Raw genomic sequence first — 57671 nt, 5'->3', positions numbered from 1 at the left:
GATGTTATGTGTGTATGGATGAAGGTAGCTGAATCCTCATAGCCGCGTTCGAGATAAATTGCACCAATAACTGCCTCAAAGGCGTTTGCAAGAATTTGCTGGCGTGCACGTGTACTACCGTTCTTTTCACCACGACTCATTCGCAGTAGTGACTCGTAGCCAAGCTTTTCACCTGCCTCGCCGATACTTTCGGTTCTAACAAGTGATGAACGCCAACTTGTTAAAATACCTTCTTGTTCATCATACGTACGGAATAGGAAATCTGTTACAACGAGTTCGAGTACTGCGTCACCTAGGAACTCAAGTCGTTCGTTATGTTCAGAAACACTCTTCTTATGCTCGTTAACATAACTACGGTGCGTCAGAGCAGTAATAAGGTAGTCTATATTCTTAAACTCGAACCCAAGAACATCACGGGCAAAATCTTGATATGGTGTAATAAGCATACCGGTCATAAATTCTCCTGTCTAATGCGCTTCATGGCAAGAAGCATGAGTTTACCAATGTCTTCGTATTCAATTACGTCGAGTGCGTCGTGAAATTTGAACCATTTAATGCCGTTCATCCATTCTTCTTTTTGGATAGCATTCGTATCACCCTTAGCGCGAACTAGGTAGATTTGAGTCGTCATAAGAACGAGTTTATCGATACGACGATAACGGAAATGGATTTTACCAAGCCATCCAAGAATATCGGTTTCAGTCAGCCCAGCTTCTTCGCCAATTTCACGCTTTGCAGTTTGCTGCGCATTCTCACCTTCTTCAATGTGGCCCTTTGGAATAGTCCAGCGGTCTTTTGCATCTTGAATTAAAAGGATCTCGACACCACCATCTTTATCTCGACGAAATACGATACCACCAGCGGTAGGTTCGCGTACGACCTCTTGAATAGACGGTTTTTTCCGATTAAAGTACTTCTTGAACTGATCAAACTTCGGAGCTTGCATCTGGTGTTACCTCTACAAGGGTTCGATACGCGGTGCCCAGAACACCGTTGATGAACTTACTTGAATTATCAGAACCAAAAGCTTTAGCGAGTTCGACAGCTTCGTTAATAGCCACTTTAGGTGGGACAACGTCTGCACGATGAAGCAACTCATAAAGGCCAATACGAAGAATCGAGCGATCAACGCGAGCAATTTGATCAATTGGCCAATCAGGCGCAATTGGTTGAATCTTGGCATCTAATTCTGGCTGGTTATCGATGACACCACGAACTAGTTCCTCGACAAATGATTTGTCATCAAGGGTTGACTCATAGCGCTCGATACCTCGGCGTAGAATTTCATCAACGTCGACCGAGCTATCCTCTGACTGAACACGGAATTCGTATTCATACAGTGTTTGGAGAGCGACGATTCGTCCTAAGTGACGATTAGAGGCCATAGTTGGTTCTTTCTGATATTAGTTTGTTTTTAAGGAATGTTTATAGAAGCTACTAGGCAGCTTTAACGACTTTGCCAGTTTCGCGCTTTGTTGTGCGAACTTTTACTGGTGAACTTCCGTTGACACGTCGAGCTAACTTTAGCACTAAGTGACTACGACGAGTACCAGTTTTACGGGGGCTAGATTGCTTTTTTGGTTGTCCCATAAAGTGAATCTCCTTCTAGGGTTACTGTTATTAAAATCTGGTAGCTATTATAACGGTTTTAACGGATATACTCAATAGGATATTGACATATTTTACCATAAGTGTTATAATGAATACATCTGAAGTACTCCGCAGCAACACTCTTGCACGTCGAGTTCAGATGAACCTCGACAAGTGAGAGCAACCGAAAGGATTACCGCAATGAGCATCCGATCGAACAGTCTCAAGATCCGTGTGACGTTCGCCATCATCGTGACGATGATCGGTACGGGCATCATCGCCCACAGGGAGGCAACTTCCTACTGGGCTGGACGCGGTGAGATCCGCCCCTACAACTCGATGACTGTCGCCATCCTGGCTGCAATCTTCGTAGGGTCGGTCATCATCTCGATCTGCATAGGTGTCGCAAGAAGCCGTCAGCGCAAGCTGTCGACGCTTCGACGCGAAGGCACGACCGGGTACTTCGGTACCTACGGTCACCGCGACCGAGTCTGAACTAGGACGAAGGGTGGCGCAATTGTCACCCTTCGTCCGCACGCTCTCACTTGTCGAAAGACAACTTATACGACTATATTTACTAGCCGGCCCGGTATATAAATTACCTTGGCTGGTTTTTTGTTGTCTGTAAACTTCTGAACGTTTGGATCCGTCAGTGCGGTATTTTTAACGGTTTCTTCGTCAGCATCTTTTGCAAATGTTAATTTCGCACGTAACTTTCCATTGACTTGAACAATGACGACGATCGTTTCGCTCGTAATTAACGAATCATCCCATAATGGCCAGCCGGACTGGTGAATGAGTCCATCATGACCAAATTGCTGCCATAGCTCTTCTGCCATGTGCGGTGCAAACGGAGCAATGAGACGCGCAAGTGTCGAAAGTGCCTCGCGCCACACGGTCTCACTAAAACCATCTGTCTTTAGTTTATAGAGCTCATTTACATATTCCATGAGCGCTGAGATTGCGGTATTGAAACTAAGGCGATGATAGTCATCTGTTACTTTTTTTATCGTCTTGTGCTGGATACGAATAACTGCATTGTCATTACCAGTGAATGTTTTATCTGATTGCTCAAATTCTTGTGATAATGTCCAGACACGGTTAAGAAATCTGTAGATTCCTGCAATGCCACGTGAGTCCCATGGAGCATCTAGCTCGATTGGGCCCATAAATAGAAGATAGGTTCTAAGCGCATCAGCTCCATATCCTTGATCGATAACATCAAGAGGGTCAATGACATTACCTTTTGATTTACTCATCTTAGTGCCATCTTCAGCATTGATGTAGCCATGGTAAATTAACTTCTTAACGGGCTCTTTAAAATCGACAAGTCCCATATCTTTGAAGACGTGTGTCCAGAAACGGACATATAGAAGGTGAGCTACTGCATGGTCGCCACCAACATAGTAATCTATAGGAGACCAATAGTTGGCTTTTGCAGGATCCCAAGCCGCCTCAGCGTTATGTGGGTCACTATAGCGAAGCAAATACCAACTACTACATGCATAGCCATCCATCGTATCTGTTTCGCGCCTTGCAGGTTTACCACATGTTGGGCATGTCGTATTTACCCATTCAGGAACACTCGCAAGTACCGATTTACCATCACCTTTCGGCGCGAAATCTTTCACATCTGGGAGTAGCACAGGCAGCTGATTCTCGGGCACCGCAACAGCACCGTGTTCTTCACAGTGAATAATTGGAATAGGCGCTCCCCAATAGCGTTGACGACTAATGAGCCAGTCACGCATTTTATACGTTGTTTTACTCGAACCAACCCCCTGCTGTTCAAGCCAGGCGACAACTTCCTCGCGTGCATCGCTTGTCGACATACCGTCAAATATACCACTGTTTATAAGTGGACCTTCACCATGGTAGGTTGTCTCTTCGGTATTATCTGGTTTTTGAATCACTTCAATGATTGGTAAGTTGAACTTTTCTGCAAAAGCAAAATCTCGTTCGTCATGTGCCGGAACGGCCATAACAGCTCCAGTGCCATAGCCTCCAAGGACATAGTCTGCGATCCAAATAGGAATCTTTTCTCCGTTAATTGGATTTGTGACATAGCTACCTGTGCTCACTCCCGTTTTCTCACGAGTATCGTTCATTCGATCAATTTCAGATTTTTTTACTGCTCCTGTAACATACGCGTCGACAGATTCTTTATATTCGTCAGTTGCAAGTTCTCGTGCAAGTGGGTGTTCAGGTGCAAGAACAATAAAAGTTGCCCCAAAAAGAGTATCTGGTCGTGTAGAAAATACGGTGATTGTATCGTTGATGGTTTTAAAATCGTAAATGGTAAATACGGTTTCAAAATCAACTGATTCACCGTAATATTTCTTATAACTATTTAGTTGTTGTTCTTTCGTAGCAAATGGCTCGTGACCATCAAGATCTAGCGCAATATCACCAAGCTTCATCGTTTGAATCGAGTTAATTTTTGCGACAGAAAACGGCGATACTTCGGTTTCACTGTGCCTTGTTGAAAGCCCCACAAGATCACCAGCATTGAGATTTTTTGGTTCAAGTCGAATAGTAGACCACTTCTTCCCATCCTGAATCAACTTTGTTAGTTCTGGTGTGAATTTTAACGTGTCTTTAACATCTAAACGAAACTTGATTTCGGCACCCTCAGATTTACCAATCCAATTCGTCTGAGCTGTTTTAATTTTCTGTGGCCAATCGAGGTCAGGGATTTCTTCAAGGAGCGCATCCGCATAGTCAGTTATCTTAAAAAACCACTGGTTCATGGATTTTTTTACGACTTCCGTACCACAGCGCCAACATTTGCCGCCTTCTACTTGTTCATTTGCAAGAACTGTCTTATCAACTGGGCACCACCACTGCAGGCTTTCTTTTTGATACGCAAGTCCACGTTCAAAAAACTTTGTAAATATCCACTGTGTCCAGCGATAGTATTCTGGATCACTCGTATTAATTTCTCTCGTCCAGTCAATACTAACACCCATGCGGCGGAATTGTTTTTTGAAGTTGTCTGTATTAATTTTCGTTATTTCAGCTGGCGCAGTACCTGTTTTAATAGCATAGTTTTCTGCAGGGAGTCCAAATGTATCCCACCCCATTGGGTTCAAGACATTCTTACCATGCGCCCTATGAAAACGAGCAATTGCATCAACGATTGAGTAACTAAATGCGTGACCCGTGTGCATTCCAGCACCACTTGGATATGGAAACATACCAGAAACATATGTTTTCTGTTTCGATGGATCATCGGCAACAACATAAGCCTGTTGTTCGTCCCAGGCTGCTTGCCATTTAGGTTCAATCTCTGAAGGGTTATAGCGCATCATACTTTTCACAGTATAACAAAATCCGCTCTCTTATGACAGAGAGCGGATCTGTAAGCATTATCTAGTTTTCTGTAAACAAATTGGAGATATCATTTTTGAGTTCTTCAAATGTAACGAAATCTTTTGGCGTGTCGATCGTTACCGATTTATTAAATACAGGTGACAATTCAACGTGAGTTTTTGTACCGTCGCTATCGTCATCAGCGGTGAATTTTGTTATCTCATGTCCCCACCTACTGATCCATAGCTGCGCTTTGGAAGTCCCTTTACTATCGGTAGCTGTACTTGGAGTATAGTCACTTGGGAATGATGCTGGGTCACAATCATGAAGCTGCTTGTATATCTTTGTGTTTACTGCAGCTTTTCCGAATGAGTCTACTTTTGCTTGGTCAAATGTGATTTCATAACCAAGACTGCCGTTCTCACTTGGAAGTTCTTTACTAACAACAACGAATCTATTCTTTTGGAATATGTCAGTGACTTCACTTATTGCAGCATTGTCGTCTTTAAATTTGGCATATGTATCATCGATACATTTTTTAGCTTTCTTAGCATCTTCGTTGTAGCTACCGATGTCATCTGTCGTGATCTTAATCCACTTGTTATCAACTTTTGCAATAAGTGCATCAATTGATGGTACGGAAACCTCTGCTCCAATTGCTTGGTCAACAAGCTGCTTCACATTTTTTATTTTGATATAAAGATTGTTGTCTTTATCAACGATACCAGAGCCCTCGACAGTAATATCTTTACCGTCAGAGTTGAATGTCACCTTAACGTTGAGTAGTCCTGAGCTATCTTTTGTCTGTGCATCGAATACGACACTAACTTTATCCTGACCAGTTGTCTTAATAAGGCCGCTTAGCATAGTTGTTTTTGCTTTTGATGCATTGATGATACTATCAACGATCACCTTATCAGGATTTTGGAACCAGAAGTTATATGCAAGAACACCAGTACCAATAAGAACAATGGCGACAGCTGCAATAATGCCGCCGATTATGAGGCCTTTTTTCGACTTCTTTGGTGGCAAAGTTGAGACTGTGTTCAATGGAGAAGGTGCAGATGCGAAACTAGAATTACCAAAAGCAGACTGAGTAGGTGCCTGGGCTGGCTGTACTGTCGGTACTGGCTGGCTGGGCTGAGCTACCTCTGCCGGTGCCACGGGTACTACTGTGGTAGACGCTGGCTGAAATGGAGCTGCCGCAGGAGTCGCTACGTCAGGAGCCTGATATGGTGCATTTTGCTCTACTGGTGTCGTATTGAACGAGACAGTTGACGGCTCAGCATCAAGTGATTGATCCGACGGATCTTCATTAAAATTAGGCTTGTTTGTATCATCCACGATTAGTTCTCCGGCTATATTATTGATTTTAGCTTAACATAACCAGTAATGATTCACTACGCGAATTTTGAAAAGAAGTTGTCTTTTATCTTCATCCATGCCGGAGTCTGACGAACAAGTTCATGATCAGCACTCATCACGCAGAGAACTTTAACAGCTTCTTCCAGGTAGATATTGCCTTCAGAACCTTTGAGAAGAATTGCCGCACCTGGCTCAAGAACACTTCTTGCAAACCCACCAGCGTCAATGGCTGAGTGGAAACTTTTCACCTGACATCCACGAGCACGAGCAGCAGGTGCAAGGTATTTTTCTGCCTCTTCGCCTACAGTAATCACCCATGATAAAAGACTCGGGTCACACATAGCCCCAATTTTTTGGTGTTCAGCACTTGATACACTGCCTAATTCATTCATACTCCCGAGTACTGCGATTCTCTGAGGAACCTGTAGACTGTAAAGTGTTTGAAGTGCCGAGCTAAGAGCGAGTGGGCTGGAATTATACGTATCATCGATGAGGAGAGTGTCGTCGATGCCATGAAGAAGATTCATACGTCCTGGTACAGCATGAATTGCGGCAAGCCCTGCTGTAATCTCCTCAGGGCCAAGTCCTAGTTTCATACCAACAGCTGCAGCTGCAACGGCAGCACGAAGACTATGCTCTCCGACTACGTGAACTTGAACTGGGATTGGCGTTGCACTATCAGGGCTGATAAGAGAACCGGTATAGCCAGCCTGAAGTGTAAAGTCTTCTTCTTCAAAACGAAACTCAGCAGCAGCTGTTGTACCGTATGTATCAATATTAGAATTTGTAAGGAAGTTCGCAAACCTACCGTCAATATCATCACGGTTGATCATAGCGAGTTTTGCAAAATTAGCTGCGGTTAATTCCTCTTGTGCTACTGCCTCAATCGTTCCGAAAAATTCCATATGTTCAGGAGAGACGGCAGTAACAACTGCAATATCTGGTAGTAGGTAGGTACCAAAATGGGCAACTTCACCTGGATGGTCAGATCCTAGTTCCTGAATAATAATATCTGTATCAGTTGGTTCGTGAATACGACGTCTTGCAGCTGAAAAAACAGATAGCCAAGCGCCGATACTGTGAATATTTCCTGGGTACTCGATACCTAAGATTGCGAGTGGTGCGCTGACATCAGTATTATGATTTCCTTCATGGAGACGCACTCTATAGCGACGCGACAGTACTGTTGCGATTGCCATCTTTGTGCTTGTTTTACCGACACTACCAGTGACAGTTACGAGTTTTACTTCTGGATGTTTTTTAAAATATGCTTTGACATATTTTTCTAATTTTTTCTGGATTAGCTTTTTGAACATATTGCTTATCATTGTAGATGATTTATAGCGGAATGAGAAATAATGTCATGTGATCAAAGAAAAAACCCAACCAGTAAAGGTTAGGTTTTTTCTTTGGTGGCTCCTCCCAGACTCGAACTGGGGACACAGGGCTCTTCAAGCCCCTGCTCTACCAACTGAGCTAAAGAGCCACAACTAGCGTAGATGCTTAGACGATTATACATTAAAATAGTTTGTCAGACAATTACCTCTTAACACCAAACTATTTTTTAAATCTCGTTAGTGTATCTTGAATCGTACGTATAAGATCTTTCTTGTGATTTGCCTCTAATTTAAAATACGACTTTATAACTGATGCAAGATTAGGGCTGAAGCCGGACATAGGATCATCTCCCCTGTGTGGTGGTTCAAGTATCACCACGTCTTCGATTGTCGTACCATCAAAACAGACATCACTTGCTGCAACGTACCATAGCTGTGTTTTTGGTATATGTAACTCACGTCTTGCGATGAGTTGATTTTGTAGACAGCGCGGTGCGTGACTCGGTGTTGCTATTTGGATAACGTGTTGAGCGGCTGTGTCGTGATTAAAATACTCAGCAGCATGAATAACTTCGTCTAGCGTATTTTTAATAACAGGACCAACCGTTAGAGCATGTACTCTCTCAAGAAAAATACTATATTGTTCATCACTTAGAAGAATAATTTTTTCGTTTAAAGTACTAAAACGACGTAGTTGATCGAGACGATCAATAAGATAGCGTTTCGTATACGCGCCTTCAATAAGTCCCTCTTTTTCAGATGGACCACTAAATACGATAGACTTTACATCCTGGTCATAAGGAATATCAAGTAGAGTATCGACAAATTTTGTAAGCGTACCAAGCTGATTACTTGCTGGATCACCCCAGACAAATTTTTCCCAGCCAATTGCGCCTAAGTGATATACGTGCAGTAATATTCCAGTTCTTATTCCTGTTTTAGTCATATTAAGATCATACCAAAGTTTAAAATTATAACTTAATAGAAATCCTCATCTCTTCGGTGCGTTCAATTGGTAGTTTATAGTAGTCACTAACGCTCATGGCATTTTTTGACATGAAGCCATATATAGATTTCCGCCACCTCGCAAGGTTCCTTCTCTTCGTGTACACAACATTATTACTCGAAACAATATAGGTGGCTGTATCGGGATTAAAATCAAGTTCTCCGTTGAGTCTTCGTATCGCTTTTAAAGCTTTTGGAATATTGATACTATCGTGGAAGCCATAGGATAACGTCACATGACTAATGCCGTCTCTAAACGTAAGATCTTCAAATACTGCACGTTCCTCTTTAGGCACATGTGCTGCAGTTGTCAGGTGAACTGAAACAATAACAACCTTTTCTGGTAGTTCATGAAATTCTTCAACGGTTGCGTGTAATGCCAGCGGAGCGAGAGTCGAATGATGCCCTATGAAAACCGCCGCCCCTGGGACTCTTTTTACGGCTGGCTTCATTGCATGAATTTTATCTATAAAACCTTGGAGTGGTCCCTCCATCTGAATGCGCTCAGCATCAACAATCTTTCCGCCCTTAAGCCAGGTACTCATGATCAGAAAAGCAAATACTCCGATGATAACTGGGAATAGTCCCCCGTGAAATATCTTTGTAAGATTTGACGAGATAAATAAAAGATCGACAGAAAGGAATATGACCGCCAGTACAGCAAGTTCAGTTTTCGATCTGCGCCATATCGTTCGAAGAACTACAAGGAATAATATAGTATCAGCTGCAAGTGTTCCACTCACCGCAATACCGTAGGCATTCGCTAGCTTGTCTGACGAACCAAATAATATGACCAGAAGAATGACACTCACAAAAAGTATTGAATTAATCAGTGGTACGTACACCTGGCCAATGGCGCGATCGGATGTATGTTTTACCAACATCTTTGGAAGAAAGCCGAGTTGAACGGCTTGTTTGGTAAGCGAGAAAGCTCCAGATATGACAGACTGCGAAGCGACAATTGTCGCTATAGTCGCGAGAATAACGACAGGTATTTGCACTGCTCCTGGAAATAGCTGGACGAGTAGATTACTACTCACGTCAGGACTATGTAAAATGAGGGCGCCCTGCCCCATGTAACAAAGTGCCAGTGCGGGAAACACAACTAAGAACCATGCTTTTGCGATTGGTCGACGACCAAAATGTCCCATATCCGCATAGAGCGCTTCCGCACCCGTAATAGCAAGTACCACTGCCGTCATTGCAATGAACGCAGAAAATGGCTGCGCAATAAAGAAGTCGATCGCGGTAAGAGGAGAAAGTGTCTGTAGGACGCCGGGATGTTGCCAAATCTGCCAACCGCCACCAAGGGCTATTGTGATAAACCAAAGTAGCATAACAGGACCAAATAGCTTTCCTAAAATATTTGTCCCGTATTTTTGAATCCAAAAAAGTACTATAAGAACAATAAGGGTGATTGGAAGTATAAATGAACCAAGACTTGGTGCAACGACATGGAGGCCTTCGACTGCAGATAGTACTGAAATCGCGGGTGTAATAGCGCTATCACCATAAAATAGTGCAACCCCTATAAGGCCGATTGTAATGAAAAACCACTTATATCTTGCACGAATATTCGTGCTTTTTACGAGTGAGACAAGGGCCATGATACCACCTTCACCTTCGTTATCTGCTCGCATAATGAATCCGATGAATTTAATTGAGACGACTAAGATAATCGACCAAATAACAAGTGAAATAATACCGTATACATTCAGCTGACTAACGGCTAGATGTTGACCCTGCTGCCCAAATACAACTTGTAGCGCGTAAAGTGGGCTCGTTCCGATATCTCCAAAAACAACACCTAGTGCACCGATCGTAAGAGCAGCAATACTTTTGTTTATTTTTGTCATTATAGTTAGTATACCCGATATATATCCATTGTAGGTATGACTTTTTCCAGGGTTGCTTTCGTCTTTTTAGACTCATCAGCACAAATACACATTTGTGGAGCAACTATGACGCGTAGACACTTGAATAGACACGGATAAAGTCCCGTGGCTATGAACCAATGTCCACGCGTCACGTTACTTTACAGCGTCCTCAACTCTTACTTCTTGCTGAACGCCACCTTCGGCGAGTTCAAGGTATACATCAGGCTTCCTCCGATACGGAGAAAACCCTGACGTCCACACACCCTGAAAACTACATGGAGCGGCAGGCTGACCAGATAGAGCACCAGCCACAACCCAACTCCGACGAACATCACCCATCCGAGCAGCATTGCGAGAATGAAATTCGCAGCCACCATGAGGTAGCGGTTCACGATCCTGTTGGCAATCGGAAAATTCCCGACTGCCGTGATGGGTCGAACGTGTACTTCTGTCTTGCTGTACATGTTGCCTCCTGAACTGTGTTGACGATTGGCGTTTACCGTCGTCATTGAAGTATAGAGAGATTTCTTATGCCTAGTTGTCAATACACTCTGGAGAAATAAATCTTCTACAAAGTTAATTTATAATAACATAAATGTTAAATAATAGCAATAATTATATTTGATCTCTAAGGTGTTATAGATGATAATAATTATATTTTTAAAGATATTGCGTCATTGTAAGATATATTACATAAATGTTTTACGTAAATTGCTAAGATGTGTATATGAAGACACCAAAACTACTCAATTATCAAGATATCGGACACGGCTCTGTTGTTGTTTTGCTCCATGGCTATATGGCAAGCTCACGATACTGGGCGCAAGTGAGTGATACTCTAGCACAGTCACACAGAGTGATTAGTATTGACCTCCTTGGATTTGGTAAATCACCAAAACCAGGCTGTAGCCGCTATGACTATGATGCTCATATGGCGAGTATCAATGCGACACTCGACAGTATTGGTATTGACGAACCATTTACACTTGTTGGTCACTCGATGGGCGCACTCGTTTCTCTACGCTATGCAAGTATTCATCCGTTAAAAGTAAGTAAACTACTTCTTACAAATATGCCTATATTCCTTGATGCAAAACTAGCAAGAGAAGAAATTATGGGTACCAATATCTTTTATAAGATTGGCCTCCGACCCGGTCTTAATACGATCGTCATGGGACTTTTTAAATTAATTACTGTCCTCCGACTGCTCCCAAATAAAGTTGGTGATGGTGCAGCATCTCGTCGTACATATATTTTCCAAAGTACAGCTGCTTCCCGCCTACGCAGTTTACGTAATGTTATTTATTCTGCAAAAATTGAGGCAGACCTTGCTGCTGTAACGGCAACCACCGTTATTCTTTCTGGACTTGATGATCGTATTGGATATATCAGGGACCTTGGAAAGCTCAACACACTGAGTGGAAACATCACAACTACAAGCGTTGCTGGTGGACACCATTTGCCACTGCTCCGCCCTGATCTCGTTGCGAGTTTTATCTAAATATCTTCCGGTGGCTCTACATAGATTGGTCGTTTTTTTCGATCACGTGCCATAATCTTTTCAAATATAAGCGATGTATATGGTGCAATCCCAGTAACGAGTGCCCCTGACATTCGCCAAAATCCCCATTTCATACTCCGTGCAGTGAGAAATACAAAGAGAAAATATAGAGAGAAGAATAAGCCATGTGTCATGCCAGCAATACTGACTGCAATCGCATACCCAGGTAAATGAAATGCCCTATAAGTGATGGCACTAATGAGTAGCGTCCAGCCAAATGCTTCACCAAATGCGACTATCCTATATAGCGTCCAAGCTTCTTTATCTGTAAACCAGTGTGTTTTGTTATATACGAAACTAACCTTCTGAGTTAAGGTATTGAACATTCTAGGTATAGGTGCGGCCTGCTCGTCCATACACATAAGTATCCCAAACATCGGCCACTAAATACAATAGCTCTTATGATAAAGATGTTTGGAATAATTATAAAATCGTGCCACTACGGTATTTTATAAAAGTATGCATTACCTTCAAAAAGATAATGCTGCATACCTGGCAGTGGATAAACATACGTGACAACTGTCGCACCAGGCATCAGCTCTTTTTTCATCTTCTGTGCGAGTCTTTCCATATATTCTGGCATGAGAAAAGCAAATACAACATCGGCTGAATGGAATGATTTGCCCCAAGCATCACCGATATTTATAGTGACGTTTGCACGATATGACAAAAATTTAGCAATGAGAGCCATAACTGGGTTAATTTCGTAACCGGTACTGATCGCTCCTCTTCGGGCTGCCTGGCGTAAAAATCTTGCATCCCCGCAGCCAAATTCATAAACATTCATACCAGCCTCTAATCGAAGTTGCTGCTGAATAAGTATTAAATCCTTAGAAAACGCGGGTACCCATACTGCACCCCTAAAGCCCGAGATAATAAAGAAGGCACAGATAAATATGACTGCAAAGAAAATAAAAAGAAGAGCGATAGACATAGATAAACATTATATAATAATATACTCTATGTATCCATAATGTAATGAGTTAGATTGATCTACTACTCAACCCTGCGTGCAAATACTTCTTCGGTCTCTCGCATGAATATTTCTGCTATCTTTGGACCAACACCATACAGTTTTTGAATTCTCTTTGAAAACTCATCCTCATCCATGCTACTTTCAAGCATAAGATACAGTGATCCATCATATTCACGTATAAGTCGCTCCATACAGACCTGCAGCCCATGTGCAACGACATGCTGATATCTCGTATATCCGCCTTCATGCAGCACACTGACAAGCCTGTAGTCTGAGGCTTCGGCAATTGCCCACGGTGTATCGAGTTTTTCTTCAATAAAAAGTTGCCATGTTTTTACCGCAACGACTGACTGAATAGGTTTCCCTAAAAGATAACAAAGCAGGAACCAACGAAACATATCCATGTCTCCTGAAAGAACATCAAGATCGAAATCTGCAGCTGAATGTGACTGACGAGCTTTACGTGGCATACTACTAATTATAGCGAATAATATTCGTATGTGCTTTAGTGGATGATCATATCATCGAGTGTTGTTTTAGCGCTCTTTAGTAACGCGTATATGAGCTTGCCCATCGTCGCACTATTAATATTCGAATTCTTCGTATATATTTTTATTATTTGAAGAGCTCGTCGTGCAGTTGGAGCAGTCGTTTTAACTCTTTAATTGGTTCACTTGAATCATCACACCTAAGATCGACAGCGATGTCCGATGTACCTTCAAAGCCTTTGTCTTTCTCTACGACATATAGTGCTGCCGCCTGATCACCACGACTATCGCCACCCGCTGCTTGACCTGCTTCTAGTGCAGCCATAAGACGCCAGGCAAGGCTAAGGCCGGTGTCTGAGTTGCACCATGCTGCAACCATAGACTCAACAACCTCTGGGCCAGCGAGAAGGTTTCCTTGAATGGCAAATGATCCACTTGGGTGTGCTTCTGCATGACCACCGGCCCATGGTTGGCAATCTTCACCCGTGTATGTAGCGGATAAACCCTTGGCGTCAACAACACCAGCTTGTCGTAAGTTTCTTTTTGAGTCCGACTCAAAAAATATCTTAAGAACTTCTTCAGCCGACACACCCTCTTCGAGCATATTCATTCCTTCAGTCCTAAGACCCATGTTGGTACTTGCCTGCGTTGCAAGTGCACCGTGAACTGTTGCTGCCGGTACGTAACTCCCTACCGCGAGAAATTTACTTGCAACTGCAACACCAAAACTTTGACCGTCTTTGCTTCTCGCGACTATTGAGAAAGTCGCGATATTGAAATTTTGAGATGTATTTTTGATCATCTTATAACTATATCAAATGTATCAATAAGCGTTTTATAGATGCTATTTTTATTGAATTAAAGATATAGATTACATACACCTGATAATTAGTTGAATAACTCAAAAATAGCATATAATCAAATCACATAGTTAAACAAGGAGTGGAGTCACATGGAAGAAGTAACGAAACAAGTAACAGTTAAGAAATTATCGACAGCTGCCTTAGTTGGGCTAATCCTGGGGATTATTGCTCTTTTACTATCTGCTATCCCAATCATTAACAATTTTGCTGCATTTCTCGCAGTTATAGGTTTGGTGTTTGGTATTGTTGGACTCGTTGGCACAACAAAGTCTAAACGACGCGGCAAGGGAATGGCAATCGCTGCGATCATTCTATCTGTACTTGCATTCATTATTGTTATTGCAAGCCAATCATTTTATAGCAGTGTTTTAGATGGTGCATCCAAAGAAGCCAATAAATCACTTGATAAAATGTCAGGTGATGCAACTGCGGATATTCTTGGTAAAGATGTTGATGTAACCCTTGGAACCTTTTCTGCAGTTGAAGGAGAATACGGTATTGTCACAACAAAACTACCCGTAAAAGTTACAAATAAACTCGGCGAAGCAAAATCATACTATATTAAAGTCGAAGCAGTAGATGCAGCCGGAAACCGCATCGTTGACGATACAATATCTGTCGATAAACTTGGCTCAACTCAGTCACAGGACTTAGAAGCATTCAAATACGTGGAAAGCACTAAGCTCGAAGCACTAAAGACTGCAACATTTAAAATCTCGTCAGTTTCAGAACTATAGTCTATCGCTCATATAAAACAGTGCCCACATTCGTGAGCACTGTTTTTTTGTTTGACACTTTATACGATCTAAAGTGTGGATGAATCTATTACGAATCGATAGCGCACATCTGAATTTAGGACACGCTCATATGCATCGTCAATCTCATCAGCAGTGATAAGCTCTATATCCGCACTAATACCATGCTCTGCGCAAAAATTAAGCATTTCCTGAGTTTCTTTAATACCACCTATTGGTGAGCCTGCCCATGAGCGGCGTCCACCTAGTAACGCGAAGATGTCTACTGGAACAGGGTCTGCAGGTGCTCCCACGTTGACCATTGTCCCATCTACTTTAAGCGTCTTTAAGTAGGGACTAACATCCATTGAGGCAGTACTGACTGTGTTTATGATCAAGTCAAATGTACTTTCGAGATCTTCAAGTGTATTTTCCTTGCTAGTATCGTAGTAATTGTCGGCACCAAACTTGAGGCTGTCGTCACGCTTCTTTTCCGAGTGCGATAGAACAGTTACTTCTGCACCCATTGCATGCGCAATTTTTACGGCCATATGCCCAAGCCCACCGAGTCCAACGATAGCGACTTTTTTACCAGGGCCAGCCTTCCAGTGATGAAGTGGCGAATAGGTTGTTATACCAGCACAAAGGAGCGGTGCGGCTTTTGAAAGCTCTATTCCTTCAGGTATGCCAATAACGAAGTTTTCTTTGACAACAATGCATGATGAATAGCCACCTTGAGTTTGCTCATTGTTACCAAATCTATCCGTATCATCATACGTTCCGACACTATCTTTAACACAGAACTGCTCTTCCCCTCGAAGACAATATTCGCATTCACCGCAAGAATCTACCATGCAGCCAACACCAACTCGGTCACCGACTTTGTACATCGTGACTGCGTCTCCGACTTTGCTAACAATTCCAGCAATCTCATGGCCTGGTGTAATAGGATAGACGACATCGTCACTCCATTCCTGCCGTACTGTATGAATATCCGAATGGCAAATTCCAGCAAATTTAATATCTATTAAAACATCCTTTGGTCTGACGTCTCGTCGACGAATGATAGTTTTCTCATATTTACCTTCAGGACTAAATACTGCGCGTGCTTTTGCTTCAATCATTGGATAACTCCTATTCCTATTCTGACTATTATATGTACTGGTCTCGTTATATCTGCACGCAGTGACAATTACTTAGCAAGATCCTTCTTAAGCTGTTCGAACTGTTCTTTATCTATTTCACCTTTAGCGTAGCGTTCTTTGACAATGTCCACCGCATCCTGGCCACGTGGTGATACACCACGATGTTCATGCCCTCTCGCAAACCGCACGATAACAAGTATTATTCCAGCGATAATTACAGCCCAAAGGAGCATCATTACAAATCCCCAACTTGAGTCAACGCCATGTCCATTCATCATCTGATAATTGTGCATAAAATTATCTCCTTCTCTATATACATTACTCTTCAATTCTTATTTATTCCTGAGTATAAAAATAGGCTCCGAATGAAGCCTTTCTTGAATCTGAGTGGTATAAATTTACTTTAAAAAGTGAATACCCCGCTACCAACGGGGCTCACTTTTTAGGAGCCTCCTTAGATAGCGGGGTTATTAGACCTTGTGGGTCTCAGTGCACCAGGCGGAAAACACCGGTATCACGAACCATGTAGCCACGTTCGCCGTACATCTGACGAGCACCACCACGATCCGGATTGGACGTGAGATTGATGCTCGTAGCGCCACGCTCCCGACTGGCACGTTCTGCCATGTCCATGAGTGCGCTGGCGACTCCTTGGCGACGATACTTCTCGTCGATGACGACGTCCTCGATCCAGTCCTTCTGTCCGACGAGAATGACCATCGGTACCAAGAGTACCGTGCCCACGATCGTGTCACCATCGATGGCAACGAAGAGACGGGTGCTGTTGTCGTACATCTCCTCGATCCACATGTCGTTACACGGAACGGCAGTGGACGAGAGCTGCGGCAGAAGGTGATTGATGTCCGCCAAGTACTTCGGCGTCACCTCACCTCTCCGTAGCTCCTGGAAGCGAAGCGTTGTCATACTGATGCCTCTCTTTGCGAGCGCCTAAAGGAGACGCTTGTCCTATCTTTGCAGATAGAATATATGATAACATATTTATAGAATAAAATCAATATCTTGCTGTGTCCGTAGAAAATTTATACGAATGAACCAGTCTTGACTTCACCGTCTAGTTTGTAATTTGCAAAAATGACACCATTTGGTGTTACGAAACTTTCAATGAGAGTGAATGCTGCAGGCATGGTTCCTTCAGCAAAGAGACGCTTCCCTGAACCAAGTACAATTGGAAATGTTTTGAGCCATAGCTCGTCGACTAAATCATGCCTCAGTAGTGTTTGAATCATATTACCACTTCCATGTACCTGGATATCGGAGCCCTCAGAGTCTCGCAGTTTTTTAATGTCATCGACATTATTTAGAAATACTGAGTTCTGCCAGTCTGATTTGTCTACTGTGTTACTGACGACGTACTTCGTTACGTCATTAATGCCAGGCCATTCGTCCGCGTGAGCTGGCCAGTATGCGGCAAAAATGTCAAACGTTCTCCGACCAAGAAGAAGATCGGCTGACTTCATTTGTTTTTCCATCATTTCATTTGCCGCGTCATCAGCCTCATTAAAATAAGGCACAGTCCATCCCCCATATTTAAATCCTCCAGATATGTCTTCATCTGGTCCGCCAGGTGCCTGCATGACCCCATCAAGTGTAATAAAAGATAGTACAATTATTTTTCTCATACTTCTATTTTATCAAGATTATGCGAGATAAGCATAATAATGCTCTGCTTTTATCTATTCTCTTAGGTCGTATCTGCTTTAAATCTACTATAGTGCTATAGTTTTAATATGAAACGAGTTATAGGCATTGGTGGTATTTTTTTCAAAGCTAAAGATCCAAAAGCGCTACAGGATTGGTATAAATTACATCTGGGTATCGACGTGCAGGATTGGGGTGGAGCTGCATTTGATTGGAAACAGAAAGACGGTAAACTTGCTGGCGAGGCAACTGCATGGCGTATCGCACCTGTAGATGATGAATCATTCTCGCCAAGTACGTCACCCTTTATGGTAAATTACTTAGTAGCAGATCTCACAGGTCTTCTCACCCTTCTCCGCGAAGAAGGCTGTCATGTCATCGGAGAGTTCGATGAAGGAGAGTATGGGAAATTTGGCTGGGTGCTCGACCCAGAAGGCAACAAAGTCGAACTTTGGGAACCGTTTTCTAAGATATAATTTATATATGAACTACAAAGACGTAGATTGGAATATTGACTTCAGAAAGTTTCCCGAAAAGTACATCGTGGGCCGCGGCGAACAAGGTGTTTTGCTGGTAGAACCATATAAAAGTGAACTACTTCCCTACTGGAAATTTGCAACACCGGATAAGGCGGAGGCTTCTGCTGATAAAATACTTGCAAAGTTTTATGAATATAAAAAGCAGGATGATTTTGTTGGTATGGATATGGCACGAAAGTTTCTCCAGATGGGGTACACCCGCTCACGTCGATATGCAAATCATAAAGGTGGCAAGAAATATGATGGATCAGTTCCAGATGATAAAAAGGGACAAAGTGGATCGCATGGACGTAACGAATTACCGAGAACAAAGGAAGATCCAATCAAAGCAGAGTCGGCAAGAATATTCTACCATCGTTATGAAACAGCAAAAAACGATGCAGACTATAAGTTACTGATGAAACAACATAAACTGCGGACTACTGTTTAGATTTTAGACAAAGTTTTGCTCGCCGAGCATTGCAATAATCTTAGCTTGACGTCGAGCCCTGGTTGCATCTGTTTTAGCCGTTTGAAGGCGCCACGCTATGGCATATCTATGTGTTTTATTCAGTGTTTCAAAAAACTCTCGTGCCTGCGGATACTTTTCAATTTCTTTAAGAAATTCATCTGGAATAGTCATGTTACTTGGTGCATCGTAAGCAGCTTGCCATCTACCATCTTCTTGAGCTCTGGTGATTTCAGCTAAGCCTGCTGGCATCATAAGGCCAGCATCTTTGAGTCGTGCGATATGCTCAATGTTTCGCTTTGACCACATACTTCGTTTTCGCCTAGGCGTAAATTTTTGCAAAAAAGATAGTTCATCGTACGATTTTTTCTGGCCGTCTATCCATCCGTAACATAGTGAATTGTCAAGCGCCTCGGCATACGTGACAGATGTAATACCTGAGGCTTTTTTATAAATACGCATCCATACGCCGTCACTAGTAGTATGGTTTTTATCAAGCCATGCTCGCCACAAAGTGGCATCTTCAAAGGGTAGTATTTGGTACTCAGGTTTCATAGTGTCAGTATAGCTCGAATGACAAATTTTTATACGCGAGCTTAAAATATTGGCCATGCAGCTTCTCTACATACTCTGCGGTGTTTTTGAGACTTTGAACATCATACTCGTCCTCATAGAAGTAACCGTATCTACTGAAACTCTTTCGAGTTTTATAGACTGTGTATCAATGTTTTCAAATAGTCTTAGCCCACCTCCAAGAAGAATTGGCATGATGTCTATCTGCAGTTCGTCGCACATTCCTGAGTTAAGACTTTGCTGAATAGTGTCAGCGCCACCTATAATTTGAACAAGTCTATCACCAGCTGCATTTCTTGCCTGTGTAATGGCACTTTCAATACCACCCGTTACAAAAGTGACAGTCAGTTTTCCATTACCCTTAGGAAACTTTTCTGGTACTTCATTGGTCAAGATAAAAAGAGGAACCTGAAATTCATAGTCATCGTTAATCCACAGGAATGGATCTGCCATCTCATAGGTATTTTTGCCCATGATAACCGCACCTGTATTTTCGAGCATTTCCTTAAATGAAGAAGATGCAAGCAGTTCGTCGAAGTCTGGGCTGAGGCTTTGTGCACTTCCATTTCGATCATTAATGAAACCATCTAGTGACATGGTCATACCAGCCATTACTTTTGCCATAGGAATCCTTTCGTGTTAGTTATTATGTTCTACACTACTTTTCTTTTAACGAGTAGTTTTGTTTCATGGGCTCAGTATATCAATAAAATAAAGGTTATGCATTTAGCGTAAAATAAGTTGAAGAATATCAACCTATTGTCTATACTCAGTTGTATGAGTGAGTCAAAAAAGTTTCAGGAACTGTTCACGAAAAGCCTGCCATTTTTCAATGCTCTTGGCCACCCGGTTCGGCAAAAGCTGATGCTCATGATGACAACGGGCGCGCAGTTATCCGTAAAGGAGCTGACCGCTGGCACAAAGTTATCGCGACCAACAGTCTCACATCATCTAAAGATTCTAAAAAACGCCCACCTGATTGTCGAACATAAAAAAGGCCGAGAGACGTATTATCATCCTCAGCCTGGTGAACACTTTCATACGGTTAAAGAATTAATTGACACAATCGATAAAGCAATAAAACATAACGAAGGAACAACGAAATGAATTTAGGAAAGCAACTACACAAACTAGGCGCATTTGCATTCGAACATCCATGGAGAATTCTTTTATCATGGCTCGTTGTTCTCGGACTGCTAGGATTTGCAGCATTACATTTTATCAAGCCACCAAGCTCTGCGATATCAATACCGGGCACGCAGGCCCAAGCGGCAATCGACCGAGTCAGCGCACTGTTTCCTAAAGATGGTGGAGGAACTGGTCGTATTGTTTTCCATGCAAATAGTGGAACAATACAGGATGCAAAAAAAGAGATCGATGATCTTGTCGCTAAGGTAAATAAAGTTGACGGTGTCTCACTTGCTGTCAGCCCATTTGCAGATGCTGCTTTTGTTTCAGACGACAAGACAATTGCATACTCACAGGTGCAGCTTAATCAACAAGGTGGATCAGTAAGTGCGAAGACACTCAGTGATGTGGGTGCGCTTGTTAAAGACACTACCTCATCGTCACTTCAAGTTGAAATGGGTGGTGATTTAGTTTCTGCAGCACCAGGTGAGATTTTAGGAGTCGGTGAAATTGCTGGTGTCGTCGTTGCACTTGTTGTGCTTGTCATGACACTTGGTTCACTCGTATCAGGCGGGATGCCAATCGTAAGCGCGCTTCTATCAATCGGCGTGAGCATGGCAGGTCTATTCGCACTCAGCCAAGTATTCCAGATCAACTCAACAACCCCAGTACTCGCAGTTATGCTTGGTCTCGCCGTCGGTATTGACTACGCGCTCTTTATCGTCAGTAAGTATCGTACGCTTGCAAAGGCTGGTTATAGTTATAAAGATGCAGCATCCCGAGCACTAGGCACTGCTGGTAATGCAGTTATCTTTGCAGCATTCACGGTTGTTATTGCACTCGCAGCACTCAGCATTGTTAATATTCCATTCATGACCATCATGGGCCTCGCTGGTGCTGGTAGTATTGCGGTTGCGGCAATAATGAGCATCACCCTTATTCCTGCCCTTCTAGGATTTGCAGGTAGCCGTGTATTCCGGAAGAAACAACGTGCAGTTGTCGAAAAGGCTCAACTAGCTGGACCAAAAATTATTGATAGCGCAAAGCATCAGTCATTCTGGTATAGATGGGGTAAAGCCGTTACATCGAGACCTATACCTGTACTGCTACTCACTATCATAATTATTGGAGTTATCGCACTTCCTGCGAGGAACCTTGTTCTTGGCCTCCCTACTGATCAATATGCAGCTTCTAGTACAACTAACCGCAAAGCGTATGATCTTTTATCTCAAGGATTTGGTGTTGGTTTTAACGGACCTTTAGTCGTCGTTGTTGAAGGATTACCAACTGTCAGTGACGCCGATAAAGCCACCGTACGTGATGCAGCGATGAAACAATATGAGCAACAAGTTGCCGATGCTACGAAAAAAAGTACTGCTGAGTTTCAAGCCAAGATGGCAGCAGCGACTACTCCACAACAAATGCTCGCGCTGCAACAAGCAGCTGTTAAGGCCCAAACAGAAGGCGAAGCCCAAAAACAAGCGGCACTAATTGAAATAGAAAAGAATGTCACTACATACGCAAAGTATGTGCAACTTAACAAAGTTGCAGGTAAACTATCTTCACTTGAGAATGTTAAGAAAACGCAGCCAGCACTTGTGACGGAAGATGGTAGCGCAGGAATCATTCAGGTCATTCCCAAAACCGCACCATCAGATGAAAAAACAAAAGCACTGATTGTCACACTCAGAGATTCGGGTACCGTAAGAAATGTGACAGGTAGTGATAACGTTCGTTTTGGAGTGACTGGTTCAGCTGCTTTACAAGAAGATATAAATGAGAAGCTATCAAATGCTCTGCCAGTGTATCTTATGGTAATTGTCGGTCTATCATTAGTACTACTCATTATCGCTTTTCGTTCAATCCTTGTTCCTTTAAAAGCAACGCTCGGCTTCGTTCTATCTGTCCTTGCTATGTTTGGCGCGACCGTTGCGGTGTTCCAGTGGGGATGGTTCGGTATTACCGATGCAGCTGGGCCAATCGTTAGTTTTGTTCCGATTATTGCGACAGGAATTCTATTTGGCCTGGCAATGGACTATGAATTCTTCTTAGTCTCAGGAATGCACGAAGCATACCAGCACGGTAAAAGTCCAAAAGATGCGGTTCTTGAAGGTTTTGGAGCTGGTAGCAAAGTTGTTACGGCAGCTGCTGTCATTATGATTAGCGTGTTCGCAGGATTTATCACTAATCATCAAGCAGTGATTCAATCGATTGGCTTTGGTCTTGCTGTGGGTATTGTCGTTGATGCATTCCTCGTGAGAATGACAATCGTCCCAGCAGTTATGACGCTGCTCGGAAAACATGCCTGGTGGATCCCTAAATGGCTTGATAAAAGACTACCCCATGTATCTATTGAAGGAGAGGAGCAGTAGGAAATAAAAAGGACAAGCTCGGCTTGTCCTTTTTGTTTGCTTGAGCTTGGCGAAGAAGTTCACCTCTAACGCAAAACTTTATATTTATATTTATATTTCTTTACTTGTTACGAGTAGCGACGTATACACCAGCTAAACCAACGACGATACCAGCAACGCCCACATATAGTGCAGTGCTCGCTTCACTCTTTGCGTCGGCTGCAGCTTGGTCAGCCTTCTTGATCGAAGTATCCGTTGCAGTGTCGGCGACAACTTTTGTGACTGAGAATGGCCCAGATGTGGTCGTTTCGCTATCCTCACCCTGAGCTGCCTTGTCCCAAGATACAACCGTACCATCTGAGTAAGTTTGGTAGGCTTTCCACTGCAAATCAGCAGCTTTTTCCGGTACTTGACCACTAAAAGTAAAGTCATCTCTGAAACCGCCCTTTACTTCGTTACCGCTCCATGTGATAGATTTCACAGCTGCATCTTCACCAGTACCACTTTTTTCAACATCAATTTGCCAACCTGCTTTTTGAGTCGGCTGTACATATTTTAATCCGTCTGGAATAACAAGTTTAATACTTGTCGTTGAAATATCTTTTTCGTTTGGAACTCCGATAGTAAATGTCTGGAAGCCAGCTGTGACAACCTCGGCGGGCTTTACAACAACGTGAGCAAAAGCGCTCGTGCTAAAAGCAAGTGTCGCTACACCAATCGATACTCCAATTACTGACAATCTCTGAGTTACTTGTTTTAACACATCTTTCTCCTATTACTTTATGGGAACTGTTAACTAAGATAAGTATATCAGAGACTTAGAATGAACTGTGCGTATTTATTTCTTTTCGGTGATTAAACATAATAATTAACAGAAATAGTAACAGTGTTGCTGAGAATATTAGCGCAATAGTAGCGAGCGGATAGGTTGGCCTGTCAAGTGCGCTGCCTGTCGCACCTCTTGATATACGCTGAGAATAGTTGAAGGTGTATACTTTATCAGAACTTGCCATAAGAGTTAGCTGGTAAGTCCCCTGCACTGGAAATATGTAATTCGCATTAACCGAGCTATTATCTACTTGAATTGGTATGACTGCTTTTTCATCTGTTGTTAAGTTGGTTATAGTGAGCTTGGTGTTTTTTTCGTTTAACTTCTTGGTTTGTATATCAAAGTAGAGATTGGCTTGCTGGCCTGCAATCGGGTCATCATCTGGCACGACGTGGAGAACGGCACCGACAGTTTTAGTATCATCACTAATAAGGACGTGAGCAAATACTGGCTTTGATAAGACAGTACTTAGGCCAACAAAGAGTAGTAGAGAAATGAGTATCATTTTACTCATTATGTGCCTCGCTATGAGAGTCTTCGGTACTGACTGTATGCTCCTCACTATGGCTTTCGTGTTTGCTGTAGTAATTCTGTACAAAGACAGGTGTTAAAGATATAAGAAAAATAATTATCACCCAACTAGCACCAAAAAGTGTTATCATTTCTCTTTTTTCAAAATGGAGATATTTGTCGTTCACAAGCTTTATAGTTCTAAATAACTCTAATCCGCTTAATATAACGAGCGCAGTAAATGCCGTCCACTGCACACCCATGTATGCTAAGTGCGTACCAATCGTCCAGATATGCAAACAAACTAATATGAACCCAATGTAAACGAGCCTGTGCAGCCATTTCCATTTTGTAAATGTCATGAAGGAAATGACTTTATCAAACGACGTCGCTGCCATAATGAGGAGTATAAAAAGACCAATCGCACCACCTGCTATCGACCACTGAAATAGTGGTGGCAATAAAGCAAGCGCACTCAGACCACCAAGCTGACCCCAAAGTGCTACCGCACCGTGCAGCGTCGCAAAGTAGGCAGCTGATACGCCTATGGCACGTCTTGCAAAACCAAGATGCTTCATGCGCTGCTTACCAATTACGTAGCCAATTGGTGATATAACGAGAGCCAGGAGCCAATATATGATAGCAAAAAGGCCAAACAGTTGTTGGATACGAATGTAGTAGAGTTGATCGCTTGGTATCTGTAGACGTATGTATGCCGCAATAATAATGCTCAGTAAAACAGAGCTAACTAAAATATAAAAGCGTGAATTACCAAGCAAATTCTTCATTTTATGTTCCGCCATTCCTATCATTATATAGCCCCTGTGTTAGTAGCGTGCATATTTCTTTGAAAACAGATACATATGCGTATCTTTTATGCAGGAGCTTAACGCACTTGACGATGGAGTTGGCCGATTAATGATAGCGCAACTCTCATGGTTACGACACTCACGTTACTAGACACAGCCTCACCACCTATGATTGGGTGAACGTTAAATATGTATAGTTCATTTATTTTTAATTTAATATTTTTTTCACGTAGTGTTGTGACGAGTGCTGTCATCATATAGTTATCAAGATTTTCCTGTACTGATAACTTAGCTATCATCTCCTCTTGAGACTCAGCAAATAACTCCACGGTTCCCTCTAAAGTATCTAAAAAATAGACTTCGTAATTATCTTTTTGAAAGAAAAGATCTCCAAACGAAGTCATGCCAAGCGGCCGGCTGAGATCAGATACATCAATAAGCCACATCCATTCGCTATAGACATCAGTTAGGTCTACTGAGGAGAAGTCTACTAAGAAATTTTTATAGTCCATGTAATAAGTATACCAGGAGGAGACTTTTATGGTCGCGTCGCCCACTTGAAGCAGTTTAGCAGACGTGGAGCCACATATGAAAAATACGCCTTACGACGTACTAAACAAAATTACTAAATTGGTGCGGGTGAAGAGACTCTAACTCTCGACCTCTTCCTTGGCAAGGAAGCGCTCTAACAACTGAGCTACACCCGCATAACATTGATGATTATACCTTAGTAGCGCGTGACTTTTCAAGTGCTTGATGGAATATCAAGAGCGAGGTGAATAAGTTTTTCAATAAGCTGCGGGTACGTCAGCCCACTTGCCTGCCATAATTTTGGATACATACTAATATTTGTGAAGCCAGGAATTGTATTTATTTCATTTAAAAATATCTCTCCTTCAGGGGTGAGAAAGAAATCTACACGTGCTAGACCCTTACATCCGAGTAGCTCATAGATACGAAGTGCAAGGTTTTGGATGGTCTTATGCTGATCATCCGTGAGATCGGCTGGGATAATAACTTTTGACTCACTTGACCCCGCATATTTAGAGTCATAACTGTAAAATTCTCCATCTGGTTGAATTTCACCTGCAACACTTGCTTCGTGGTAGGGTGGATTACCAATAATGGCAACTTCTATTTCACGTGCTGTGATCCCCCGCTCAATTAAGGCAACCTCATCGTGTCGATGAGCAGTTTCAAGTGCCTGGATGAGTTCGTCTTCAGTGTGAACTTTACTTACACCAACTGAGCTACCTGACCTTGAGGGCTTCACAAATAACGGGCATCCGAGTGTCATATTAAGCTTACTGAAGTCGGGGAGTTCCTGCATTTTATGGTGAACTTCGTATGGCACTATCTTAATACCACTGCTTGATAGTATTTCTTTGGTTGCGACTTTATCCATACAAATGGCGCTGGCGGTCATGTCACATCCAACAACAGGGATATGGAGAAGCTGCGCAAGGCCTTGGACTGCACCATCCTCACCATTTTTACCATGGAGGATTGGGAGAATAACATCTGGCATGATAACCCGACTACTTGGGAACGTAACAAAGCTCGCCGTGCCCAGAACTGGCGCGAGCTGCGCTGCGTCACGTGACGTCACTTCCTGGCCGAACTTATCTATGAGCCACCACTTACCTTGCCTATCAATAAAGCCAAGTTCAACCTGGTATTTTGTATTGTCGATTGCAGCGTAGACATTGCGCGCAGAAGAAATCGAGACATCGTGCTCGGACGATTCACCGCCAAAAAGTAATAGTACGGTAGGTCGCTGCATGTTGTAGATCTATCATACAAGGTATACTAGGTACATGCAACGAGTACCCCTCGCCGAGAGGATGCGGCCAACAACACTTGATGAGGTGATTGGACAACACCATCTGTTAGGTGACGGTGAAATCCTTCGACAAATCGTTCGCTCACGTGAACCAGTCAGTCTTATTCTTTGGGGGCCACCCGGAAGTGGCAAAACAACGCTGGCTAGAATAATTGCCCGTGAAGTAGAAGCCGAATTCATTGAGATATCTGCTGTAACAAGCGGTAAAAAAGACGTTGAACGAATTGTCGAACATGCTCGCCAGAACTGGAACCTGCAACTTCGCACTATCTTATTTGTTGATGAAATACATAGGTTTAATAAAGCACAACAAGATGCCTTTTTGCCTCATGTAGAATCCGGGCTCATTACACTTATTGGAGCAACGACAGAAAACCCAAGTTTTGAAGTGATTAACCCACTACTTTCTCGCAGCCGAGTGCTTGTGCTCCAGCCGCTGAGCAAGGATGAAATTATCGATATTCTTAGTCGAGCTCTTAAAGATGAAAAGAAAGAAAAACAGGTGACGAAATCTGCACTTGATTATCTAGCCGAATTATCTGGCGGTGATGCCCGGGTAGCACTTGGTAACCTTGAGCTGGCTCTTTCTATGGGCGAAAAAGTGACGCCGGAAATTGTCAAAGTCGCTGCTCAAAAGCGTGTCCCTGGCTACGATAAAAAAGGCGACATGCACTATAACGTTATCTCTGCTTTTATTAAAAGTATGCGCGGCAGTAACGTTGATGCAACGCTCTATTACCTAGCCCGGATGATTGATGCTGGTGAGGATCCAAAGTTTATTGCGCGCCGTATGGTCATATTTGCTAGTGAAGATATTGGACTTGCTGGAAATGGTGCCTTGGGACTGGCGCTTCAAGCTTTCCAGGCTGTAGAACGAGTTGGTATGCCAGAAAGTAGCTACACCCTTTTCCACGTTGCAACGGCACTTGCAAGGAGCGAAAAGTCCAGACAGACAACCGATGCGATGCATAACGCCCAGGCACTCGCGAAGCAGTATCCAGATGCCCCAGTGCCCCTTCATCTTCGCAATGCACCGACAAAATTAATGAAAGATATTGGCTATAATGAAGGCTACGAGTGGAAAGCTAATTTCAAGCATGACAAAGGGTTTTTGCCCGACGAGTTAAACGGAAAGACTATTTTTTAACAATCTTTAGAATCTCGTTATAGCGATCAATGTACGTTGCGGCCATTCGTTTTGCAGAGAATTTTGCCTCAACAGACTTACGACAATCTGCAGGATCAATCTCATCAACCCGATTTGCGTACTCGAAGAATTCTTCTTCAGTATCAGCGAGGAATCCGTTCACACCGTGCTCTATGATTTCTGGCATTGCACCACGTCTCATGGCAACAACCGGCGTACCGCACGCAAGTGCTTCGATGACTGCCATGCCAAACGGTTCGTCCCAGTCAATTGGAAATAGGAGCGCCTTTGCATTAGATAAGAATTTCATTTTCTCTCTGCCGCTAAGATTACCCGAATAAGTAATCCGAGGATATCTTAGGACGTAAGGCAAAATCTTGTCGCTATAGTAACGAAATTCTTCATTCTTTCGGTATGAGCTAAGTGGATTTGAAAGCTCGAATAATATTTTACGATTTGATCCAATACCGGCAATTGTTCCGGCCATACGAAGGCGTTTTTTATACTTAGCGGCAAATCTTACTGCTGTTTTTTGTCCTTTATCTGCAGTAAATCTGGCAAGCGTAATGTAGTAGTTTTGCTTTACTTTCTTAAATGGAAAACTATCAAGATCTATTGCATTATGGACGGCTGGAAGCATATGAGCATCTAGCTCTTTTGGCGCATGTGCTGCCATCGCCTCAGAAATACAGGTCATAAATAAGTTACCAAGGTTCATGTACTCAAGCTGCGGTCTGTTGTCAACATGTTTACTTTTTGGCTTCATGGTACCTGAAAAAGGAGGGCCATGGAATGTATGGATAACGGGCGGTATTCCTTCTATCCTGCTTGCAAGTGAAAAGAAAGCTGGACCAATATATGGATTATGATCGTGGATAATATCAAACTTACCATCTTTTTCAATCTCTTTAAGTGCAAAGTTAAGATGTGTTTGCATGATTTGAAGCGGCGCATCGTAGTACGGTTCGTCGATAACATCGAATAATTCTTTATTGTAGTACGAAAAGGTTTTCACATCTGGCATTTTTCTTGCGCCATTAGCAAACAATACGACTTCAACATTCTGTTTAGCTAGTTCATTAACTAATCCTTCAATAACAAGTTCGATGCCACCATAGCCTTTGATCGGTAGAGCAAGCCATGGGGGTGCAATCATGGCCACGCGAAGATTTGATTTACTCATCAAGTACCCATTATAGCATTCATTGGGTATACTAGGTGTATGGAGACAGTCGGACCTCATCCTGAAATTCAGACACCAAGCGGCTTTCGCCTCCTCCCCGGCGAACGTATTCTTTATCCTGTGGTTGAACACCCGGCTAGAAAGCGTGACAGACAGCCATCAAGTCTTGAACAAATGCTTCGCCTTACTCAGTCAACTAAGCCTGAAGAGATAGGGGCATACGGACCAAGCTGGGCTGCACTTTCCTTTGATACAGATAATGTCCCTGCACATCTTGATTTATATAAAGCAAACTTCGGGCGTGATGGACTCCGCGTTGCAATTGATCTTATCACCAGCTACCCTGAACTTGCACGGGCGACCATTCTTTCAGCTGCACAGTTCCAAGGAGTAGCGTTTAATACTGAGCGCGAAGAAGAGCCGGGTAGAATCGCACATGAAATTAGAAATCCAGATGACCCAATAGCAGTCGAACTCACAAAACGTCTTGGCTGGGGCTGGCCATATTATGGCTCTGTTGATGCGACACCTGAATTTATTAGAACGCTTACTGCTTACACGCAGCGATCTGAAGAAAATCATGGCTTTCTGTCTCAACCTTATACTGATCGATCAGGTGAGCAGCGTACGATTAGCTATGCATTTGAAGCAGCCCTTGCGTGGATTGAAGCACGTCTTAAGAAGAATCCCGAAGGTCTCCTTGAGTACCAGTCAATTCTTCCTAGGGGTATCGAAAACCAAGTATGGAAAGATTCTTGGGACGCCTATCATCACAAAGACGGAACACTCGCCAACCATTCTAAGGGGATCGCTTCAATTGAAGTTCAAGTGACGACATTCGATGCGCTTATTGATGCCGCCGAGCTATTTGAAGATGTATACGATCAACCAGATCGTGCTGCAGTCCTACGTGAAAAAGCAGCTGAACTTCGTCGAACAATTCTTGAAGTTTTCTGGACAAATGATGAAGACGGCTACTTTGTCCTTGGAACAGATCGTGATGAAAATAACAATCTGAGACAGCTCAAATTAAAAACATCAAACATGGGACATGTACTTAATTCTCGTCTTTTAAAAGGAGATGATCCAGATATCGTCGGAAGGCGTGAGGCCACGGTCTCTCGTCTATTTAGCCCTGAGTTACTTGCAAGTGCAGGCATTCGAACACTCGCCTCAGATGAAGTTCGCTTCCGTCCAGGTGCCTACCACTGCGGAAGTGTGTGGCTATGGGATACGCACCATATTGCAAAAGGTCTTCGAAGACTTGATTATGGTGATGAAGCTGATGAACTCGATCGAAGAGTACTCGCTGCCGTCGAACAAACTCGCATTTTTCCTGAATATGTTCGCGGTGATGAAGAGCCAACTATTTCAATTAATACACAGACAATTGTCCTTTGGGACGAAGTAAATGGACGTGAGAATAAAGTCGAGCAACCCCCTCAGGAAGTACAAGCGTGGAGCGTTGCGGCAACACTCGCAATCAAAAAACGACTAGCAAGACGCGGACTTATTTAGATTCGTCTTCGCTCAGAAGCGTCGCAAGGACACCGTTAGTCCAGCCAAATCCATCTTGTAAAGGATACTCTCCTCCCCCACCAAGTCGATCATTTCCTTCGACTGCATACTTTTCAACAAGTTTGTGTTTACTATGAAATACTTCAAGGTTGCCAACAACCCATCGCTTCTTTATTTCGTCTGCGAGGGCGTGATAGCCATAGCTCCTAAGGCCCTCAATAGCAATCCATTGAAGTGGCGCCCAGCCATTTGGCGCATCCCACTGTTGGCCTGTTGTTTCGAGCGTCGTAACTAAACCTCCAGATTTTAGGAAGTCTTTTTCGAGTTTTGCTGCAACGAGTGCTGCCTGTTTTGATGTGGCAATTTTTGCATATAGAGGAAAAACAGCAGCAAGTGTTAGCTGACCAGTTGGTTTGCCGTGATGGAAGTTATAGTCGACAAAGAATCCAGCTTTTTCGTCCCAGCAGTATTTTTGAATAGCAACCAGGCGACGATCTGCCTGAGTTTGATATTTACGAGCGAGAAGTGGCTGCTTAATTAATTGGTATGCTTCGACGATTGTCGTTTCGAGTTGATATAAAAGTGCGTTAAGATCTACTGGAATAATATCTGCCGTATGAATCGTATTGATGTCATGTGGATCAAGGAACCAACGAGAACTAAAGTCCCATCCTGATTCAGCACCTGCCCGAAGATGGAGATACAGTCTGTCGGCGTGTCGGTGCTCAGCAGATTCTGCTGTCTCCTCATCTTCACGTAGTGATTCTGGGCGTGGTGTCGTTTTGTTATCGTAGTAACGATTGACGAGGATACCATTTGGCATTTCAACAACTCGCGCAAACGCCTTGTGTTCCTGCTTACTGAGATTACGTCGACCCTTCATCCAAAAGCGATGTTCCGCAAGAAGGTACGGAAGATATTCTGCATATGTCCTCGTACGTCCTCTATGACGAGCAAGTAGCTTCACCATTTGAGCGAAAAAAGGTGGCTGTGACCGACTCAAAAAGTAGGTCCGATTTGCTGTTGGAATAAAGCCAAACTTACGAATCATGTACGCGTAGTTTCGCATCATTCCCTCAATTACGTCCCACCTATTATCTGCCGCAAGTCCTAGCATAATGAAGTAGCTGTCCCAGTAGAACTGTTCATTAAACCGACCACCTGGAACAATATACGGGTGTGGGAGTGCGATGAGTGACCCGCGATCACGTCGGTTTTTACGTTCTAGGACGTGCCACAGTTCTGCAATATGCTGCCGAGGTGACATGGCAGGATTTGTCACATACTCCGAGCCGCTTCCACCAAACTCATAAAAATGTCGACTGACAAAATCACGAAGTTCGAATGCTGGATCCTTTTTTGCAAGAAGATATTCCTGCTGAATCGACTTCATGCGGCGGCGCGGGATAAGATCGACAAACGTTTTGCCATCGTTATATACCTTGTTTTTCTGAACATCAGCAAACAAAATACCGAGTGCTTCATCGGGACTTTTTGATGGTCGTTTGAGCTGGCCCGTTGTTGTCACGAGAGCTGCTTTTAACATGTCGTTTTTTGGTATATGGAACTTCACTATCGTTAGTATAGTGGTTGTGGTTAATGATCGCAATAACAGATTATAAAAATGTATAGAGAAATTAAAAGAGCCCGATTGGGCTCTTTTTTGCAACTAGTTTTTTGAGTTACGTTTGCGTTTGTTTGGATCAAGGAATCGTTTGCGAAGACGAAGGGATTTTGGTGTTACTTCAAGCAACTCATCGTCTTCGATGAAATCGATACACTGTTCAAGACTTAGTTCTGTAAATGGTGTCAACTGAATCGTACCATCACTTGATGATGTACGCATGTTTGTCAGCTGCTTACCACGACAAACGTTCACATCAAGATCACCACTTCGGTTATAAACACCGACGATCATACCTTGATACACAGTTGTTCCAGGACCAACGAATAGTTCACCACGAGCTGATGAGTTATCAAGTGCAAATGCTGTTGTCGCACCTGCTTCAGTTGCGATGAGTGCGCCGTTTCGAAGTTGCTGAAGTTTCGGACCAAGTGGTTGGTAGCCGTGTGGCATACTGTTCATGATGATCGTACCCTTTGTTGCAGTAAGAAGGAGGTTACGAAGGCCAATAAGCGCACGAGTTGGAAGAATGTAGGTACTTCGTGATGTGCCACTGCTTGTTTGTTCTTGTTTCACCATAGCTGCGCGGCGGGTACCAAGTTCTTGGCTCACTGCACCGAGGAATTCAGGACCAACTTCAACAAGTAGTTCTTCAACTGGTTCCATAGTTTTGCCATCTTCTTCAATCGTCACAACCTGTGGACGACCAACTTCGAATTCAAAATCTTCTCGGCGAAGTGCTTCGATAAGAACAGAAAGGTGAAGTTCACCACGACCACTGACTGTAAAGCCAATACCATCTTCAGCGACGCGAAGTGATACGTTTGTTTCAAGCTCACGCTTAAGACGATCACCAATTTGGCGTGATGTATTAAATGACGCTTCTTTACCCTTGAGTGGGCTTGTGTTTGGACCAAGGTACATTGAGATTGTCGGTGCTTCAACGTCAATAACTGGAAGTGCTTCTGGGTTTTCCTTGTCAGCAATTGTTTCACCGATACGCGCATCACCAATACCAGTAAGAGCAACAATGTCACCTGCACTCGCAGAATCAATTTCTTCACGGTTAAGACCACGGTAGCCAAAGACTTTATCAATCTTGCTACCAACAATAGTTCCGTCGCGTTTAATAAGAACAACTGGGGAACCTTTTTTGACATCACCACGTGTGATACGGCCAATGGCATATTTACCTTGGAATGTATCGTATTGAAGTGATGTAACGAGAAGTTGGAAAGGTTTATCTACTTCAACAGTTGGTGCTGGGATATCGCTGATGATTGCATCAAAGATAGGCGTAAGGTCAGTGTGTTCTGACATGTTGTCAGGAAGATGAGTCCACGCTTTACCTTCACGGCCAATTGCGTAATACACTGGGTAATGTAGTTGACTATCGTCGATTGCAAGTTCAAGGAAAAGGTCAGAAACTTCGTCAATAACTTCGTCAATACGACGTGATGGTTTATCAATTTTGTTGATAATAACAACTGGTTTTAGTCCAAGTTCGAGTGCTTTACTTAGCACAAATTTTGTCTGTGGCATTGGGCCTTCCTGGGCGTCAACGACAAGCAGAACACCGTCAGCCATGTTAAGTGTACGTTCAACTTCGCCTGAGAAATCGGCGTGACCTGGAGTGTCAATGATGTTGATTTTGTAATCACCGTGGTAGATAGAAGTCTGCTTAGCAGTAATCGTGATACCACGTTCGTGTTCCTGGTCACCACTGTCCATAATAAGGTCCTGGCTCATCTCAGCCTGGTTGTCACGGAACGTATTACTTTGTTTTAAGAGACCATCAACCATAGTGGTCTTACCGTGGTCAACGTGAGCAATAATAGCGATATTGCGGATAAATTTTGGGTCTTTCATAAAAATATACCCATTTATGATGGGTTCCTCTGAGTATATTATAACAAATTACATGCCTCCTGACCACCCCTTGCTATAGATTTAGCACAAGCTTAAAAGAGTCTGCATAAAAGATTACTACACAGTGTGTAGATGCGCATCTACACTATCTTAGTTACTTTTAAGCTTATTAATACATCTACGACTTATTCATGCGATAGTTACTTGCGCCACCATATGGTCCTAAAGGTGAACTTGGGCATGCACCGTTAAGAGTCGTTGTTTGAGAAGAGCTTTCAAATCGGTATATTAAAATATACATCTGATTAGGGGCTGCGCCACAATAGGATACCCCAGAACTAGTGTTAGAGAAGTACGCATAGTTATATCCAGCAGAATTCGTAAGTGGTGATAAATTAGGTGCACTCACTGGATCGACAGGTATCTTACTTAAATATGGCTGTAACGCTGTCGCAAGATTTTGCCAACTAGCATCAGCTGTCGTACTCCAACCTGAGTTGATCGTAGTCGATCCACTGCCGTTTGGAAATCTACCATAATCTATATAGTAGAGCTCTAGTGCTTTATTTATAACTGTTACATCACTCATTCTGTTAGCGTCACGAGCGCGTTGTTGGACGCCGTTATACGCTACAATAACAATTGCGGCAAGGACACCTATGACAACCACGACAATAAGCAGCTCTACAATAGTAAATCCAGCACCCGGCCTCTTTTCGTGAAGTGTTTCATGCCGTAATTTCCGGGAAGCTGAAATGCGTCGACGGAAGGACATGAATGTATCTGAATATTCCATAGTCTACTATCTGTAGTTATAGAGCATAAGCTTTTTGATGTCAACGAGATACCCTCTAGGATATTAGTCTATCTAAAAAATCCACCTAAACTACTTATGAGGAATTGGGTATTCGATAACGATGCTATATAACGAATGCTCGTCTCTACAGTGATAGACGAGCATTCTAGGCTGTTACGCGCCCACCCAGGGCGCGGCTTTTGTTTTTAAAACTTGTTTGTTTTGGTACTCAGAGGCACCCCGTAGGCGTACCAGCTTGTCAATAATTATGCACCATTTACATATAAAGCACAAGCTATATTATCATTTTAAAAGCTGCTTAAGCTAGTATTGTTTTTAAAAATGTGCTTAAATAGCAGTGTTCAGAAGCATACGCGAAATAGAAAAGCAGCGGATGTTTACCCTTATCGGTAACTCCTTCTTGTCAACTATCGCCGCATGGTCGATCTGACGAAAGTTAGTAACAAGAAAGAGTACATATTTTTATGGCACAACAAAATCTTTTCATCGGTAGCCTTGCTTACGCAACTACTGACGATAGTTTGAAAGCTCACTTTGAGCAAATTGGTGAAGTCGCTAGCGCACGTGTCATTACTGACCGTGACAGTGGCCGATCTAAAGGTTTCGGTTTCGTCGAATTTACAGACGAAGCTAACAACCAAAAAGCTGTTGATCAACTCGACGGCAAAGAGCTTGACGGCCGCGCTATTAGCGTTGGTCTAGCTCGCCCTAAAGAAGATCGCCCTAAACGCGACTTCGGCGGTGGCAACGACCGTGGTGGTGACCGCGGTGGCAACGGTGGCGGTTCATTCCGTCAGCGTAGCTGGTAGTTTACTACCAACACAAACAAAATACCTCGTCTTACGGCGAGGTATTTTGTTTTATGTAACTTTTGTTCTGTAGTAGTTATTTAGTGAAAGAGTGGTGACTGCACCCAGTCAAGTCCAAGATGAAGCCAGTTGTTGATAAGGCCATAGCCATTGAGTAACCAGACTGTTATGATCACGACAAAAGCAGTCAGTGTCCAGATCAACGCTTTTACGACAAATGACTGACGGGCTAGCCATGCCTGCCATGCATCGTACTTACCTTTTGCAACATCAAGAAGACGCTGCGCCCAGGCAAACTCAGTTGCAAGAATTGCGAGACCGGCAAATACGATCAACCAACCAGGGCCAGGATATGGAATAGCGATGACACCAATAATAAGGACGAGGCCACCAGCGATACCAATACCAATACGGCGTATACGGCTTTTTGCTTTTTGCATACCTCTAGGCTTTTTTAAGATTTTTACGACGAACTAATTTTGTCACAATCAAGATAAGGGCAGCGACAATGAGTGCGGCACCTAACATAACGGGAATAAACCAAGGTGAACCAGTGCTCACAAGAGAGCCCTGAGTTTGAGTAGTTGTTGCTTCACAGCCCTGCGTATAATTATCACAGCCGTATACTCCAACGCCGTAAGCTGATGAAGCTGCAAATGTTGATTTAAATGTATATGTGTTCATCAATTGTCCTTGTCATTTTAAAGCTTAAGTCCTATTATATAGATAATAGACTAATGGAGGAAAGAATACTATGAATTTATCGCAATTTGCCGATATCCTGGGGCTAGGGACGCCTGAACTGATCGTTATTTTAGTGATAATCTTGTTGATTTTTGGTGGTAGCCAATTACCAAAACTTGCTCGTAATCTAGGTAGTTCTGCAAAAGAACTACGCAAAGGACTCGATGAATCAAAATCTGCGTTTAACGATGCAAAGAAATCTGACAAACCAGACTCTTCAGATAAGGCCTAACTATGACAAAAAAGCGTGACGTAGCCTCTAGTCAGGCATCGACGCTTCACGATCATATTCGCGAACTCCGTAATCGTATCTTCTTCTTGGCTGTTATTTTTATCGGTACTTCCAGTATCGCGTATAACTACAAAGATCAGTTGATTGCGTTTCTTCTGAAGCCACTTGGTAATGAGAAGCTTATCTATCTCAATCCAGGTGGTGGATTTAGTTTCATTTTTACCGTCACTATGTATGTCGGTGCAGCGATCACTATTCCATTTGCTGTCTTTCATCTATATCGTTTTGTGGCACCTGCGCTACCTAAGAGTGCGCGTAAGCACTCTATCATCGTACTACTCTCATCCATAGGACTGCTGATTGCTGGGGCTGCCTTTGGGTATTTCTATGCAATTCCAGGCGCGCTCAATTTCCTCAATACGTTTGCAGATGGCTATGTTAATCCATCACTTACTGCTGACTCATACTTAAACTTTATCCTCGCATATACCGCTGGCCTTGGTATTCTTTTTCAGCTACCGCTCATTCTCCTATTTATTCACTGGGTACACCCTCTAAAGCCGGGCGGGCTTTTAAAATTCGAAAGATACATGGTTCTCATTGCCTTTATTGCAGCAGCACTTATTACCCCGACTCCTGATGTACTAAACCAAACAATTATGGCGCTTCCTATTATTCTTATGTACCAAGCAGGAGTTATCGCTGTTTCGATATCTGTATATAAGACAAATCGCCGTCGCAAAAAAGAGGCAGAGCTAAATAAGTTTGCGGTTGATGCAATTGATATATCTCCAATGGAAGAATTTTTTGAGAAGAGAGCTAGGATGATTGAAGAAGAGATCACACAACAAGTAGAGCCTATACGAAAAGTGCCCAAACAACCAACGGGGAGGCAATCTTTTGATATTGCACCTAAAGGTATCCAGTCAAAGATTATTCCTAAAAGGCCTGCTCCAGCTCAAATGAACATACCTGGAAGAGATATGAGCGTTCGCCCACAGCAAAGAGTTAGAAATGTTGACGGTGTATACCGACCTCTCAGTCAAACCCCTATTGACATATAAAGTCACCAGACCTAGAATAAAAACAGTAGTTACCATTAGCATTTCAAAAAAGGAATACTGTGCTTAATATTCAAACCGATAAAATACTTCAAAAAGAAATGGATCGAAAAGATTTCCTACGTAATACTGGGATAGCTTTTGGTGTATTGACAGGCATGGCCGCTGTTGTTAGCAAATTAAATCTTCTTACAGATGATATAAAGTCAAAAAAACCGTCAGTTGCCTCTTACGGCGGTAGTGCTTACGGTGGTGCTCCAGTGCCAAAAAAGCAGCAGAGCTAATCTCTTAGAGATCTAATAGATCTATCCTTACTAAAATAAGACTCGTATGAGTCTTATTTTAGTAAGAAGTACAATTAGCCATTTCGTAGCTGAGATTCGAACATTGTATAGTAAGCACCTTGCTTGTTTACAAGCTCATCATGAGTGCCCTGCTCAACAAGCTTTCCATCCTGTAGCATATAGATTATATCTGCCTTCTCAATCGTTGTCAGGCGGTGGCTAATCGTGACAACCGTTCGAGAGTGATCTTCAAATAAATGTTTAAAGATTCTTGATTCAGCAAGCGCATCAATAGCTGAAGTTGGCTCATCGAGGATGATCATTGGGCTATCTCTATAGAAGTTACGAGCAAGCGCAAGCCTCTGCCACTGACCGCCTGAAAGATCAGTCCCATTATTCCCCTCGTCGTCTTCCATCCATGTGTTCACGTAACTCTCTATGCCGCGTGGCAACTTTTCAAGAAATGTCCGTGCCTCAGCTCTATCCATCGCATCGCTCAGTCGTTTCTTATCGAGAGGACTTGTCACATCACCAAAATAGATATTCTCTTTTGCTGTTGCAAAGCCGTAGCTAATAAACTCTTGTTGGAGAACGCCCAATTGCTTATGCCAGGAATCAATCGCGGTTGATTCAAGGTCCTGTCCATCAAGGAGAATCCTTCCCTTCGTAGGCGTATAAAGACCTGTGAGAATTTTAATGAGTGTCGACTTACCCGCACCGTTCTCTCCAACGATCGCCACGTGTTGGCCCTTTTTAATAGTAAGAGATACGCCCTTTAGCACATCCGTCTTAGCATGTGGGTAGGAAAATGTAATGTCCTGTAGTTCGATAGACTGTGGAAGATCTAGGAGCTTTCTGTCTCCACCAAGGCGAATTGGAAGCTCCATGAATTCTTGGTAGTCAAATAGGTTTGCAAGATCTTCGTCAATGGTGCTGATTTGTGATACAAATCCACTCGCGCCGCCAAGTGCGCGGGACACAACTTGTTGTACATAGAGGAACTGTCCAATTGGCTGGTGACGCGCAATAATTTCACCAACAATCCAAAGAAGCGCCGTTACTTCTGCTGCGGCCTCAAGAACGTCTGCGCCGAGTCGTTTGAAGATATACTTTTGTTCAAATTCAATTCTTTTCTTCTCGTCTTTATCGCGAAGTTTCATGCGTAAATCGAGTAGGTATCGTACGATGCCATAAAGGCGAAGTTCTGCGATATACTGAGGCTGAAGTAAATTCCATTCAATCATATTTTTCGCTCGCCTCGTTTCAACATTTTGATTCCAATGAGCAACCTGGGCGCGGGAAAGTTTGAACTGAATATATATTCCCGGAACAACAGCAACAAGTGCAATAACGCCTAGCCACCAACTAACAAACAGAAGAGCAGCCAGGCCCGCAACCATCGTAATAAACTGTGTGATCACGCCGGCAAGTCGGTCAAAAACATACGGGAAGAATCTTGCAAACTGCGATGCACGGTCAAAAATATCTGCTGTCTTTTTATCGTCATACCGCCAGAAATCGAGTGCGAGGAAATGATCATACATACGATCACTCATAGCTGCTTCAACTCTGTAACGCATTAACTGACTGACATATTGCTCTACACTGTTCCATACAGTCATGAGAATACCGAGACCAGCCGTAATAAAGACGTAGATAGTGGCGTGTCCACCAGCCGCCTGATTACCTGCGTATGCTTCAGCAAGAGACGTGGTTGTGAGCGCCGCAAAGTAGGTCGTAATAATAGGGAGTACTGCAGTTACAATCGAACCCATGAGCTGCATAATAACCGCGAGAGGTGCGGCTTTATATGTAAGTGCGGCAACACGAGCAATAGCAAAAATGTATTGCTTGGTTGATAATTTTCGTTTCCCTTTTTTGGCTCTTTTTGGCATCACTCACTATTATACTCACCTAGTGATGAATATACACTGCGTACACTAATCTACTTTTGAAAAGCGAGGAATCGATTGCCCTTCAAAGCTCACATTTTCCATAAACATTTGAAGTGGTCTGAGCCAGATATCTGGTAGGCCATCATGTTCATATAATGGAGTGTAGACAGCATAGTCTTCAAGTGATTCAGTATGACGTCCGACGCCAATGATTTCATACGTCATACCTTTATAATGGCGATATACACCTATTGGTAGTAATGGGTTATCGGTTGTTATATCGAAGTCTTTACCGCTAACTTTCATCTCTTCATACTTATCAGGTTCATTTCTGTAATAGGAAACCCATTTATCATCTTCATCTAGCGTAAGAGTATGCACGAAAATTCCTTCAGAAAACCCGCCCTTTTCAGCAAGCTTTGCAAGACGTGCAGTCTCAACTTGTTCGTCACTAATGCCGTGGAGTTTCTTTAAATCAATTAGACCTTGTTCCACGTCAGCAATTTCAGTAATTATTTTATCGATGTCACCACTCGCTGGAATTTCTTGTGCCTCTTCGACAATTTTTTTAATAATTGCGGCAGCGAGCTTGTCACCACGAAGAACCACAAATTCAGCTTTTTGCCCAAGCATTTCATACATCGGGAGCATTGCTCCACGAATCAATTTATCGAAACGAATTGTTACCATTTTATACCTCTTTTTCACTACGAAGAATAGTGATAAGTTGTTGCTCATTGATGATCTTAGTACCATAGCTTTCGGCCTTTTTTAGTTTACTTGCCCCGACTTTTCCACCCGTTACAAGGTACGTCGTGTCTTTTGCAATTGCTGTTTGGAATGTCCCACCAAGTGCACGTATTTCATCTGCTGCGCTGTCTCTACTCATTGTTTCAAGTGTACCTGTAATAACAAAGTTATTACCCACAAGTTTGCCTGTCTTCTTAACAAAATGAGGTCGTACTCCGAGAGATGTAAATTTTTCAAGTAACGCTTCGTTATCCTGATCTGCAAACCAGGCGACAATTGATTCAGCAACTACCTTGCCGATACCATCGACTGCCTCAAGTTGATCAATTGTCGACCTGCTAAGATTCTCGATCGATTCAAACTGATTCGCGAGGTCAATTGCCGTTTGCATACCAACATGGCGGATACCGAGTCCAAGTACAAACTTTTCAAGTGGTGGCTGCTTTTTATCAGCGATTGCATCAGTGAGTTTTCGCGCGGAAATATCAGCAAATCTATCTAATTTGAGCAGGTCTTCGACAGTGAGTCTGTAAATATCTGCAGTATCTTTAATGAGGCCTGCATCGACAAGCGCAACGACATTCTTCTCACCAAGTGTGTCGATATCGAGCGCGCCTTTTGATGCGTAATACTCGACAGACCGCTTGAGTATGAGATCACTATTTGCTCCTACGACCCGGTAGACAACGTCGCTACCGGAACGTTCGAATTCAAGCTCTGGATACTGCTCGTGGAGTGCATCTTCATAATTAAAAGCTTTTGCATCCTTTGGACGAAGCTCGTTTACGACACTCTCAACTTGTGGAATAATATCACCGGCTTTAAAAATAATGACAGTATCACCAATACGAATATCCTTACGCGCAATTTCATCTGCGTTATGAAGACTAGCATGTTGCACAGTCGTGCCAGCAACAACGACAGGATCAAATACAGCAACTGGTGTTGCAGCGCCAGTGCGCCCAATACTGATAACAATATCTTTTACGATTGTCGTTGCCTGTTCAGCTGCATACTTATACGCAACTGCACCACGCGGTTGTTTGCCAACTATACCAAGTTCAGCAAACTGAGCACGGTTATTCACTTTAATAACGAGCCCGTCTGTATTAAACGGTAGGTCAGTTCGAACATCACCGACATGATCAACAAAATGCATGACATCAGGTAGGCTTGTAAAAATACTCGCTTCTTTATTTCGCGTCAGACCGAGCCCGGAAATAGCTTCGTAAGCATACATGTTTGTGGGTATATCACTCGGATCGTCACGTAACAAATCATAGGCACGGAAATGAAGAGGCCTTGCTGCGACGAGTTTTGGATCGAGCTGACGAATTGTTCCTGCAGCTAGGTTACGTGGATTTGCAAAAAGTGATTCATTATTTTTTTTGCGTGTCTCATTAAGATTATTAAAGTCTGTTTTGAGCATCACAATTTCACCACGAATTTCAGTACGACCAACAAGAAATTTGTCATACTGCTTACTTGCTCTTAGACGAAGTGGTATATTTTTAATCGTTCTGACATTTGCCGTCACGTCTTCACCAATAAAACTGTCCCCGCGTGTGACTGCCTGCATAAGAAGTCCATCCTGGTAAATAAGCGCGCAGGCAAGACCATCCATTTTTATGTCGGCAAAGAATTCATGAGTTCTACCTGGTAAAAGTTTATCCATTCGTATGACCCATGCTTCTACTTCTTCCCGGTCAAAGACATCATTAAGACTCAGCATCCTTGAGCTATGCGTTACCTTTTGAAAACCGCCCAGAAGCTCTCCGCCCACTCGCTGAGTAGGACTGTCTGGTGTAATAAGTTCTGGATTTTCTGCTTCAATCTTTTTTAGTTCACCAAACAGACTGTCATAGACAGCATCAATGACCGACGGCTGATCGAGTACGTGGTAATTATAGCTATAGCCCGCAAGAAGATCGCGTAGCTCACCTGCGCGTTTACTAGGCTGGGGTTGCGTCATCATCAACGACCTTTCTGTAGAGTAAATATACATATGCAGACACCCACACGACTGTAAATGAGCTCATGGCAAGTAGGGCGAGAGGAACTATCGGAATCCAGTTTATGCTAGCCCAGACATTTTTTAGCCAGGCATCAATAAGTATTATTGGAACCATAACAATTGCCCACGCGACAACTAGAAAACCTACAAGCCATAGGAGACGAAGGAGAATGCGAAGGCGACGCCCAACGACCATGTCACCCGCTGTTCGAAGTGCTCTCATCGGATACATGCCAGGAAGTGTCACGACAATCATTGCAATAAAGGTACTCGTAATCCAGTAGAGCGAAAGGACGATGAGAAGGATCGCAACAAACCAAAAAACCATTGATTCAACGCCATTTGCGATGAAGCCTGACTGCGTCGCAGCCCAGAATCCAAGTGTCGCAAAACCCGCGGGAATGAGCTGCACTAAAAACATCAGGCTTACAAGAAATGTCGAAACAATAGGAGTACCGGCATTATATAAGCCGTCTCGAAGCCTCGGCTTATGACCGGCAAGAATAGCCCTAAGTAGCCAGACCGTTGTGAGCCATATAAGAAGTGCCACAAGAGGTGCAAATATCTTTTGAGCATCCGTTGGCGTTTGGTTAACACCACCAAGTATGCCGGTTCCAAGTAAGATGACGGCTTGACCAAGTTGATCAACATTACCCTGTAGAAGTTGGTTACTCGAGTCCTTCAAAAGGCCAGCCAGTTGTGTATAGGTCGTTTGAGATGCAAGGCCAACAAGGACACCGCTAAGTACTGCGTACAGCAAAGTAACAGCTAAAAATATTTTCTTATTACGCCAGAGTGCTTGACGGACTTGTTTTGTAAAAGCCCAGTATCCTGGAAGAGTGAGTGAGCGCGCGTAGTCTCTTCGACGGGTCCGACGGAAACTATGATGAGGGCGGCGATTTGCAAGTTCACGCGTACGACGAACTACTTTTAAGTACTGCACGGCTAGCATATTCCTTGGCTTTAATTCAGGTTCATCAACGATCTGCTTTATTGGTTGTTTTTTCGATTGTTTCTTTACTACTCGTTTAGGTGTCGTCGGCATAGCAGCATTCGCTTTCTTAGAACTTATTTTCGTTTGCACGGAGTCGTGCAACTCGATCTGCAAGTGGTGGATGAGTACTAAAAAGACCGCTTAAAAAGCCTGGCTTGAGAGGATTACTAAAATACAAATGAGCACTCGCGGAGTTTTGACGTTTCATTGGTCGGCCATAGGTTTCTAGTTTCTCAAGCGCACTTGCAAGTCCCTCAGGATACCTTGTTGTCATTGCGCCAGTACTATCTGCAAGGTACTCACGCTGCCTACTAATTGCTAGCTGCACCATGGCCGCAATAATTGGCGCGAGAATTGCAATCACAATTCCAACGACAAGAATAATCGGGTTTGAATTTTCGCGGTTGTTGTTATTACCAAAGAAGAACATCCGCATTGCGATATCAGACAAAATACCGATAGCACTGACCAGTCCAAAAGCTATCATACTCACACGAATATCATAATTTTGAACATGCCCCATCTCGTGAGCGATGACACCTTCTAGCTCCCTATCGTCCATAATTTCAAGAAGACCAGTTGTGGCAGCGACAATTGCATGCTTTGGATCGCGACCAGTCGCAAAAGCATTGGGCGCTTGGTCATCGATAATATATACTTTTGGTGTTGGAAGCCCGACAGTAATAGCAATATTTTCAACTATACGATACAGTCTTGGATTATCTTTCTTTTCAATTTCTCTCGCGCCAGACATTGCGATAGCAAGTGAGCCAGCAGCATAGTACTGAATGAGTGCATAGAGCATCGCAATACCGATAACAATGTACGTGATTGATCTGTTTCCATAGTAATAACTCAGTGCCCAGCCAATAGCGCCGATGATACCAACAAACACGGCCATAATGAAGACCGTGTTTCGTTTGTTGGCTGCAATTGCTTTATACACTAAAGTTTAGAATTCCTAATTAGAACTTAACTTCAACAGGATTTTCGATAGCAGCTTGATCTTCAACTTCGAAGAATTCGCGTGACTTGAATCCTAGCATGCCGGCAAAAATGTTGTTTGGGAATAATGTAATCTTAGTGTTTAGGTCACGTACTCCACCGTTATAAAATCTGCGAGAAGCTTGAATTTTATCCTCAGTATCAACAAGTTCATCCTGAAGTTGGATAAAGTTTTGGTTCGCTTTAAGATCTGGGTATGCTTCAGCAACGGCGAAAAGACTTTTTAGAGTTCCTTCGAGCTGATTTTCTGCAACAGCAGTATCTTTTACGCCTTTTGCGTTAATAACATTTGAACGCGCAGCTGTGACTGCTTCAAATACGCCACTTTCGTGTGCAGCGTAACCCTTAACGCTATTGACAAGATTTGGGATAAGATCAGCACGACGTTTTAGCTGAACGGTAATATCGCTCCAAGCTTCGTCAACACGGATCTTCAGTGTTACTAGTCCGTTATATGTCATCCATAGGAATAGTCCCAATAGAACGACAACTCCGATGATAATCCATACTGCAATCATTTTGTTCCCCTTTAGATTATTACTACGCGTCGTGCGTGTTTACTCTTCTATTATACTATTTTCTCACTATATTAGCGAGGTTACATGTCTAAATTTGGTGCGCAGAGCGGGAATCGAACCCGCACGCCGGTTTAGGGCAAGAGATTTTAAGTCTCTCGTGTCTACCAATTCCACCATCCGCGCGTAATATGGAGGCACGTACGAGATTTGCACTCGTGTACACAGTTTTGCAGACTGCTGCGTAACTACTCCGCCAACGCGCCATACTACGCTTGGTATTATATCAGAACAGAGGAGTTATGTGTCTAATAACTGTACGTATATCGATAATTAGCAGTATACTAAGTTCATTAAACTAACGGAGACTTTGTTATTCCTACGAAAAAAACACCACAGGCGACTTCGGCTTTAACAAGACTAATAGTAGCTCTACTTATCGGCGTCGTCACTGGAATTATTCTCTGTGTAATGAATCAGGTAAAGTTTGCCCTTCTCATTTCCTGGGACGTCACCGCCCTTATATATGCTGGCTGGGTATGGCTCACAGTTCTTCCAATGGATAGTAAAACAACAAAGTCACATGCAGTTCGTGAGAATCCCGGCAGAGCACTCGCTGACGTACTTCTCCTCGTTGCAAGTGTTGCTAGCCTTGGGACAATCGTATTTCTAATTGTTCATGCAGGAAGTGGCAGCGGGAATGATAAAGTGATAGATATCTTACTTGGACTCATCAGCGTTATTGTTTCCTGGGCAATGGTGCATACGACATTTGCGCTTAGGTATGCCCGGCTCTACTACAGTGATGTTGAAGGTGGAATAGATTTTAATGGTTCAGAGTCACCAAAGTATAGTGATTTTGCCTATCTGGCTTTTACTATTGGTATGACATACCAAGTGTCAGATACAAGTCTTCAAACCAAGGAATTACGATCTACGGCACTACGTCATGCAATGCTCTCATACCTATTTGGCACTGTTATTATTGTGACGACGATCAATACACTCGCAACATTGTCACAGTAAATCTATTAAATATAACGTAAGCTACTTTTACACCCAGCGTACAATTGGCGTGCCGATGGTACCGTTTGTGACATCAAGACGTGCCCAACGTTTTGCATAGTGAACAAAAGTAATTGGTATCGTCACACCTGCAGGTCCAGCGGCAACTGTTTGACCAGCAGGAAGACCGTTCCATACATCAACGTTCCATCCTGCAGTACCATTTCCTGTAAATGTGACAGGGATCGTCACAAAGACATCAGCATTAAGTGTATTTTGCCACGAGCTACCGGATGAAACAGATGATTGGTAGCCACTTGGGTTATTGTAGATCATGCGGCCAATCGGATTACCTGTAAAGGTCGTTTGTGAACCGTCATTATCTGTAATACCGGCAACCGTTACCATACCGGCAATGGCAAACTGGTACGCACCTCCAGCAAGTACAGCTGGTGCAAGGTAGTAGGCTCGGAACTCTCCAATGCCACCAAAGGATGCGCTCCCATTATCCATTTGAATTGAAACATGCTTTACTGCTGCGCCGCCATTTGCTTCGGCGTTAACATTCCACGTAACGTCGTACCATGAATCATCCCCTTTAATCCAAAACAACTTGCCCGTATTAACAGTACCACTAGCCATATTGGCAACCATACGAAACTTAGAACCTTGCCTTTGAATTGTTCCGCCGATACCAAGTGATGCTTCGGAAACGACAGCACTCTGGCTAGCGTTTGCTGACACAAATAGACCGTCAACGTTCCAATAATCGAAGCTACCGTATGCACCAGATTGAACAGCAAAACGAAGCGCATTTTGACAGTTCAGGACAACAACAGATTGCATTGTTACGCGTTCAGTCCAGCCGTATTGGTTATTGAAGTACATGCCATCGCCCTGTGTGAAGTTTTGGATATTAATATCGCTAAACGTGACAGTTGAAACATCACCCCATTGAAAGCCAACCGCACCAGGTCCTGCGTTTGTACCATCAATTGTAAAGCCATTCCATACACCAGAATCCTCAGAAGCACTACCAGGATTGAAACTTGGGTTATGGACCATGAGGCTTGCAGCTAGGTTCGGTGCATATGACATGAATACAGTCGCGCTCCGACCCGCACCTTGGATTGAATAAGGGAGCTTATTATTAAGTGGGACAATGGTTGGCCAGCTAGAGATTTTATATGTTCCGGCTGGTGCATATAATACTCCTCCGCCACTTGCTACCATATCTTGGAATGCAGCGTTTAACGCTGCAGTATCCTGTGTCATTGAGCCAAGACCAGCGCCACCATACTTTGGATCAGTGATTGAAAATACGTTAACACCAAGAGAGCGTTGAATAGTCCTGACGTTATTTGTTACTTTAAGTGTAGGGTTAGGATATGTTCCCGCAAGATCACCGCCAGCTGTTGTTGACGCTGCTACTGGAGTCATCCAAGAAAGATTTGTACCGTCATATGAAAGTGATTGGCCAGTTGAAGGTGCCGCTGTGGTTGCAAGTTTTGCTGCCGTTACGCTATTTGGAGCAAGGTTAGCGCTTTCAACCGCAGAGCTGGCTAGGTTAGCTGGACTAACGATACCTGTTTTTAGTTTACCGTCGGCTGTAAGACTTTGAGACAAATAGTCATTTAATATGTCTCCCCACGTGTTTTGATCCTGCCCTGGAATTGGAAGACGACTCATTTTACATATCCCCTGAATGTTTATGTTGCTAAAGCTTATGTGTTATCTATATTATCTGTGATGAGGTAAAAATAGTCAATCTTAGGTCATTAAATTTGTTAATATACCCACACAGACGTACTTAAAAAACTCTTTAAGAAACGATTCGAGCAATAGCTCTGCCCCACATTGCGTAAGCGGATGGAAGATAGTGAGCTGTAGTATCGGCAGTGACGCCAAGCGGGTTAAGATAGGTGTACCCACCGCCCATAAGGAAATTATCGTCGACAAGAATACAGTCAAGATCGTCGGCTGCAAGATAATATGCGTTCAGATACGTTGCCCAACGACCTGGATAACTGATTGCAAGTTGACCTGGTTCTGGCATTGCATGAAGAATGATAGTTGAATTTGGAAAATAACTAGCGATGGCATTTAGTGACGCCCTAATCTGAGTAGGAGTTGGAGGCACAGGATCCGAGGCGTCAAATAGTCCCCAACCCATGTGAACCGTATTAAATTTATACTTATTTGTAATTGAGACATCCGTTAGTTGGCGAAGTAATGAAAATCCACTTGAGACGGTGTCCCAGCTTGTGTATGCACGTGTACCGCTACATGTAAAATTATGAACAGCGAGTCCACCAGAAGCAGATGTCACTTCAATGCCAGCAAGCTGGATTGATCCCGCACTAATATTTGTTATAAGAATTTGCGAGCCTACATTTACCGTGACGCCGGTAAGTTCAATGATTTCGTATTTTGACGTCGATGGACCTTGAGCCGTTCCATACCCAGCACCAGACGTTGCACCGTCAAGACTCACTTTTAGTTGAGGCGAGCCTGATGGAAGATTGTTATAGAAAATGACGCGTACGATATCGCCTGGAATATCAGATGTAAATCGTATCCATCCATTTACTCCTGTTGCGAGCTGACGACATGAGCCATTTGCAGTAGTTGCCGATCCAACATCCCAACGGTTGTCCAGATGCGCACCGTCTTGTGCACGAGTAAGCCCCGTACCGACTGCTGATATCCCACTACTACGCGCAACTGCCTTACCATAGACATGAGGAAAATCGTTGTTACGGTCAAACCGTGTTGTATCACCAAATTTATCAGCTGGTTTACCAAGTCCGGTACATCCTCCCATAATAGAGTCACCGATCCAGAGTTCATTGATCGTCTGATTTGCGGCAGTGTAGTCAGAAAGACCAGCCTTACCGATACCTGTTAGCCAGCGAAGCGAATTATCTTGGCGAAAATTATAGGTTCCACGTATCGGATCCCATCTCTTCACAGTTGATGCGTAGCTAGGTCGGTTGTCTAGCATAAAATTACCAACATTCGCAGCGGCAGCCGTTCCAAGCGTTGGTTTGTTGAGTATCTGAGAGGCACCAGAGACTGCATTCCAATCACTACTTACCTGAGCAGCAGGTATCGTTGGCTTACCCGTAAGGTCTGCGTAGCTACCGCTAGTCGCAACGACCGAAAGGCTGCTCGTATTCGCTTTGGCATTAAGAGCCGCCTGGGTAGCACTAGAAACTGGCTTATTAACATCTGAAGTATTGTCAACGTTAGCAAGACCGACGTCAGTACTCGTCAGTAAGACAGTGCCCGTCTTTCCGGCCACACTGGTGACCGGCGCACTGGAAATAGTTGCAGGACTCCACTTACCTGAGACAGTATTAAAACTTAGTACTTGGCTGTTGGTCGCACTACTAGCGCCTGAGATATCAGTCAGCGCAGCCAGTGTTGTCGGCGTGCCAATATCAGCTGGCGTGAGAGTAATACTCGTACCAGATTTGCCATTTACATTCTGGACCGCCGTACCTGCAGCTGTCAGGTTAGTTTGCACGGCTGCATTTAGCTTCGAGTTAGTAACACTCCCGTCGGCTAGGTCGGCAGTAGGAATGCCAGTCGTCGGTTTAGAGTATGTCCCTGATCCTGCTGCTGTTATGGCACTAGGCTTAAGAGTCCCGTCTGCTTCGTGGGACTGAGATAAATAGTCATTGAGGACATCTCCCCAGGTACCATTATCTGAACCTGGAGTAGGTAATCTGTGAAGTGCCATACGTACGTTCTGTATTCTCGCTAATTTGTAACTGCTATTGCTTTAAGGATACAATTATTCAACGGGGGAAGTCAACGAGCTGGAAGATGCGGGATGTGCGAAAGCACGAAAATACAGAAAATCCTGCATCAGTGATGCAGGATTGAAACAGACACATATGGCGCACCATAGTAGACGAAGTCAGAACTATAATGCTTGGCTATTATCCTGGCTTATAGGCATAATATTATCCCTCCGATGACAGTGATGGATGACACCACAGGCAAATCCTACATAAGTTGATTTGCGGTGGAGTGTCTATTTTTTCAAAGCTTTCAACTCGGTATCACGTCCATCGCCCAGAATTATTAAAAAAATATTTCATATAGAAGTCAATTTTAAGTATAAAAGCATTGTTACCCCAAGCATAATTTTAACCTACGAGTTTAAACTTAGAAGTCCTCTCGCTCATAAGATAAAATAGCTATGATCAATACAATTAAGCTTGTATGTATGGCCACGGGTTACTATTGTTTATGGCTATTGCTGGCGTTTGTAGCGTCAAATGGATTGACTTATCTCACCCCGCTAGTTCTCCCCCGAATAAGGGCCTAAGGTTAGCGATACCTGTCAAATTTATTTTTGCTCACTTTCAAGCCCGCAGTCTGAGCTAGTCAGTTCATTTTTCATCCCAAAGACCAGTAATAAAGCTAACAATATTAAATTTGTAATTATCGGATCTATATACTTAAAGGTTTATATTCAGAACTCAAGTCTTAATCGTCGAGAGAAACGTGTTTTCTAATGCGTCAATAGAATTAATTAACAGATAATTTTTCACCGTATCTAAGCCATTTTTAATTAATAACTTCTTCACCGCATGATTATCTAGGAGCTCTTCCATCTTTTTAACGCTCCCTTCTATATCGAACTGGTCAAGGATCACGCAGTTATAACCATCCTTGACATAATCTCTGTTTCCGCCATTATCAGTAGTAACTAAACTTGTAGCACAAGCAAGAGCCTCTAGACCAGGAAGGCTAAATCCTTCCTTCAAAGACGTACTTAGAAATATGTCTGCCGATGAATATATTTTAGCAAGATCATCTTGTCTAGGATTTATGAACCATGTATCTACGTACGAAAGATTAACATCCTCAACGCTAGGCAATGTTGCTGAAATAGTCATAAACTTTAAGCGTGGATGATTAAATTTTAAACGTGCAATGATATCCGTTGTATATGTAAAGTTTTTCCACTCTTGTGGGTCATATATCGCTAAGATAGATCCATCGAGGTTATTTATGAGCGGTGACGACGGCTTAAAGAGGGACGTATCTACAGAATTCGAAATCAGTGTAGGCTTTAACTCAAACTGCTCTGCTATCTTAGAAGTTAGCCATTTACTAACTGTTAATATATTTATCCCAGCAGTTAATACGTCATTCTTGAGTTCATCGAATATTTCAATCCCGTTTGGTATTCTAGATTGCTCAATTATCCATTCAAAATCATGTTGTAATAATAAATATGAGGTTCCTGTTTTCCGGAATTCTTTGATGGGTTTAATAAAACCAGGATCGCATGCTATTACAACGTCAGGTATATCCAATTCTGCCTGATTATATTTCTTTATACTTACGTTAGGCTCAAAAACGGATCGGCCAGAGCAATGCTCTGACCAAATCTCTACCCTATGTTTTCTCTTACTGAGTTCACGAACTTGTTCGAATATAACTCTGTTCCCGCCTACGATCTGAAGAGGCATATAGGCTAAGTAAACGATATACATAAGTCAATTATAGACCAATAATATGCCGTCAGCGACTAATGATTGATATAACTGACAATAATCTTTAAAGAGCCCTTATTTAAGCTCGTGACATTTACGAGGGTTGAATTTTGATTAACCTGTATATCCACAGACTCTGGACTGTCAGAAAGATAGAAGTGGTCTTTACCAGTATCATCGTAAGATGAATCTATGCCAGTACTGCTTATGTCAGCACCATTCATCTGTTTATTGACATTGTGCTTAGTGTCACGAAAATAAAGTTGACCAGCATAACTGCTACCAAGATCACTGCTAGTATCATCTCCAAATGGTTGTAGGACATCTATATATGCGGACAAAATCTCTGTCCTGGCAGGAAATTGAGCAGCCTTACTTAGTGTGATTGACTGACTATTTGTTTGATTTCCGGTTAATATCTGTGAATATGGCACTGTCACCGTAAATGTTTTTACTTGTTGCGTTGTTGTTGAAAATAAAGTCAGAGCACTAACTGCGCCGCCGAACATCAATGCACTCGCACTTATTATAGCTGCTGATCCAATTGCTAATTTTTTTATATAATTCATTTCACCCTCATTTTTAATAGTTGCTATATTAAGGTTTATTTTATATCCATCATATATTAGACCAGCACAAAACCGCAACAGTGATGCTATATTCTATATCATTTTCACGTTGCTTGGTATTCGCAAGGTAGTGTTAAGATTTATTAAAGAGGGATCTTTAATCATCTGCTGTAATGTAACGAAATCAAAGAAGGATCAGTCTTTGGCATATTTTGATTATAACAAAAAAGACGTCAGAAAAAATTCTGACGTCTAAAAAAATCTATCTTTGGTGCGCGAAAGAGGACTTGAACCTCCACGTCCCGAAGGACACCAGCCCCTCAAGCTGACGCGTCTACCAATTCCGCCATTCGCGCATAAGGGTGTTATTACTCGACGTATTATAGCTATGCTACGGTGTTTTGTAAACTGTTTGTTGGTTCACTGACCAATAGAGAACATTGCTGTAACGATCATATGGCGATACCAGCACGGCATTGTCACCGACCGACGAGACACCCTGACCTTGAACGTATTGAACTGTTGACTGATAGAGTGCAATTGCAGGCACATCTTCGACCCACTGCTTCGCAAATGCTTTGTACTTTGCATTTCTCAGCTCTGGTTCAAGACGGAGACTCGCGCTAACAAGTGCATCATCTGATGTGATACTACTGTAGTTACTGAAGTTATAACCACGCTGACCAACTTGTGATGAATGCCAGTATGCATACGAATACACGTCTGGGTCTGCACCAATAGCGAGCTGGTAGATGAGGACATCATACTGACGTGGCTGTAAGACATCTTGAACAAAGTTTTGCGCTGGATCACTCGAATCAACAACTTTTGTTATCACCTCAACACCTATGGCTCGCCACTGAGTCGCAAGCATCTGGAGTACATTTTCGTACTCTGCATCTTTTGTTGTAACAACCTGAAGACTGAGTTTTTGGCCACCCTTTTCCCTGACTGAACCAACTAATTTCCACCCAGCTGCATCGAGTATGTCTCCTGCCCGTTTTGTATCAGCGGCAGGTACCTTTGGTAGATCGTTTCCTGTGAGTTGCCCGTTAATAAATGGAAGTTCAAGAGATGGCACAGGCGTATTAAGACCGTTTCGAATCTCTCCTGTATTTGTGGCTAACTGAAGAGCCTGTCTCACCGTCTTATCTTTTAGAAGTGGCTGCGTAGTATTTAGTATTGCGTAGACACCGCTATCAATAGTCTGGGATTTAATCGTATAGTTCACCTTAGATACCGAATTGATATCCCCTGTTGATATATCAGATGCAGCATTTACCTCTCCAGTTTTTAGTGCATCAAGGATGAGTGCAGGTGTATCAAACGCATGTAGCTCAAATCGTGCAAGTTTTGGCTGCCCCTTAAAGTAGTCTTCAAATGCTACCATGTGAATGATTTTATGCTTATTACCAGTGTCTGCAGTCTGGAGTAATCTTAGTTTAAATGGTCCGCTTCCAATTGGAGAGCGACTAAACGCATTTTCACGGATGGCACCTGGTGCTATTTTTCCAAGGACATGCTCCGGGAGTACTGAAAAAGTGAGGGCATCTTTAAATGCAGCATGAACTGCAGGTAGTTTAAAAACAAGTGTCGTATCGTCAATTGCCTGCACAGTTACATCTTGCCAGTTTGCTCGAAGTGATGATCTTGTTTCGGGTTGTTTGATCAGATTAATAGTAAAGGCAACATCATTTGCCGTAAGGGCAGCACCGTCATGCCACTTTACACCACTTTTTAGCTTCACAGTGTACGTCGTACCGGCTGAATCAATATCTACCCTGTCAGCAAGATCCGCATGAAGCACGCCTTTTTGATCATAGTCGTAGAGTGATGAAAAAAGAAGATGACTCGATGATATTTCAGCACTAGAAGAGGCGTAGAGTGGGTTTAACGTCTCAATAGGACCAAGCGTCGCTTCGGCATATGTTCCACCATCACTCGCGGCAACCGTTTGGTAACTCTGCTGAAACCATACCAGTTGAACACCTACGACCGCAACAAGTACTGTGACGAGGAGGAGCCATCCAATAATATGGCGACGAGATTCACGAATACTCTCAAGTCGGCCGACAATAAATTTACGTGCATGACGTACAGTCGCACCTTCAGCTTTTTTAGCACGCCTAGTGAGATGCTTTTTGCTAAATTTAATTTTCTGAAAGTCACGCCAATTGCGTTTTTCGTCAGCCATTATTTACCACCTATTTTATGAACGCTGGTAATAGTAATCCAGCCAGAATCGATAAGATAAAAACAACCGCTAAAACAATAGTTGCTTCATAGAGATTTTTATCAAGCCCACGTCGAGTTGTATATAACTCGCCTGAACTTCCGAAACCAGCGCCAAGACTTGCGCCACGTTGCTGAAGTAAAATACATGCAACCATCAAGACGGCTGAACCAATCGTGACAATTTGTAAGATGCTATCAATAGTCATTATTTCTCCTCTACACTACGTGCATACTGTAATTCAAGTGCACTACTTACTATATAGTTTACCAGACTCAGCACCATTCCGGTAAGCACAGAGTTCCAGAATGTCATATTAAGACCTGGTGCCAGTTTTAGTGAAAGATACACCATGAGTCCGTTGACAATAAGAGTGAATAGACCGAGTGTGACCAGAATGGCTGGAAGTGACAAGATAATAACAATTGGACGAAGGATACTATTCATGATTGAAAATATTAGTCCAGCAAAAACAAAGGCCCAAACACCTGCCGTTAAATCGGCATTACTATAGCCAGTCCCAAATATACGGACGGCTATCCATAGGCCAATAGAGTTGAGTGCCCATCGGACAACAAAGACGAAAAATTGTTTTTTCATAATCTTTCTTGATTATACCTGCTTGGCTATAGGTCTGTCGATAGTTTGACGCTTAGATTTTCATACCCAGATTTGGTAATAAGAATATCGTCTTCAATGCGGACCCCTATTGATTCTTCATTGATATAGATACCTGGTTCCACGGTAAGTACCATACCAGCTTCAAAGTACTTGGGTCCACCGAGACCGTCGTGGGTATCGATTCCAAGACCATGGCTAATTGCATGAGGGAAATATTTTCTGAATGAAGCAGTGTCATCTTTGTTTGTCATAAGATCAAGGCTCATGAGGGCGTCAATCATAATAGCGTCAGAACGTTTATGGTACTCTTCCACCGAAACCCCTGGACCAAGCAGGTTAATAATTTCTGTTTGTGCTGCTTGAACAGCGGCGTGGACTGCGATTTGTCTTTTGGTTGGCTTTCCTACGGCGTAGGTTCTACTAATATCTGCAGAATAGCCATGATGCCTTGCTCCAACATCTAGCATTAATAATTCTCGCTTTTTTAATGTATCGTCATTTGTATCATAGTGAAGTGTACAGGCATGTAAACCACCGGCAACGATTGGATCATAGGCATGTCCAAATGCACCTTTTCGACGAAACAAGTAGCCAAACTCCGCTTCAACTTCATATTCGTATTTTAGAGTTGGAAGTTTTTCCTTTATGAGCTCAAATCCTTCAATTGTGAGATCAATCGCTTGGCGTAGCGCGGCAATTTCTTCAGGCTGCTTGATTCTTCGAAGTGCCGTTATGTCTTTTCGACAACCACGAACTGTCGCAAAGATTCTCGTGAGTGATTCTCGTAGTTTTTTGTCAGCTGGATTTTGAACGAAATCAAAATATTCAACGTGTTGATGTTCGCCAATCGCATAGACAACAATATGTTTTTTTGCTAAATCACGGAGAAGTACGGTCGCCTCATCTGAAGATATGACAGTATCGACGCCACTTATTCCTACCGCATCCTCAGCTGAAAGACCGCCATCAAAAATGTAATTTATATCTTTAATATGAGGAGCGACGAGCCAGCTTTTATTCCTTGTACCGTCAACAATGAGTTGCCACTGTGCTGCTTCAATACCCGTGAGCCACCAGAAGTTAGCCTCCTGCTCGAATCGCTGAGAAGTATCGTTTGTACGCTGCTGCTTGCTATATGCAGTAAGCACAAATACGCCTCCACCTAGCCGCTTTGCAAGCTGGGAGCGGTTTTCTATATAAAATTCACGTGACATGACCATTACTACGATTGTACCATCCCCACCTCTTAATGACGTAAGGAATCTCTAGGTGAGCTTATGGCATCGGACCAAGTGCGCAGGTTCCTTTTTGAGGGATATTGCCACCAGTATTTGTATTGATGAAATATGTAACGGTGGTAACGACTTTACTTTTACCATCGATGCAATAATTTGTTAGATCTCCGGAAGTATATGTAACAGTCACGTTAACACTTGGCTTAAAACCTCCAGGTAATGTGGACGGATAACCAGCTCCAAAATTGCGTATACTCTCCATACCTGCAGAGACAGCATTTAAATCATTTTTGACTTCAGTCTGTGCAGTTCGTTGGCGCCAAGAACCTATTGCAAAAATAACTGTTGTTGCAAGAATACCGATAATAACAATTACGGCTAGCATTTCAACAATCGTGAAACCGGACCGATGATGTCTATCTACTATGTTCGTCTTGAAACGCATGAAGAATTCTTTCCTTATTCATGTAGTGATTTTAGCATAAGTACTATGGGAGTGCGAGGTAGGTTGCAATGATTGTCCCCTGGGACTCACCAAGACAAGCAATGACGTCACTCTTACTCGCCGTCTGTACTGATCGAAGACTACCAAATGTACGAATCAGTTTCTTGCGTGCAACCGGTCCAATACCTGGAATTTCTTCAAGAATACTAGCCGTTTGCTTCGCTCGCTTCAGTACCGTGTGATAGCTCACCGCAAAGCGGTGTGACTCATCACGAATGCGCTGCAGTAGTTTTATAATATGGGAACTATGCGGCAGATTAATAAGTGTAAAGTTATCCGTGATTGTCATGTAGCCATCAAGGGCTTTTAGTTTTTCTTTATTTAGCACGACGTTAGAGCGACTATGGTCAATGACGATTTGTTCTTCACGTTTTGCAAGACCAATAAAAGGAATGTCATGAATATCTCGGTCTTCTCGTGCCTTAAGAGCCGCATCGAGTTGCCCTTTACCACCATCTATGAGAAATAGATCTGGCTTACCCCAACTCTTTAAGTTTTTCTCACTGAGCCGCCTCGTAATTGTTTCGTTCATATTATAGAAGTCGTCGTTATGTTCAATTTTGGTTTTATATTTCCTATAGTCA

General features: G+C 43.0%; 61 protein-coding genes and 5 tRNA genes (2 of these 66 cut by a window edge). 14 read left to right on the top strand and 52 right to left on the bottom strand.

All coding sequences use genetic code 11. The features are described from left to right. The 4 genes in view from rnc to ABIS22_00880 are tightly spaced (at most 52 nt apart) and all read right to left on the bottom strand, a layout consistent with a single transcriptional unit that may run on beyond the window. Nucleotides 1–455: the 5' portion of a ribonuclease III gene (gene rnc / locus ABIS22_00895; protein ID MEO7740452.1), read on the bottom strand. Its footprint begins 286 nt before the window's first position; only the first 455 of its 741 coding nucleotides appear in the window; its start codon is at nt 453–455; the stop codon falls past the left edge of the window. After that, nucleotides 452–946, bottom strand: coding sequence for an NUDIX domain-containing protein (locus tag ABIS22_00890; GenBank protein ID MEO7740451.1), 495 nt, complete (start codon nt 944–946; stop codon nt 452–454). Before ABIS22_00890 ends, rnc begins: the two co-directional genes overlap by 4 nt. Next, complete coding sequence (nusB, locus tag ABIS22_00885; protein MEO7740450.1) at nt 927–1385, bottom strand: transcription antitermination factor NusB; 459 nt, start codon at nt 1383–1385, stop codon at nt 927–929. Before nusB ends, ABIS22_00890 begins: the two co-directional genes overlap by 20 nt. 52 nt (nt 1386–1437) lie before the next feature. Beyond that, nucleotides 1438–1590 (bottom strand): hypothetical protein, encoded by a 153-nt coding sequence (locus tag ABIS22_00880; GenBank protein ID MEO7740449.1) that lies wholly within the window; start codon nt 1588–1590, stop codon nt 1438–1440. A 201-nt stretch (nt 1591–1791) separates the two neighbouring features. Between ABIS22_00880 and ABIS22_00875 the strand changes: the two genes are divergently transcribed. Beyond that, nucleotides 1792–2085 (top strand): hypothetical protein, encoded by a 294-nt coding sequence (locus tag ABIS22_00875; GenBank protein MEO7740448.1) that lies wholly within the window; start codon nt 1792–1794, stop codon nt 2083–2085. A gap of 65 nt (nt 2086–2150) precedes the next feature. On the opposite strand, the gene leuS is transcribed toward ABIS22_00875, so the two are convergent. The 7 genes from leuS to ABIS22_00840 form a co-directional block, all read right to left on the bottom strand. Further along, nucleotides 2151–4901, bottom strand: a complete 2751-nt coding sequence (gene leuS / locus ABIS22_00870) for a leucine--tRNA ligase (GenBank protein ID MEO7740447.1) — start codon at nt 4899–4901, stop codon at nt 2151–2153. Between the two features lie 61 nt (nt 4902–4962). Then, a complete protein-coding gene (locus tag ABIS22_00865) occupies nt 4963–6246 on the bottom strand; it encodes a hypothetical protein (protein ID MEO7740446.1) in 1284 nt (427 codons plus the stop codon). 56 nt (nt 6247–6302) lie between these two features. Then, on the bottom strand, nt 6303–7583 hold the full coding sequence (murF, locus tag ABIS22_00860) for a UDP-N-acetylmuramoyl-tripeptide--D-alanyl-D-alanine ligase (GenBank protein ID MEO7740445.1): 1281 nt from the start codon (nt 7581–7583) through the stop codon (nt 6303–6305). Nucleotides 7584–7677: 94 nt separating this feature from the next. Then, nucleotides 7678–7753: transfer RNA gene (locus ABIS22_00855), tRNA-Phe, on the bottom strand. 71 nt (nt 7754–7824) lie between these two features. Then, nucleotides 7825–8550, bottom strand: a complete 726-nt coding sequence (locus tag ABIS22_00850; protein MEO7740444.1) for a hypothetical protein — start codon at nt 8548–8550, stop codon at nt 7825–7827. A 25-nt stretch (nt 8551–8575) separates the two neighbouring features. After that, a complete protein-coding gene (locus ABIS22_00845) occupies nt 8576–10465 on the bottom strand; it encodes a KUP/HAK/KT family potassium transporter (protein ID MEO7740443.1) in 1890 nt (629 codons plus the stop codon). 197 nt (nt 10466–10662) lie between these two features. Continuing rightward, on the bottom strand, nt 10663–10995 hold the full coding sequence (locus ABIS22_00840; GenBank protein MEO7740442.1) for a hypothetical protein: 333 nt from the start codon (nt 10993–10995) through the stop codon (nt 10663–10665). A 218-nt stretch (nt 10996–11213) separates the two neighbouring features. Between ABIS22_00840 and ABIS22_00835 the strand changes: the two genes are divergently transcribed. After that, entirely contained in the window at nt 11214–11987 is a 774-nt protein-coding gene (locus ABIS22_00835; protein MEO7740441.1) for an alpha/beta hydrolase, read from the top strand. Here the strand turns inward: ABIS22_00835 and ABIS22_00830 are convergent. From ABIS22_00830 to ABIS22_00815, 4 genes are all read right to left on the bottom strand, one after another. Next, nucleotides 11984–12403, bottom strand: a complete 420-nt coding sequence (locus tag ABIS22_00830) for a DUF3817 domain-containing protein (protein ID MEO7740440.1) — start codon at nt 12401–12403, stop codon at nt 11984–11986. The genes ABIS22_00835 and ABIS22_00830 overlap by 4 nt on opposite strands. Before the next feature lie 83 nt (nt 12404–12486). Next, nucleotides 12487–12981 (bottom strand): methyltransferase domain-containing protein, encoded by a 495-nt coding sequence (locus ABIS22_00825; protein MEO7740439.1) that lies wholly within the window; start codon nt 12979–12981, stop codon nt 12487–12489. A 62-nt stretch (nt 12982–13043) separates the two neighbouring features. Beyond that, nucleotides 13044–13493, bottom strand: coding sequence for a DNA methylase (locus tag ABIS22_00820; protein MEO7740438.1), 450 nt, complete (start codon nt 13491–13493; stop codon nt 13044–13046). Nucleotides 13494–13638: 145 nt separating this feature from the next. Next, a complete protein-coding gene (locus ABIS22_00815) occupies nt 13639–14313 on the bottom strand; it encodes a DUF1028 domain-containing protein (GenBank protein ID MEO7740437.1) in 675 nt (224 codons plus the stop codon). 150 nt (nt 14314–14463) lie between these two features. Between ABIS22_00815 and ABIS22_00810 the strand changes: the two genes are divergently transcribed. Beyond that, nucleotides 14464–15111 (top strand): DUF4190 domain-containing protein, encoded by a 648-nt coding sequence (locus ABIS22_00810; GenBank protein MEO7740436.1) that lies wholly within the window; start codon nt 14464–14466, stop codon nt 15109–15111. 68 nt (nt 15112–15179) lie between these two features. Here the strand turns inward: ABIS22_00810 and ABIS22_00805 are convergent, their stop codons facing one another. The 4 genes from ABIS22_00805 to ABIS22_00790 form a co-directional block, all read right to left on the bottom strand. After that, complete coding sequence (locus ABIS22_00805; protein MEO7740435.1) at nt 15180–16232, bottom strand: NAD(P)-dependent alcohol dehydrogenase; 1053 nt, start codon at nt 16230–16232, stop codon at nt 15180–15182. A gap of 68 nt (nt 16233–16300) precedes the next feature. Continuing rightward, complete coding sequence (locus ABIS22_00800) at nt 16301–16546, bottom strand: SHOCT domain-containing protein (GenBank protein ID MEO7740434.1); 246 nt, start codon at nt 16544–16546, stop codon at nt 16301–16303. A gap of 193 nt (nt 16547–16739) precedes the next feature. After that, nucleotides 16740–17177: a GNAT family N-acetyltransferase gene (locus ABIS22_00795; GenBank protein ID MEO7740433.1), complete on the bottom strand. Its 438-nt coding sequence runs from the start codon at nt 17175–17177 to the stop codon at nt 16740–16742. A gap of 116 nt (nt 17178–17293) precedes the next feature. Continuing rightward, nucleotides 17294–17893, bottom strand: a complete 600-nt coding sequence (locus ABIS22_00790; protein MEO7740432.1) for a dihydrofolate reductase family protein — start codon at nt 17891–17893, stop codon at nt 17294–17296. 108 nt (nt 17894–18001) lie between these two features. Between ABIS22_00790 and ABIS22_00785 the strand changes: the two genes are divergently transcribed. Next, nucleotides 18002–18388, top strand: a complete 387-nt coding sequence (locus ABIS22_00785) for a VOC family protein (GenBank protein MEO7740431.1) — start codon at nt 18002–18004, stop codon at nt 18386–18388. Between the two features lie 7 nt (nt 18389–18395). Next, a complete protein-coding gene (locus ABIS22_00780) occupies nt 18396–18881 on the top strand; it encodes a DUF4385 domain-containing protein (GenBank protein ID MEO7740430.1) in 486 nt (161 codons plus the stop codon). A gap of 3 nt (nt 18882–18884) precedes the next feature. Here ABIS22_00780 and ABIS22_00775 read toward each other — a convergent pair whose 3' ends face one another. Together ABIS22_00775 and ABIS22_00770 are read right to left on the bottom strand one after the other, a co-directional pair. After that, entirely contained in the window at nt 18885–19454 is a 570-nt protein-coding gene (locus ABIS22_00775; GenBank protein MEO7740429.1) for a YdeI/OmpD-associated family protein, read from the bottom strand. Between the two features lie 66 nt (nt 19455–19520). Then, nucleotides 19521–20096: a dihydrofolate reductase family protein gene (locus ABIS22_00770; GenBank protein MEO7740428.1), complete on the bottom strand. Its 576-nt coding sequence runs from the start codon at nt 20094–20096 to the stop codon at nt 19521–19523. Between the two features lie 153 nt (nt 20097–20249). On the opposite strand from ABIS22_00770, the gene ABIS22_00765 reads away from it, so the two are divergent. Together ABIS22_00765 and ABIS22_00760 are read left to right on the top strand one after the other, a co-directional pair. After that, the gene (locus ABIS22_00765; protein ID MEO7740427.1) at nt 20250–20579 is read left to right on the top strand and encodes a metalloregulator ArsR/SmtB family transcription factor; all 330 of its coding nucleotides are present in this window, start codon (nt 20250–20252) and stop codon (nt 20577–20579) included. Then, the gene (locus ABIS22_00760; protein ID MEO7740426.1) at nt 20576–22972 is read left to right on the top strand and encodes an MMPL family transporter; all 2397 of its coding nucleotides are present in this window, start codon (nt 20576–20578) and stop codon (nt 22970–22972) included. The genes ABIS22_00765 and ABIS22_00760 overlap by 4 nt, the downstream gene beginning before the upstream one ends. A 100-nt stretch (nt 22973–23072) precedes the next feature. Here the strand turns inward: ABIS22_00760 and ABIS22_00755 are convergent, their stop codons facing one another. The 6 genes from ABIS22_00755 to ABIS22_00730 form a co-directional block, all read right to left on the bottom strand. Further along, on the bottom strand, nt 23073–23714 hold the full coding sequence (locus ABIS22_00755; GenBank protein MEO7740425.1) for a YcnI family protein: 642 nt from the start codon (nt 23712–23714) through the stop codon (nt 23073–23075). A gap of 55 nt (nt 23715–23769) precedes the next feature. Then, on the bottom strand, nt 23770–24294 hold the full coding sequence (locus tag ABIS22_00750) for a hypothetical protein (protein MEO7740424.1): 525 nt from the start codon (nt 24292–24294) through the stop codon (nt 23770–23772). Continuing rightward, the gene (locus ABIS22_00745; GenBank protein ID MEO7740423.1) at nt 24287–25093 is read right to left on the bottom strand and encodes a ferric reductase-like transmembrane domain-containing protein; all 807 of its coding nucleotides are present in this window, start codon (nt 25091–25093) and stop codon (nt 24287–24289) included. The genes ABIS22_00750 and ABIS22_00745 overlap by 8 nt, the downstream gene beginning before the upstream one ends. Nucleotides 25094–25176: 83 nt before the next feature. Beyond that, nucleotides 25177–25611: a T6SS immunity protein Tdi1 domain-containing protein gene (locus tag ABIS22_00740; GenBank protein ID MEO7740422.1), complete on the bottom strand. Its 435-nt coding sequence runs from the start codon at nt 25609–25611 to the stop codon at nt 25177–25179. 119 nt (nt 25612–25730) lie between these two features. Next, a tRNA-Gly gene (locus ABIS22_00735) sits at nt 25731–25806 on the bottom strand. A 38-nt stretch (nt 25807–25844) separates the two neighbouring features. Continuing rightward, nucleotides 25845–26882 (bottom strand): D-alanine--D-alanine ligase family protein, encoded by a 1038-nt coding sequence (locus ABIS22_00730; GenBank protein ID MEO7740421.1) that lies wholly within the window; start codon nt 26880–26882, stop codon nt 25845–25847. Between the two features lie 34 nt (nt 26883–26916). On the opposite strand from ABIS22_00730, the gene ABIS22_00725 reads away from it, so the two are divergent. Continuing rightward, on the top strand, nt 26917–28089 hold the full coding sequence (locus ABIS22_00725) for a replication-associated recombination protein A (protein ID MEO7740420.1): 1173 nt from the start codon (nt 26917–26919) through the stop codon (nt 28087–28089). On the opposite strand, the gene ABIS22_00720 is transcribed toward ABIS22_00725, so the two are convergent. Continuing rightward, the gene (locus ABIS22_00720) at nt 28079–29272 is read right to left on the bottom strand and encodes a glycosyltransferase family 4 protein (GenBank protein MEO7740419.1); all 1194 of its coding nucleotides are present in this window, start codon (nt 29270–29272) and stop codon (nt 28079–28081) included. The two genes, ABIS22_00725 and ABIS22_00720, sit on opposite strands and share 11 nt — an antisense overlap. Before the next feature lie 39 nt (nt 29273–29311). Between ABIS22_00720 and ABIS22_00715 the strand changes: the two genes are divergently transcribed. Next, nucleotides 29312–30790 (top strand): hypothetical protein, encoded by a 1479-nt coding sequence (locus ABIS22_00715; protein ID MEO7740418.1) that lies wholly within the window; start codon nt 29312–29314, stop codon nt 30788–30790. Here the strand turns inward: ABIS22_00715 and treF are convergent. From treF to ABIS22_00700, 3 genes are all read right to left on the bottom strand, one after another. Continuing rightward, nucleotides 30783–32363, bottom strand: coding sequence for an alpha,alpha-trehalase TreF (treF, locus tag ABIS22_00710; GenBank protein ID MEO7740417.1), 1581 nt, complete (start codon nt 32361–32363; stop codon nt 30783–30785). The two genes, ABIS22_00715 and treF, sit on opposite strands and share 8 nt — an antisense overlap. 96 nt (nt 32364–32459) lie before the next feature. Then, nucleotides 32460–34283, bottom strand: coding sequence for a translational GTPase TypA (typA, locus tag ABIS22_00705; GenBank protein MEO7740416.1), 1824 nt, complete (start codon nt 34281–34283; stop codon nt 32460–32462). Nucleotides 34284–34461: 178 nt separating this feature from the next. Continuing rightward, the gene (locus ABIS22_00700; GenBank protein MEO7740415.1) at nt 34462–35079 is read right to left on the bottom strand and encodes a prepilin-type N-terminal cleavage/methylation domain-containing protein; all 618 of its coding nucleotides are present in this window, start codon (nt 35077–35079) and stop codon (nt 34462–34464) included. Between the two features lie 485 nt (nt 35080–35564). On the opposite strand from ABIS22_00700, the gene ABIS22_00695 reads away from it, so the two are divergent. Continuing rightward, the gene (locus tag ABIS22_00695) at nt 35565–35909 is read left to right on the top strand and encodes an RNA-binding protein (GenBank protein MEO7740414.1); all 345 of its coding nucleotides are present in this window, start codon (nt 35565–35567) and stop codon (nt 35907–35909) included. An 80-nt stretch (nt 35910–35989) separates the two neighbouring features. On the opposite strand, the gene ABIS22_00690 is transcribed toward ABIS22_00695, so the two are convergent. Next, nucleotides 35990–36349 carry a TIGR02611 family protein gene (locus ABIS22_00690; GenBank protein MEO7740413.1) on the bottom strand — a complete coding sequence of 120 codons (360 nt, stop codon included), beginning with the start codon at nt 36347–36349 and terminating at the stop codon, nt 35990–35992. Nucleotides 36350–36353: 4 nt separating this feature from the next. Beyond that, nucleotides 36354–36593 carry a hypothetical protein gene (locus ABIS22_00685; protein ID MEO7740412.1) on the bottom strand — a complete coding sequence of 80 codons (240 nt, stop codon included), beginning with the start codon at nt 36591–36593 and terminating at the stop codon, nt 36354–36356. A gap of 70 nt (nt 36594–36663) precedes the next feature. Between ABIS22_00685 and tatA the strand changes: the two genes are divergently transcribed. The 3 genes from tatA to ABIS22_00670 are packed head-to-tail and all read left to right on the top strand — an operon-like array spanning nt 36664 to nt 38230. Further along, nucleotides 36664–36885, top strand: a complete 222-nt coding sequence (gene tatA, locus ABIS22_00680) for a twin-arginine translocase TatA/TatE family subunit (GenBank protein ID MEO7740411.1) — start codon at nt 36664–36666, stop codon at nt 36883–36885. A gap of 2 nt (nt 36886–36887) precedes the next feature. After that, nucleotides 36888–37949 (top strand): twin-arginine translocase subunit TatC, encoded by a 1062-nt coding sequence (gene tatC / locus ABIS22_00675; GenBank protein MEO7740410.1) that lies wholly within the window; start codon nt 36888–36890, stop codon nt 37947–37949. Between the two features lie 59 nt (nt 37950–38008). Further along, nucleotides 38009–38230 carry a hypothetical protein gene (locus ABIS22_00670; protein MEO7740409.1) on the top strand — a complete coding sequence of 74 codons (222 nt, stop codon included), beginning with the start codon at nt 38009–38011 and terminating at the stop codon, nt 38228–38230. A 74-nt stretch (nt 38231–38304) separates the two neighbouring features. Here the strand turns inward: ABIS22_00670 and ABIS22_00665 are convergent, their stop codons facing one another. The 8 genes from ABIS22_00665 to ABIS22_00630 all read right to left on the bottom strand — a co-directional run bounded on the left by ABIS22_00665 (nt 38305) and on the right by ABIS22_00630 (nt 45669). Continuing rightward, on the bottom strand, nt 38305–40125 hold the full coding sequence (locus ABIS22_00665; protein MEO7740408.1) for an ABC transporter ATP-binding protein: 1821 nt from the start codon (nt 40123–40125) through the stop codon (nt 38305–38307). Nucleotides 40126–40170: 45 nt separating this feature from the next. Continuing rightward, nucleotides 40171–40815, bottom strand: a complete 645-nt coding sequence (locus ABIS22_00660; protein MEO7740407.1) for a DUF1653 domain-containing protein — start codon at nt 40813–40815, stop codon at nt 40171–40173. Between the two features lies 1 nt (nt 40816). Then, nucleotides 40817–42850 (bottom strand): NAD-dependent DNA ligase LigA, encoded by a 2034-nt coding sequence (gene ligA / locus ABIS22_00655; protein ID MEO7740406.1) that lies wholly within the window; start codon nt 42848–42850, stop codon nt 40817–40819. Then, a complete protein-coding gene (locus ABIS22_00650; GenBank protein ID MEO7740405.1) occupies nt 42828–43973 on the bottom strand; it encodes a hypothetical protein in 1146 nt (381 codons plus the stop codon). Before ABIS22_00650 ends, ligA begins: the two co-directional genes overlap by 23 nt. Continuing rightward, nucleotides 43951–44829 (bottom strand): zinc metalloprotease HtpX, encoded by an 879-nt coding sequence (htpX, locus tag ABIS22_00645; GenBank protein MEO7740404.1) that lies wholly within the window; start codon nt 44827–44829, stop codon nt 43951–43953. The genes ABIS22_00650 and htpX overlap by 23 nt, the downstream gene beginning before the upstream one ends. A gap of 19 nt (nt 44830–44848) precedes the next feature. Continuing rightward, a complete protein-coding gene (locus tag ABIS22_00640; protein MEO7740403.1) occupies nt 44849–45406 on the bottom strand; it encodes a LemA family protein in 558 nt (185 codons plus the stop codon). A 95-nt stretch (nt 45407–45501) separates the two neighbouring features. Beyond that, nucleotides 45502–45589 (bottom strand) — tRNA-Leu (locus ABIS22_00635). A 6-nt stretch (nt 45590–45595) separates the two neighbouring features. Beyond that, nucleotides 45596–45669 (bottom strand) — tRNA-Cys (locus ABIS22_00630). A 205-nt stretch (nt 45670–45874) separates the two neighbouring features. On the opposite strand from ABIS22_00630, the gene ABIS22_00625 reads away from it, so the two are divergent. Next, nucleotides 45875–46429 (top strand): DUF1345 domain-containing protein, encoded by a 555-nt coding sequence (locus ABIS22_00625; protein ID MEO7740402.1) that lies wholly within the window; start codon nt 45875–45877, stop codon nt 46427–46429. A 27-nt stretch (nt 46430–46456) separates the two neighbouring features. On the opposite strand, the gene ABIS22_00620 is transcribed toward ABIS22_00625, so the two are convergent. The 11 genes from ABIS22_00620 to ABIS22_00570 form a co-directional block, all read right to left on the bottom strand. Next, nucleotides 46457–48097, bottom strand: a complete 1641-nt coding sequence (locus ABIS22_00620; GenBank protein ID MEO7740401.1) for a hypothetical protein — start codon at nt 48095–48097, stop codon at nt 46457–46459. 133 nt (nt 48098–48230) lie between these two features. Then, nucleotides 48231–50153, bottom strand: a complete 1923-nt coding sequence (locus tag ABIS22_00615; GenBank protein MEO7740400.1) for a hypothetical protein — start codon at nt 50151–50153, stop codon at nt 48231–48233. Nucleotides 50154–50901: 748 nt separating this feature from the next. After that, a complete protein-coding gene (locus ABIS22_00610; protein ID MEO7740399.1) occupies nt 50902–51924 on the bottom strand; it encodes a glycosyltransferase family 4 protein in 1023 nt (340 codons plus the stop codon). Nucleotides 51925–51959: 35 nt separating this feature from the next. Then, nucleotides 51960–52493, bottom strand: coding sequence for a hypothetical protein (locus ABIS22_00605; GenBank protein MEO7740398.1), 534 nt, complete (start codon nt 52491–52493; stop codon nt 51960–51962). Nucleotides 52494–52762: 269 nt separating this feature from the next. Further along, nucleotides 52763–52849: transfer RNA gene (locus ABIS22_00600), tRNA-Leu, on the bottom strand. Between the two features lie 35 nt (nt 52850–52884). Continuing rightward, complete coding sequence (locus ABIS22_00595) at nt 52885–54687, bottom strand: peptide ABC transporter substrate-binding protein (GenBank protein ID MEO7740397.1); 1803 nt, start codon at nt 54685–54687, stop codon at nt 52885–52887. 10 nt (nt 54688–54697) lie between these two features. Beyond that, nucleotides 54698–54934, bottom strand: coding sequence for a preprotein translocase subunit SecG (gene secG / locus ABIS22_00590; GenBank protein MEO7740396.1), 237 nt, complete (start codon nt 54932–54934; stop codon nt 54698–54700). Then, complete coding sequence (locus ABIS22_00585) at nt 54934–55326, bottom strand: phage holin family protein (GenBank protein ID MEO7740395.1); 393 nt, start codon at nt 55324–55326, stop codon at nt 54934–54936. The genes secG and ABIS22_00585 overlap by 1 nt, the downstream gene beginning before the upstream one ends. Before the next feature lie 26 nt (nt 55327–55352). Next, nucleotides 55353–56567, bottom strand: coding sequence for an aminopeptidase P N-terminal domain-containing protein (locus ABIS22_00580; GenBank protein MEO7740394.1), 1215 nt, complete (start codon nt 56565–56567; stop codon nt 55353–55355). A gap of 55 nt (nt 56568–56622) precedes the next feature. Beyond that, complete coding sequence (locus ABIS22_00575; protein ID MEO7740393.1) at nt 56623–57027, bottom strand: type II secretion system protein; 405 nt, start codon at nt 57025–57027, stop codon at nt 56623–56625. A 43-nt stretch (nt 57028–57070) separates the two neighbouring features. Beyond that, nucleotides 57071–57671: the 3' portion of a UvrB/UvrC motif-containing protein gene (locus ABIS22_00570; protein MEO7740392.1), read on the bottom strand. Its footprint extends 884 nt past the window's final position; 601 of the gene's 1485 nt are visible here — the last part of the coding sequence; the start codon falls outside the window, past its right edge — the gene reads right to left on this strand; it ends in the stop codon at nt 57071–57073.

The sequence above is a fragment of the Candidatus Saccharimonadales bacterium genome, assembly GCA_039928925.1.
Lineage (GTDB): Bacteria > Patescibacteriota > Saccharimonadia > Saccharimonadales > Saccharimonadaceae > UBA6022.
Note: the sequence above shows the minus strand (reverse complement) of the source record. Positions and strands in the feature narration are given on the sequence as shown.

Coding starts and splice junctions, on each gene's coding strand:
- ABIS22_00820 (MEO7740438.1), bottom strand. CDS start 13,493: ATGCCACGTAAAGCTCGTCAGTCACATTCAGCTGCAGATTTCGATCTT.
- ABIS22_00845 (MEO7740443.1), bottom strand. CDS start 10,465: ATGACAAAAATAAACAAAAGTATTGCTGCTCTTACGATCGGTGCACTA.
- ABIS22_00760 (MEO7740426.1), top strand. CDS start 20,576: ATGAATTTAGGAAAGCAACTACACAAACTAGGCGCATTTGCATTCGAA.
- ABIS22_00775 (MEO7740429.1), bottom strand. CDS start 19,454: ATGAAACCTGAGTACCAAATACTACCCTTTGAAGATGCCACTTTGTGG.
- ABIS22_00745 (MEO7740423.1), bottom strand. CDS start 25,093: ATGGCGGAACATAAAATGAAGAATTTGCTTGGTAATTCACGCTTTTAT.
- ABIS22_00770 (MEO7740428.1), bottom strand. CDS start 20,096: ATGGCAAAAGTAATGGCTGGTATGACCATGTCACTAGATGGTTTCATT.
- ABIS22_00725 (MEO7740420.1), top strand. CDS start 26,917: ATGCAACGAGTACCCCTCGCCGAGAGGATGCGGCCAACAACACTTGAT.
- ABIS22_00795 (MEO7740433.1), bottom strand. CDS start 17,177: ATGACAACGCTTCGCTTCCAGGAGCTACGGAGAGGTGAGGTGACGCCG.
- ABIS22_00720 (MEO7740419.1), bottom strand. CDS start 29,272: ATGAGTAAATCAAATCTTCGCGTGGCCATGATTGCACCCCCATGGCTT.
- ABIS22_00840 (MEO7740442.1), bottom strand. CDS start 10,995: ATGACGACGGTAAACGCCAATCGTCAACACAGTTCAGGAGGCAACATG.
- ABIS22_00595 (MEO7740397.1), bottom strand. CDS start 54,687: ATGGCTGACGAAAAACGCAATTGGCGTGACTTTCAGAAAATTAAATTT.
- ABIS22_00575 (MEO7740393.1), bottom strand. CDS start 57,027: ATGCGTTTCAAGACGAACATAGTAGATAGACATCATCGGTCCGGTTTC.
- ABIS22_00700 (MEO7740415.1), bottom strand. CDS start 35,079: ATGGAATATTCAGATACATTCATGTCCTTCCGTCGACGCATTTCAGCT.
- ABIS22_00780 (MEO7740430.1), top strand. CDS start 18,396: ATGAACTACAAAGACGTAGATTGGAATATTGACTTCAGAAAGTTTCCC.
- ABIS22_00620 (MEO7740401.1), bottom strand. CDS start 48,097: ATGAGTCGTCTTCCAATTCCAGGGCAGGATCAAAACACGTGGGGAGAC.
- ABIS22_00685 (MEO7740412.1), bottom strand. CDS start 36,593: ATGAACACATATACATTTAAATCAACATTTGCAGCTTCATCAGCTTAC.
- ABIS22_00610 (MEO7740399.1), bottom strand. CDS start 51,924: ATGTATATCGTTTACTTAGCCTATATGCCTCTTCAGATCGTAGGCGGG.
- ABIS22_00815 (MEO7740437.1), bottom strand. CDS start 14,313: ATGATCAAAAATACATCTCAAAATTTCAATATCGCGACTTTCTCAATA.
- ABIS22_00730 (MEO7740421.1), bottom strand. CDS start 26,882: ATGCAGCGACCTACCGTACTATTACTTTTTGGCGGTGAATCGTCCGAG.
- ABIS22_00875 (MEO7740448.1), top strand. CDS start 1,792: ATGAGCATCCGATCGAACAGTCTCAAGATCCGTGTGACGTTCGCCATC.
- ABIS22_00695 (MEO7740414.1), top strand. CDS start 35,565: ATGGCACAACAAAATCTTTTCATCGGTAGCCTTGCTTACGCAACTACT.
- tatC (MEO7740410.1), top strand. CDS start 36,888: ATGACAAAAAAGCGTGACGTAGCCTCTAGTCAGGCATCGACGCTTCAC.
- ligA (MEO7740406.1), bottom strand. CDS start 42,850: ATGATGACGCAACCCCAGCCTAGTAAACGCGCAGGTGAGCTACGCGAT.
- ABIS22_00615 (MEO7740400.1), bottom strand. CDS start 50,153: ATGGCACTTCACAGATTACCTACTCCAGGTTCAGATAATGGTACCTGG.
- leuS (MEO7740447.1), bottom strand. CDS start 4,901: ATGATGCGCTATAACCCTTCAGAGATTGAACCTAAATGGCAAGCAGCC.
- ABIS22_00740 (MEO7740422.1), bottom strand. CDS start 25,611: ATGGACTATAAAAATTTCTTAGTAGACTTCTCCTCAGTAGACCTAACT.
- ABIS22_00690 (MEO7740413.1), bottom strand. CDS start 36,349: ATGCAAAAAGCAAAAAGCCGTATACGCCGTATTGGTATTGGTATCGCT.
- ABIS22_00750 (MEO7740424.1), bottom strand. CDS start 24,294: ATGAGTAAAATGATACTCATTTCTCTACTACTCTTTGTTGGCCTAAGT.
- ABIS22_00880 (MEO7740449.1), bottom strand. CDS start 1,590: ATGGGACAACCAAAAAAGCAATCTAGCCCCCGTAAAACTGGTACTCGT.
- ABIS22_00625 (MEO7740402.1), top strand. CDS start 45,875: ATGAATCAGGTAAAGTTTGCCCTTCTCATTTCCTGGGACGTCACCGCC.
- ABIS22_00810 (MEO7740436.1), top strand. CDS start 14,464: ATGGAAGAAGTAACGAAACAAGTAACAGTTAAGAAATTATCGACAGCT.
- ABIS22_00800 (MEO7740434.1), bottom strand. CDS start 16,546: ATGCACAATTATCAGATGATGAATGGACATGGCGTTGACTCAAGTTGG.
- ABIS22_00585 (MEO7740395.1), bottom strand. CDS start 55,326: ATGAAAAAACAATTTTTCGTCTTTGTTGTCCGATGGGCACTCAACTCT.
- typA (MEO7740416.1), bottom strand. CDS start 34,283: ATGAAAGACCCAAAATTTATCCGCAATATCGCTATTATTGCTCACGTT.
- ABIS22_00835 (MEO7740441.1), top strand. CDS start 11,214: ATGAAGACACCAAAACTACTCAATTATCAAGATATCGGACACGGCTCT.
- ABIS22_00850 (MEO7740444.1), bottom strand. CDS start 8,550: ATGACTAAAACAGGAATAAGAACTGGAATATTACTGCACGTATATCAC.
- ABIS22_00830 (MEO7740440.1), bottom strand. CDS start 12,403: ATGGACGAGCAGGCCGCACCTATACCTAGAATGTTCAATACCTTAACT.
- ABIS22_00665 (MEO7740408.1), bottom strand. CDS start 40,125: ATGCCAAAAAGAGCCAAAAAAGGGAAACGAAAATTATCAACCAAGCAA.
- ABIS22_00790 (MEO7740432.1), bottom strand. CDS start 17,893: ATGAGAAAAATAATTGTACTATCTTTTATTACACTTGATGGGGTCATG.
- ABIS22_00765 (MEO7740427.1), top strand. CDS start 20,250: ATGAGTGAGTCAAAAAAGTTTCAGGAACTGTTCACGAAAAGCCTGCCA.
- secG (MEO7740396.1), bottom strand. CDS start 54,934: ATGACTATTGATAGCATCTTACAAATTGTCACGATTGGTTCAGCCGTC.
- ABIS22_00580 (MEO7740394.1), bottom strand. CDS start 56,567: ATGGTCATGTCACGTGAATTTTATATAGAAAACCGCTCCCAGCTTGCA.
- ABIS22_00825 (MEO7740439.1), bottom strand. CDS start 12,981: ATGTCTATCGCTCTTCTTTTTATTTTCTTTGCAGTCATATTTATCTGT.
- ABIS22_00605 (MEO7740398.1), bottom strand. CDS start 52,493: ATGAATTATATAAAAAAATTAGCAATTGGATCAGCAGCTATAATAAGT.
- ABIS22_00715 (MEO7740418.1), top strand. CDS start 29,312: ATGGAGACAGTCGGACCTCATCCTGAAATTCAGACACCAAGCGGCTTT.
- ABIS22_00660 (MEO7740407.1), bottom strand. CDS start 40,815: ATGGTAACAATTCGTTTCGATAAATTGATTCGTGGAGCAATGCTCCCG.
- nusB (MEO7740450.1), bottom strand. CDS start 1,385: ATGGCCTCTAATCGTCACTTAGGACGAATCGTCGCTCTCCAAACACTG.
- tatA (MEO7740411.1), top strand. CDS start 36,664: ATGAATTTATCGCAATTTGCCGATATCCTGGGGCTAGGGACGCCTGAA.
- ABIS22_00805 (MEO7740435.1), bottom strand. CDS start 16,232: ATGATTGAAGCAAAAGCACGCGCAGTATTTAGTCCTGAAGGTAAATAT.
- ABIS22_00890 (MEO7740451.1), bottom strand. CDS start 946: ATGCAAGCTCCGAAGTTTGATCAGTTCAAGAAGTACTTTAATCGGAAA.
- murF (MEO7740445.1), bottom strand. CDS start 7,583: ATGTTCAAAAAGCTAATCCAGAAAAAATTAGAAAAATATGTCAAAGCA.
- ABIS22_00640 (MEO7740403.1), bottom strand. CDS start 45,406: ATGATTGCAGTATGGATTATCATCGGAGTTGTCGTTCTATTGGGACTA.
- ABIS22_00785 (MEO7740431.1), top strand. CDS start 18,002: ATGAAACGAGTTATAGGCATTGGTGGTATTTTTTTCAAAGCTAAAGAT.